Source organism: Elusimicrobiota bacterium (genome assembly GCA_026388075.1).
GTDB lineage: Bacteria > Elusimicrobiota > Endomicrobiia > Endomicrobiales > JAPLKN01 > JAPLKN01.
The window spans coordinates 1-49883 of the sequence record JAPLKN010000029.1 but is presented as its reverse complement, the minus strand read 5'-3'; the positions used below and the strand labels follow the sequence as shown (position 1 = coordinate 49883).

Annotated in this window: 58 protein-coding genes; 5 read left to right on the top strand and 53 right to left on the bottom strand. The window is 38.8% G+C overall.

What is annotated here, in order from left to right:
- Window positions 1-110: 110 nt before the first annotated feature.
- From NT145_01335 to NT145_01290, 10 genes are all read right to left on the bottom strand, one after another.
- Window positions 111-776: a transposase gene (locus NT145_01335; protein MCX5781339.1), complete on the bottom strand. Its 666-nt coding sequence runs from the start codon at window positions 774-776 to the stop codon at window positions 111-113.
- Window positions 777-928: 152 nt separating this feature from the next.
- Window positions 929-1702, bottom strand: coding sequence for an acetolactate decarboxylase (budA, locus tag NT145_01330; protein MCX5781338.1), 774 nt, complete (start codon window positions 1700-1702; stop codon window positions 929-931).
- 126 nt (window positions 1703-1828) lie between these two features.
- Window positions 1829-2080, bottom strand: coding sequence for a translation elongation factor-like protein (locus NT145_01325; protein MCX5781337.1), 252 nt, complete (start codon window positions 2078-2080; stop codon window positions 1829-1831).
- Between the two features lie 212 nt (window positions 2081-2292).
- Window positions 2293-3909, bottom strand: coding sequence for an FAD-dependent thymidylate synthase (locus NT145_01320; GenBank protein ID MCX5781336.1), 1617 nt, complete (start codon window positions 3907-3909; stop codon window positions 2293-2295).
- Window positions 3910-3921: 12 nt separating this feature from the next.
- On the bottom strand, window positions 3922-4431 hold the full coding sequence (locus NT145_01315) for a ferredoxin:glutaredoxin reductase (protein ID MCX5781335.1): 510 nt from the start codon (window positions 4429-4431) through the stop codon (window positions 3922-3924).
- Window positions 4428-4706, bottom strand: coding sequence for a glutaredoxin family protein (locus NT145_01310; protein MCX5781334.1), 279 nt, complete (start codon window positions 4704-4706; stop codon window positions 4428-4430). Before NT145_01310 ends, NT145_01315 begins: the two co-directional genes overlap by 4 nt.
- Before the next feature lie 13 nt (window positions 4707-4719).
- Window positions 4720-5508, bottom strand: a complete 789-nt coding sequence (locus NT145_01305) for a polysaccharide deacetylase family protein (protein ID MCX5781333.1) — start codon at window positions 5506-5508, stop codon at window positions 4720-4722.
- A 36-nt stretch (window positions 5509-5544) separates the two neighbouring features.
- The gene (locus tag NT145_01300) at window positions 5545-5940 is read right to left on the bottom strand and encodes a hypothetical protein (protein MCX5781332.1); all 396 of its coding nucleotides are present in this window, start codon (window positions 5938-5940) and stop codon (window positions 5545-5547) included.
- Between the two features lie 173 nt (window positions 5941-6113).
- Window positions 6114-6329: a hypothetical protein gene (locus NT145_01295; GenBank protein ID MCX5781331.1), complete on the bottom strand. Its 216-nt coding sequence runs from the start codon at window positions 6327-6329 to the stop codon at window positions 6114-6116.
- Window positions 6330-6438: 109 nt separating this feature from the next.
- Window positions 6439-6618, bottom strand: coding sequence for a hypothetical protein (locus NT145_01290; protein MCX5781330.1), 180 nt, complete (start codon window positions 6616-6618; stop codon window positions 6439-6441).
- Window positions 6619-6855: 237 nt separating this feature from the next.
- Here NT145_01290 and lexA point away from each other — a divergent pair, with 237 nt between their 5' ends.
- The 4 genes from lexA (at window position 6856) to NT145_01270 (ending at window position 9551) form a co-directional block, all read left to right on the top strand.
- Window positions 6856-7446 carry a transcriptional repressor LexA gene (lexA, locus tag NT145_01285; GenBank protein MCX5781329.1) on the top strand — a complete coding sequence of 197 codons (591 nt, stop codon included), beginning with the start codon at window positions 6856-6858 and terminating at the stop codon, window positions 7444-7446.
- Between the two features lie 126 nt (window positions 7447-7572).
- Window positions 7573-7821, top strand: coding sequence for a hypothetical protein (locus NT145_01280; protein MCX5781328.1), 249 nt, complete (start codon window positions 7573-7575; stop codon window positions 7819-7821).
- Window positions 7822-7914: 93 nt separating this feature from the next.
- Complete coding sequence (gene dinB / locus NT145_01275; protein ID MCX5781327.1) at window positions 7915-9153, top strand: DNA polymerase IV; 1239 nt, start codon at window positions 7915-7917, stop codon at window positions 9151-9153.
- 194 nt (window positions 9154-9347) lie between these two features.
- Window positions 9348-9551, top strand: coding sequence for a cold-shock protein (locus NT145_01270; protein MCX5781326.1), 204 nt, complete (start codon window positions 9348-9350; stop codon window positions 9549-9551).
- A 396-nt stretch (window positions 9552-9947) separates the two neighbouring features.
- Here NT145_01270 and NT145_01265 read toward each other — a convergent pair whose 3' ends face one another.
- The 15 genes from NT145_01265 to NT145_01195 form a co-directional block, all read right to left on the bottom strand.
- Window positions 9948-11051, bottom strand: coding sequence for an ABC transporter permease (locus NT145_01265; protein ID MCX5781325.1), 1104 nt, complete (start codon window positions 11049-11051; stop codon window positions 9948-9950).
- Window positions 11048-11308 carry an ABC transporter permease gene (locus tag NT145_01260; GenBank protein ID MCX5781324.1) on the bottom strand — a complete coding sequence of 87 codons (261 nt, stop codon included), beginning with the start codon at window positions 11306-11308 and terminating at the stop codon, window positions 11048-11050. Before NT145_01260 ends, NT145_01265 begins: the two co-directional genes overlap by 4 nt.
- Window positions 11290-12000 carry an ABC transporter permease gene (locus tag NT145_01255; protein ID MCX5781323.1) on the bottom strand — a complete coding sequence of 237 codons (711 nt, stop codon included), beginning with the start codon at window positions 11998-12000 and terminating at the stop codon, window positions 11290-11292. Before NT145_01255 ends, NT145_01260 begins: the two co-directional genes overlap by 19 nt.
- 22 nt (window positions 12001-12022) lie before the next feature.
- Window positions 12023-12943, bottom strand: coding sequence for an ABC transporter ATP-binding protein (locus tag NT145_01250; GenBank protein MCX5781322.1), 921 nt, complete (start codon window positions 12941-12943; stop codon window positions 12023-12025).
- A complete protein-coding gene (locus NT145_01245; protein ID MCX5781321.1) occupies window positions 12936-13679 on the bottom strand; it encodes an ABC transporter ATP-binding protein in 744 nt (247 codons plus the stop codon). Before NT145_01245 ends, NT145_01250 begins: the two co-directional genes overlap by 8 nt.
- Window positions 13680-13762: 83 nt before the next feature.
- Window positions 13763-14491, bottom strand: a complete 729-nt coding sequence (locus tag NT145_01240; GenBank protein MCX5781320.1) for an efflux RND transporter periplasmic adaptor subunit — start codon at window positions 14489-14491, stop codon at window positions 13763-13765.
- A gap of 109 nt (window positions 14492-14600) precedes the next feature.
- A complete protein-coding gene (locus NT145_01235) occupies window positions 14601-15968 on the bottom strand; it encodes a TolC family protein (GenBank protein MCX5781319.1) in 1368 nt (455 codons plus the stop codon).
- Between the two features lies 1 nt (window position 15969).
- Window positions 15970-16608 (bottom strand): TetR/AcrR family transcriptional regulator, encoded by a 639-nt coding sequence (locus tag NT145_01230; protein ID MCX5781318.1) that lies wholly within the window; start codon window positions 16606-16608, stop codon window positions 15970-15972.
- 197 nt (window positions 16609-16805) lie between these two features.
- Window positions 16806-18485, bottom strand: coding sequence for a tetratricopeptide repeat protein (locus NT145_01225; protein MCX5781317.1), 1680 nt, complete (start codon window positions 18483-18485; stop codon window positions 16806-16808).
- Between the two features lie 15 nt (window positions 18486-18500).
- Entirely contained in the window at window positions 18501-18899 is a 399-nt protein-coding gene (locus tag NT145_01220; GenBank protein ID MCX5781316.1) for a secondary thiamine-phosphate synthase enzyme YjbQ, read from the bottom strand.
- Window positions 18900-18912: 13 nt separating this feature from the next.
- Window positions 18913-19488, bottom strand: coding sequence for a hypothetical protein (locus tag NT145_01215; protein ID MCX5781315.1), 576 nt, complete (start codon window positions 19486-19488; stop codon window positions 18913-18915).
- Between the two features lie 11 nt (window positions 19489-19499).
- Entirely contained in the window at window positions 19500-19955 is a 456-nt protein-coding gene (locus NT145_01210; protein ID MCX5781314.1) for a hypothetical protein, read from the bottom strand.
- A 24-nt stretch (window positions 19956-19979) separates the two neighbouring features.
- Window positions 19980-20660: a metallophosphoesterase family protein gene (locus tag NT145_01205; GenBank protein ID MCX5781313.1), complete on the bottom strand. Its 681-nt coding sequence runs from the start codon at window positions 20658-20660 to the stop codon at window positions 19980-19982.
- Between the two features lie 314 nt (window positions 20661-20974).
- On the bottom strand, window positions 20975-21538 hold the full coding sequence (locus NT145_01200) for a hypothetical protein (protein MCX5781312.1): 564 nt from the start codon (window positions 21536-21538) through the stop codon (window positions 20975-20977).
- A gap of 116 nt (window positions 21539-21654) precedes the next feature.
- The gene (locus NT145_01195; GenBank protein MCX5781311.1) at window positions 21655-21933 is read right to left on the bottom strand and encodes a GYD domain-containing protein; all 279 of its coding nucleotides are present in this window, start codon (window positions 21931-21933) and stop codon (window positions 21655-21657) included.
- A gap of 337 nt (window positions 21934-22270) precedes the next feature.
- On the opposite strand from NT145_01195, the gene NT145_01190 reads away from it, so the two are divergent.
- Window positions 22271-23554: an NAD(P)/FAD-dependent oxidoreductase gene (locus NT145_01190; GenBank protein ID MCX5781310.1), complete on the top strand. Its 1284-nt coding sequence runs from the start codon at window positions 22271-22273 to the stop codon at window positions 23552-23554.
- A gap of 7 nt (window positions 23555-23561) precedes the next feature.
- Here NT145_01190 and NT145_01185 read toward each other — a convergent pair whose 3' ends face one another.
- The 28 genes from NT145_01185 to NT145_01050 all read right to left on the bottom strand — a co-directional run.
- Entirely contained in the window at window positions 23562-23852 is a 291-nt protein-coding gene (locus NT145_01185) for a hypothetical protein (protein MCX5781309.1), read from the bottom strand.
- Window positions 23849-25591, bottom strand: coding sequence for a YgiQ family radical SAM protein (locus NT145_01180; GenBank protein ID MCX5781308.1), 1743 nt, complete (start codon window positions 25589-25591; stop codon window positions 23849-23851). Before NT145_01180 ends, NT145_01185 begins: the two co-directional genes overlap by 4 nt.
- Before the next feature lie 200 nt (window positions 25592-25791).
- Complete coding sequence (gene arsB, locus NT145_01175) at window positions 25792-26883, bottom strand: ACR3 family arsenite efflux transporter (protein ID MCX5781307.1); 1092 nt, start codon at window positions 26881-26883, stop codon at window positions 25792-25794.
- A gap of 104 nt (window positions 26884-26987) precedes the next feature.
- Window positions 26988-28187, bottom strand: a complete 1200-nt coding sequence (locus NT145_01170; protein ID MCX5781306.1) for an MFS transporter — start codon at window positions 28185-28187, stop codon at window positions 26988-26990.
- A gap of 99 nt (window positions 28188-28286) precedes the next feature.
- Window positions 28287-28877 (bottom strand): ribosome biogenesis GTP-binding protein YihA/YsxC, encoded by a 591-nt coding sequence (gene yihA, locus NT145_01165; protein MCX5781305.1) that lies wholly within the window; start codon window positions 28875-28877, stop codon window positions 28287-28289.
- Window positions 28878-28902: 25 nt separating this feature from the next.
- Window positions 28903-29205, bottom strand: coding sequence for a carboxymuconolactone decarboxylase family protein (locus tag NT145_01160; GenBank protein MCX5781304.1), 303 nt, complete (start codon window positions 29203-29205; stop codon window positions 28903-28905).
- Between the two features lie 9 nt (window positions 29206-29214).
- The gene (locus NT145_01155; protein MCX5781303.1) at window positions 29215-29916 is read right to left on the bottom strand and encodes a cytochrome C biogenesis protein; all 702 of its coding nucleotides are present in this window, start codon (window positions 29914-29916) and stop codon (window positions 29215-29217) included.
- Window positions 29917-29918: 2 nt separating this feature from the next.
- Window positions 29919-30287, bottom strand: coding sequence for a thioredoxin family protein (locus NT145_01150; GenBank protein MCX5781302.1), 369 nt, complete (start codon window positions 30285-30287; stop codon window positions 29919-29921).
- A gap of 25 nt (window positions 30288-30312) precedes the next feature.
- Complete coding sequence (locus NT145_01145) at window positions 30313-31134, bottom strand: arsenite methyltransferase (protein ID MCX5781301.1); 822 nt, start codon at window positions 31132-31134, stop codon at window positions 30313-30315.
- 1 nt (window position 31135) lies between these two features.
- A complete protein-coding gene (locus tag NT145_01140) occupies window positions 31136-31375 on the bottom strand; it encodes a thioredoxin family protein (GenBank protein MCX5781300.1) in 240 nt (79 codons plus the stop codon).
- Between the two features lie 87 nt (window positions 31376-31462).
- A complete protein-coding gene (locus NT145_01135) occupies window positions 31463-31906 on the bottom strand; it encodes a permease (protein ID MCX5781299.1) in 444 nt (147 codons plus the stop codon).
- Between the two features lie 31 nt (window positions 31907-31937).
- Window positions 31938-32315 (bottom strand): permease, encoded by a 378-nt coding sequence (locus tag NT145_01130; protein ID MCX5781298.1) that lies wholly within the window; start codon window positions 32313-32315, stop codon window positions 31938-31940.
- 117 nt (window positions 32316-32432) lie between these two features.
- Entirely contained in the window at window positions 32433-32822 is a 390-nt protein-coding gene (locus NT145_01125) for a metalloregulator ArsR/SmtB family transcription factor (GenBank protein MCX5781297.1), read from the bottom strand.
- An 81-nt stretch (window positions 32823-32903) separates the two neighbouring features.
- Complete coding sequence (locus tag NT145_01120; protein ID MCX5781296.1) at window positions 32904-33797, bottom strand: M23 family metallopeptidase; 894 nt, start codon at window positions 33795-33797, stop codon at window positions 32904-32906.
- A gap of 277 nt (window positions 33798-34074) precedes the next feature.
- Complete coding sequence (locus NT145_01115) at window positions 34075-34389, bottom strand: hypothetical protein (GenBank protein MCX5781295.1); 315 nt, start codon at window positions 34387-34389, stop codon at window positions 34075-34077.
- Window positions 34390-34405: 16 nt separating this feature from the next.
- Window positions 34406-34819 carry a hypothetical protein gene (locus NT145_01110; GenBank protein MCX5781294.1) on the bottom strand — a complete coding sequence of 138 codons (414 nt, stop codon included), beginning with the start codon at window positions 34817-34819 and terminating at the stop codon, window positions 34406-34408.
- A gap of 229 nt (window positions 34820-35048) precedes the next feature.
- Complete coding sequence (locus tag NT145_01105) at window positions 35049-35261, bottom strand: hypothetical protein (protein ID MCX5781293.1); 213 nt, start codon at window positions 35259-35261, stop codon at window positions 35049-35051.
- Window positions 35245-35439, bottom strand: a complete 195-nt coding sequence (locus NT145_01100) for a hypothetical protein (GenBank protein ID MCX5781292.1) — start codon at window positions 35437-35439, stop codon at window positions 35245-35247. Before NT145_01100 ends, NT145_01105 begins: the two co-directional genes overlap by 17 nt.
- A 224-nt stretch (window positions 35440-35663) precedes the next feature.
- Complete coding sequence (locus NT145_01095; protein MCX5781291.1) at window positions 35664-36056, bottom strand: hypothetical protein; 393 nt, start codon at window positions 36054-36056, stop codon at window positions 35664-35666.
- A 296-nt stretch (window positions 36057-36352) separates the two neighbouring features.
- The gene (locus NT145_01090) at window positions 36353-36766 is read right to left on the bottom strand and encodes a hypothetical protein (protein ID MCX5781290.1); all 414 of its coding nucleotides are present in this window, start codon (window positions 36764-36766) and stop codon (window positions 36353-36355) included.
- A gap of 183 nt (window positions 36767-36949) precedes the next feature.
- Window positions 36950-37327 carry a hypothetical protein gene (locus NT145_01085; protein ID MCX5781289.1) on the bottom strand — a complete coding sequence of 126 codons (378 nt, stop codon included), beginning with the start codon at window positions 37325-37327 and terminating at the stop codon, window positions 36950-36952.
- Complete coding sequence (locus NT145_01080) at window positions 37324-44757, bottom strand: hemagglutinin repeat-containing protein (protein MCX5781288.1); 7434 nt, start codon at window positions 44755-44757, stop codon at window positions 37324-37326. Before NT145_01080 ends, NT145_01085 begins: the two co-directional genes overlap by 4 nt.
- 51 nt (window positions 44758-44808) lie before the next feature.
- Window positions 44809-46464, bottom strand: a complete 1656-nt coding sequence (locus NT145_01075; protein MCX5781287.1) for a POTRA domain-containing protein — start codon at window positions 46462-46464, stop codon at window positions 44809-44811.
- Between the two features lie 439 nt (window positions 46465-46903).
- Window positions 46904-47083, bottom strand: coding sequence for a hypothetical protein (locus tag NT145_01070; protein MCX5781286.1), 180 nt, complete (start codon window positions 47081-47083; stop codon window positions 46904-46906).
- Between the two features lie 134 nt (window positions 47084-47217).
- Complete coding sequence (msrB, locus tag NT145_01065) at window positions 47218-48120, bottom strand: peptide-methionine (R)-S-oxide reductase MsrB (GenBank protein ID MCX5781285.1); 903 nt, start codon at window positions 48118-48120, stop codon at window positions 47218-47220.
- 71 nt (window positions 48121-48191) lie between these two features.
- Complete coding sequence (locus NT145_01060; GenBank protein ID MCX5781284.1) at window positions 48192-48587, bottom strand: CoA-binding protein; 396 nt, start codon at window positions 48585-48587, stop codon at window positions 48192-48194.
- Between the two features lie 72 nt (window positions 48588-48659).
- Complete coding sequence (locus tag NT145_01055; protein MCX5781283.1) at window positions 48660-49184, bottom strand: ferritin; 525 nt, start codon at window positions 49182-49184, stop codon at window positions 48660-48662.
- 22 nt (window positions 49185-49206) lie between these two features.
- The coding region (locus NT145_01050; GenBank protein MCX5781282.1) for a radical SAM protein at window positions 49207-49883 on the bottom strand (677 nt) is incomplete at its 5' end.

The window sequence follows — 49883 nt, the reverse complement described above, 5'->3', positions numbered from 1 at the left end:
TCGCGTTCATTAACAGTTAATCTGTGATACTGGGTCATATGCAACTCCTTTCGTCCTGTATAATATACAGGAATCAAGTGTTGCATTGGTAACTTGAGCTTACCCTTCCCCTATTTCCTTTTCTTCGGCCGGCCCGCTTTTTTCAAAATTAGATTTTTGTTTAGTTTTTTCTCAAGCACACTTAAAAAACTATTTCCGCCAAAAGGTCTTCCTGCAGATGTGCATTTCCGTATTCGATTGTTAAGTTCTTCGTTCATTTCAAAAAAGTATTTCTTGTAGGTGTTTATATCAAGAACTTCTATTCTTTCCTTATCAAGTATTTCGTCATTATATCCCTTCAGATGCGCGCCCGCACTTGACCAATTATACTCTTCGGCATACTTCGTCATCCCTCCCCTTATGGGATTTGTTTCAATGTACTTCATTGCCGCAAACAAATATTCGTTTTTATCTACTATACATGAAAAGAAACGGTTTTGCCACAGTCGTCCGCTGCAATTATACTTTTTGTTAAAATATTGAGTATAAATTAAATTTGTTCCGCCAATTCCTCTAGCCAAGGAATAATCATGTGCAGGCACGCAAATTAAATGAACATGATTATCCATAAGACAATACCCCCAGATTTGGATATTATATTTTTGTGAATATTTTTTTAAAGTTGAAAGATAAAATTTTTTATCATGATTATCTAAAAAGACACGTTGTTTGTTATTTCCACGTTGAGTGATGTGGTGGGGATAACCGATGGCAAATACGCGAGCAATTCTAGACATATTATAATCTTATTAAAACTTTTTTCTTATGTCAATAATACGGGAAGTGTCCCTAGTTTTAGCGGGGGAGTAGATAAAGGCGGGATGATAATTAGAAATGCTGTTAAATCAAAAGAAACATGAATAAGAGATTCTATTTTTGCCGAAAACTTTTACTTTTTTTCTTCTTTGCTTTCGCTTGTTTTCGTCAAATCTAGTCTATAAAATTCCTTACTTTGAGGAAATTCAAGCTGAAAATCGTTTATATTCTCAATTTCAATTTTTGCCTCTCTTAAAGCGACATCAAGCAGGTGCCCGCCCACTTTCTTGTCATCTGAAATAAAATGGAAATGATACCCCGGAAAATTTATTCCATCCATAAATTCAGGAAATCTAAACCCTATCAAGAATCCTTTGATTTTACTAAACTCAAATACCGGCTCTTTTTTTGTAATTTCCGATAGCTTCTTGTACGGTTTTTCCTGTTTTGGCACGCTTCTCACTTTAATATATTCAAAAGTTCCTTCAATCTTCAACGCATATATTATATTTTTTGTCGGTATGTTATTGTTAATATATCTTTGCAGTTGTCTTAAACCCATCTCTTTCTTTGCTTTAAATGATTTGTTGCTTTTGAAAAAAGTAAGCGTTGCAAATGGAGATTTTTCGCTTTTTTCTACTTCTGCAATTTTCCCATCAGCGCCAATTTTGTAAAAAACTCCTTCAAGCAGTACCATTTCCCCATCCAATTGATTAAATGTTCCTACCCCAAAATCACCTTTTGAGGCAAGTTCATCACAAGAAATTGTTCCGTCATAATTTCCTGCCATAAGTGCATTTAATGTTGAATTTTGAAATAGAACATTCTTGTTTTCTTCCCCTATTAAATATTGAGCGGATATGCAAAGGAGAAATAGCATTCCAAGGAACAAAAAATATTTTTTCATTCTATCCTCTATTATTATAATTATTAACTAATATATATTAAGACATCCTTATTGATAGGATGTCTTTTGAAACAAAGAAGTCCTATAATATAAAAGTAATTGTTTTATCAATTGAATTACAGCGATTTAAGGAGTAATTTTGTAAACTATATCGCCTTTACGAACTCGGTCGCTGACTTTTATTCCGATTGAATCCCCTTTTTTAGCATTGCTTACCGTAAGATGTTGTATCTGCATGGAAGAAATACCTTCAGTAAGATCGGTAGTATGCCCCTTAATTCGTATTGTATCTCCGGTCTTAAGTTCCCCTTCCAGGATCAATGCTGCAACTCCGACTTTGGCGAAATAGTCATCTACTATTCCGATTTTTACTTCCATATTTTGTTCACCTCCCTTGGGAAACAAAGTTTCCCTTCGGCGCTCGGCTTCACGAGATAAACTCGTATGCCTCGCTGAACCCTTCTTTATTGAAATTTTGCTCGTCCGCCTGCGCAATTCGTGTTATCAAAAAGCAGGGCTATTTCCGCCTGAGGCGGACAGGCTGCCCTATTGGGCCTATTTAATTGTTAATAATTTTAGATGCAAAGAACTTACTTAATTTTCCTTGCTCCGGGCAGTTCTGCTTTTACGACTTTTGGCAGTTTGCCAAAAATATTTTTGTAAACTTCTTTGTATTTGTCTTTGCCGCAGACCATCATAAATGTTAGCGGCATAACTTTTTTTGCCTGCTGGCTCATTGAACGGGCAATATTTTGTATATCCCATTGGGCGTGAGTATCTTCCCTCAGTCGGGAAAGATGGTACAATTCCCTTGCATTAAGCCGGCAAAGCACCCGTTTTCTATGCGAATTAGTAAGTATATAAGGAACTATTATTGGTGAAATCTTTCTTAATTTCTGGTAAACAACTTCTGTTTTGGAAATAATTTCTCTAAAATGTTTCTCAAGCCCGGTTTCTTTTATTGAATCCGGGACGGTTATGCCAAGAGAAGTATCATACTGCTGAGCTGTTATTGTTGCCATTCTGTGGCGCTTAAGCTGGCCGAAACAGGCGGATGAAAGAATTATGTTGTAGGTTAGATTTGCGTATTCAAATTCTCGCAGTACAGAATCGTAAAATTGAAGGTTATAAAAAGCTGATTTGAATATGTTTTCTTTCGCTTTTTTTGGGAGTTTACGTGCGGCGGAAAGACATTTATCAAAAGAAAGATCTGATGAAGTGTGAATTAACGCCGCGGCAATTAAATCATCTCCCGATTTGCTATAGTCCACAAGCTTTACCCCGTTAGAGAATGCCAACGGCTCCTGTCTGCGGATTGAAATCATGCTGTTAGATGGAGGTATAATGCCTCCATCTCTATTCGCGAAACGCCCGTTGTCTCTAACGGGGTTTACTTCAGAGTTTTTTTCGGAATTTTTTGTTTTTATAAGTTTTGAAACCGTTTTTCTTAAATCAGGATATGTTTTCAAATCTTTATCATTTGCCTGATGGAAAATAACAATTGAAGGAGCTACTTCAACTATTTGTTCATAAATTGCCCTTCCCATGGAGCGGACTTCTTCCAAGGGATTTGATGCAAAACGCCTTAGCATCAATTCAAGGTTTCTGGCATTTACTGTAAGCCCTGCCTGGGATTCTGTGGCAAGCGCGGTAATATATCTTGCATCCTCTTTTGCCCATCCCTCCAGGAGATTATGATTCTTGGGATCCTGAGCAAGTTCAAAATGTTTCTTAAAAACATATTCCTTTAACTTTTCAAAATATTCGGAATACGCTTTATTCTGTATTTCAATGATTTCAACAAAATCTTTTTCAAGCGCCGTGCCTATTACCTCTTGAGGTATAACAAAATCTTTATTCAGCGTTATATATCTTTGTGATTTTTCAGTAAAAGAACTTAAGCGGAATTTTTCAAGCTCCTCCATTGCGTATCTTGAAATTCCGACGACATCCAGATTAAAAACCGCGTGTTCCGCAACTGAATGATGCCCCATTTTAAATATTATCGTCTGGTTGGATTTTCTGGAGCGCTCAACTTCTTGACGGGCATCCTTTCTGATCTCTTCTATAGAGCGGGGATCTCGGCTTATCCTTGCGTATGCGGCAGATATTACTTCCGGGGTAAGTTCGCTTCTTTTGCCAGTAATATTTTGAAGCTCGTTTAGAACTTCTGTATCAACATTGTATCCTGCAAGATGAACTTTCAATAAATACCTTCCCTACATAAATTTTTCAAATCTTTCTTTTTTTGCTTTGCAGATCGGGCATATTTCCGGCGGGTTTTCTCGCGCGCAAAGATACCCGCATACTTTGCACCGCCAAACGGGCAAAGACAAACGACAATTCAATATATCTTTTTTATCTTGCAAAGAAGGCTCATCGCTTTTCATTTTTCTTCTTTCAGGCACTGAAGTGACTTTTTTCTTCCCTTTTGAAATTTCTTCGCTTACATATAGCCCGCAATAACAACTCCCAAATTCAGTTACATCGGGATCACGGTAATAACAAGGACAAATAATATCAAGGTCTTTTTCTTTGATTTTTGCAGCAAGCCGGCAAGGGCAGGACTGATATCCGTATCGTTTTTCATTTATTAAAAGGCCTTTAACAAGCGCCTTGGTAAATTCAATGTCCGGATTTAAGAAATATCCGTTTTTTTCCGCGTCTTCTTTAAGCCTTTTGTATTCTTTTTCTATTTCCTGATCAGAAACATGGACTTGCTGAATCATAAACCTATCTTTTCTCTGATTTTTTCAGGCTTGTACCCGATAATGCATTCCTTGTCGTCAATAACCACGATAGGAAAAGAAAGTTCCGGATTCCATTTTGATATTTCCTTATCCTTTTTTTCATCGCTTTCTTCGGCAAGATCAACATAAACGTAATCATAATCGACGCCTAGTTCGTCCAAAAGTTCTCTGGTTTTTTTGCACCAGATGCAGGTACTTAACGCATAAAGCAAAACCTTCTTTACTTTTTTCCCTTTCACATGCGCAGTTTTCATTTTTTCTCCCTGTTTATTTAAGAGGATAATCAGACAGTTTTACGAAACGCACTCCTCTTTTTTTCAACTCCGGTATTGTTTCTTTTATACCTTCGGCGGTTTCTTTTTCCGGGCGGTTCATATGAAAAATTATTATTGAACCGGGCTCTGCTTTTAGCAAAATATTTTTTATTTCCTCTTTATTTTTTGTCGCACCGTAATCGCCGTTAACATTAAAACCAACTATTTCATAACCCAAATCATTTATAATTTTGACTGCAACCTCATCGTAATGCGCTGTTCCCGAACGAAAATATTTTGGTTTTTTATTAGTTATTTCCTGAATTTTAAGGGCATTGAGTTCGGCTTCATCAAAAACTTCGCCCGCGCTCTTTGTTCCTTTTATCCCGTAAGCCGACTTTCCGCTAACTGAACAAGGCCTGTGATTTAGCCCGTGGTTTCCAATTTCAAAAAGTTCGTTTTTAGAAAGCGTTTCAAACTCTTTAGGAAATTTATCTATCCATCTGGCGGTGACAAATAGTGTTGCCGGAATTTTTTCCTGAATTAAAAAATTGATAAGGGCAGAGTCATATCCGTCGGTTTTAGAACCGCAGGCGTCAAAAGTAAGAGCCAATACTAAATCTTTCGTGTCCAGCTTTGTTTTTGTCTCAGGAAAATTCTCTCCCCACTTTTTCGGAATAAGCTTTCCGTATTTTGTGATAATTTTATTTCTTTCAAATGAAGAGTTTTTTGCGTATCCAAAGACATTTTCAATTAAGCAAAAAACAAATAGCATACAAAGAACTAAACTGATATTTTTCATTATTTTTGAAAAAATATTGGCGTTTCTATACTCTGCTTATTTTTTCTTTTCCTGTGGGATAGGTTTTTCAGCAATTGTGCCCGCTTTTACAAGATTCATTCCGCATTTAGGGCATTTTCCGGGTTTGCTGCTTTTCACATCAGGATTCATAGGGCAGTAATAAAGGTCTTTAGGTTTAGATACTTTTGCGGGCGTCTTTGCTGCGCCTTGTATTACCGCATGTCTGAAAGGAGGTTTTTCAAAATTCATTCCGCACTTCGGACATTTACCGGGCTCATCACTTTTCATTTCGGGATGCATGGGGCACGAATAAATATCGGAAGACGAGATACTTTCTGTTTTTGATTTTTTGCTTACAGAACTGCAAGAAGAAATACAAATAAACGCAAATCCGAAGGACACTAAAACAACGAACATCAATACTTTTTTCATATACTTTCCTCCACGTCTCGCCTGCTCATTTTCAATGAGCATGGCGGATCTATTTTACCCGCGAATCCGCAGGAACTTAATTTAAAGTATTTTAGGCAAATCTTGAGATGCCATTCATTAAAGGACGGCGAACCGAACCTCTTTCTAAAAAGATTTTTATGATTAAGGCAGGCTTACTTGCCTGTCATCGTATGGCCGCATTTCGGGCACCGCAGCGCCGAACATCTGAAGCCCTGCTTGTGCGGAGTTTCCTGTCCGCAATTAGGGCACACGCAAACCCCGAGCCCTGCCCCTTTGAACGGATTAGAATGTTCCTTGCCGGAAGCCTGTTGAGATCCGTGCATAAAAGGAAATTTCGCTTTTAAACTATTTTGCGGATTTCTTTGCATTTAAAATCCTCTCCTATTGAAAATTGCTTGTGATATTATATAAATAAAATTATTTTATATCAACCCAAAGACTGTTCACGAGTTCACGGGTTGACTAGTTCACGAGTTTTTAAATTGTTTTTGTTTGTAAAATCCAAGAGTTGTGTTTACAGTTTTCCCCCATTGAGCTGCTTATGAGTCGAGCATTTTTCAGGAAGTCTTCGGTTTTTCGTGTATAAGCCCCATCCTGGCTGGAAGCCGAAGGGGCGAGTCCTTCGGCAAGCTCAGGATGGTGAGCCTGCCGAACCATTGAAAAACCGCCTGAAAAATGTGAGCGAATGGCTCAGGGGCACATTTCTTTTGGTTCATTTTCTTTGGGTGCACAAAGAAAATGAACTGTGGGGTGCAGTCCTTCGGCGTTGCTCAGGATGTTGAGCGAAGTCGAAACAGGGCAGAACAGCCCCGCGACGCTCTTGACAGGAATACATTTGTATGCTATTATAAAACAGGGCTAAGGGATAAGAGTTAAGGAATAAGTAAAAATCAAATGGAAAAACTTACCGTTAAACAAAAAAACATATTAGAATTTATTTCCGGTTTTGTATCCGAATCAGGCGCTCCACCCACAATCCGCGAAATAGCATCTGCTTTTAAAATTACCATCAGCCCCGTTCAAAAATACATAAAAATATTGATAAAAAAGGGGTATCTGAAACAAACACCGCTAATTTCAAGAGGATTAACTCTTACTTCACATAAACCCCTTGTGCCTGTGCCGTTAGTCGGAAGAGTGCGCGCAGGAAACATTTCTGAAGCTATTGAAAATATTGAAGGCTATCTGCATATAGACCAAAACATTGTAAGGCACGGAGAGTATTTCGCCCTTACCGTTAAAGGCGACAGCATGTCCGGCTCAGGCATTAACGAAGGCGACACGGTAATCATTCGTAAACAAGTAACCGCAAACCATAATGAAATTGTAGTTGCTATGATCGGCGGAGATGCCGCCGTAAAAAAGCTGTACCGGACAAACAAAGACGTATACCTTATTTCCACAAATCCGAAATATGCCCCCATTAAATCATCGGAAATACAAATTGCAGGAAAAGTAGTTTATCTTACCCGGTCTTACAAATAAATTAGCGTATAGCGTAGAGCGGATAGCGGATAGAAAAAACCTAAGACTTGTTTCTGCCGTTCCTATACGCTAAACGCTATCCCTGCCTCCGCCTGAGGCGGACGGCGCTATACGCTAGTGATTAGCATGGAACAAACTGAAATTAATGAAATTATTGATGTCGGCGCGGTTTTCTCTAAAAAGCACATTAAACCGAAATGGTTTATATGGCAGAAAAGAAAATATCTTATAACCGAAACCACTTACACATGGGATGAGGATGTCGGATCTGAGCGCATAATACATTTTTCAGTAACTGACGGATCAACTCTTTTTGAAATTTCATTGAACCAAAAAACCTTTGAATGGCGCCTTGAAAAGACCACCCTCGACTAGCGTATAGGAAATAGCGTGTAGCGTATAGAAAAGCCTAAGGTTTATCTTGTCGTTCCTAAACGCTATACGCTCTACGCTATCCGCTAATTTTTTATGGAAAGAACCATTTTTTTAATTGATATGAACGCCTACTTTGCTTCCGTGGAACAATCTATAAACCCCTCTTTGAGAGGAAAACCTATAGTTGTTTGCGGGGAAGGAAGGACTGTTGTAACTACGGCATCCTATGAAGCAAGGAAATTGGGCGTTAAAACCGGGATGAGCCTGCCAGAAGCAAAAAAAGCATGCCCGCAACTTGTCCCTGTATACGGCGACATGAATAAATATGTACACACGACACACCGTATACACAAAATTCTTCTTGAATACACGGATCTTTTGGAAGCATTTTCTATTGATGAAAGTTTTATTGACGTAAGCCACCTATGCAAAAAAAAAGATGACGCAAAAAATATTGCCCGCGAAATAAAAAGAAAAATAAAAGAAAAACTCGGGCTTTTATGTTCAATAGGCATAGGCCCGAATAAGGCAGTTGCAAAAATAGCCAGCAAGATGCAAAAGCCGGACGGTCTTGTAGAAATACGAAAGGAAGATATCCCTGACGTTTTTGAAAACCTTTCTCTTGAAAAACTTCAGGGTATCGGAATCGGAAAAAAAGTATCCGAAAAATTAAAATCCCTCGGCATAAAAACTGCCAAAGACCTGGGCAATGCGCCTTTGTCCTTATTGGTGCATCATTTCGGAATAATCGGCAATTACCTTAAAAACATCGGCCAAGGGAATGACAATACCCCTTTAAAAAAATATTTTGAATACGAGCAGGCAAAATCCATCGGGCATTCAAGGACTCTTTTAAAAAACACCCGGGATATTAACGTTATAAAATCATACCTTATGATGCTTTCTGAAAAAGTCGGAAGCCGGCTTCGTGCTTCAAGCCTTGAAGGAAACACAATAAATTTTTTTCTGCGATACGGCGATTTCACGCATTTTGCAATGCAGCATAACCTTAAAAACGCGATCAGAGACTCTTCAGACATTTATCGCCACGCTAATGCCTTATTCCAAAAAGCTCTCCCGCTTCAGAAACCGGCAAGAATGCTCGGAGTAAGCATAAGCCGGCTTTCCCCGCAAAATGGGCAAACTTATTTTTTTGATGACTACTATAAGAAAATAAAATTTACTGAAACTCTAGATTCAATAAACAAACTTTACGGCCCTTTTACTATCAAGCCGTCGTCGGTACTAATAGCCGAGAAATTCGGGATTAAGGAAGGCTGCGGGATGGTGGCAAAGTCCCGTAAAAAATTCTCATTTTCCGATGACATTTAACTGAATACAGTACGTTAACGAGTTTTTTTAAAAATATCAAAAAATTCTATTTTTTTACGGGACAAAAATCCTTAAAAAATATTTTAAAATATTTGCGTAAAAGCTCCGAAAATATGCTATAATCTTTTCGGGTTTAGCAGCCCAAATAAGCATCCGTTTTTCGGGTGACAGAAGAAGGCAGGTGAAGTAAAGCAATGGCAACAGGAAAAGTGAAGTGGTTTAACGATGCAAAAGGCTTTGGTTTTATTACCAATGATGACGGCAGCGGCGATGTATTCGTTCATTATTCCGCGGTAACCTCCGAAGGATTCAAAACCCTGGCGGAAGGCGACAAAGTGGAATTCAGTGTGGAAACATCCGACAAAGGTCCAAAAGCAACTAACGTAAAGAAAATCTAGTTTTACAACATAGATAGCTTTTGACTTTGCAAAAATAGAAAAACCCTGATTTTTAGTCAGGGTTTTTTTATTTTCTATATTTCTAGAAATTTGTTCAAAGATAAGACGATTTAGTGGGGCTATCCTGCCCCTACGCCCCCGATTACTTTTCTTTACTTGCCTAAAGAAAAGTAATCAAAAGAAATGCACCCACTGAGCCACTCGCTCAATATTTTTTCGGCGGCTCCGGAACTTGCCCTTCGGCTTCGCCATGATGGGCTTCAGACATCCTCGCCGAATACCCCCGAAAAAAATCTCGCTCATTGACGGCTCAAAAGGGGTAAAAAACTCCTTACAAATTTATAATGAAGAGTCGGCCTATGCTGTTACTGGTGCCTGGTTACCGGTTTCTGGTAACTAATTAAGCGTTTGATGGAAACGGCGGTTGGTAACAAACACGATGATAATAGTCATAACAACTAAAACAGCAAGGTTAGACCAAACCATTTCAGGATTGGCGCCTTTTAGCATAATATTTCTTAAAATACTGATAAAATATTTCAAAGGATCTAGGTAACCGATAAACCTTAAAACCGGTGGCATGCTTTCAACCGGGTAAAATATCCCGGACATAAGCGCCGCCGGAAATAAAAACAGGAAAGTTCCCATCATTGCCTGCTGCTGATTTTTAGCAAATGTTGAAATTAGCATCCCAATACTCACAGTCGCGCAGACAAATATCAGAGCCGCAAGACCAACCAGAAACACTGATCCCCTAACCGGCATATCAAAAATTACTATTCCGGCTAAAAGGATTAGCGAAGCGTCGCAAAGGCCGATAATAAGATACGGAAGAGTTTTTCCTATAATTATTTCTATATTTTTAAGCGGGGCTGCTATTATTGTTTCAAAAGTCCCCATCTCTTTTTCGCGCGCTAAAGACATCCCCGTCAACATCATCGTAACAATACAAAGTATTAACGTCATTACTCCCGGAACCATAAAAATATTTGTCTGCAGGGTAGGATTAAATAAAATCCTGACATCAAATGAAACGGGCAAAGTTTTCGCTTGAGCAGGGAATCTTTCAATGATAAACTTTTTTGTTATGGAATTTATATATGCCTCAATAGCCCGCGCTTTTAATGAATTTTGAGAATCAATCAGAAGCTGAATTTTTGCACTGCCTTCTTTTTTTATAGTTTTTGTAAGGCCGTTGCGCGGCATAGATAAAACTACATCTGCTTTGCCGGAACGGATAATTACTTCGGGATCACGGCTGATTAGTTCTGCTCCTACAAACCAGCCTGAAGCATATATATTTTCTGAAAGCTGTCTTGCGATATAGTCGCTCGGTTCATAAATAACCGCCATTTTTAAGTTCCTGAACTCCATTGAAATTGCATAGCCAAAAAGGAGAAGCTGAATAAGCGGTGCGGCAAAAATAAACACCCTCATAACAGGATCCCGCAGTGTTTGGGCAAACTCTTTTTTTAAAAATCCCAAAATAGTCTTATTCATGGCTCAACATCCTTTTTGGATTTTTTTACTGCAACGAAAATCAGAAAGAGCATCATTATAATCAAAACTGTAAACGGCAAAGACAAAGCTATTAGCCCCGAACCTTTAAGAAAAATAGCTCTTATTATTTCTATAAACCATCTCGGAGGAAGAATCATAGTAAAATATCTGAAAAAAATAGGCATATTTTCTACGGGGAAAATAAATCCTGAAAGAAGAAGGGATGGAAGAAGCCCGACTATAAAGGAAAACTGCATTGCTTTCTGCTGCTGGCGTGTAATATCACGATTTCCAAAGGAGTAACCGGCGTTGACAAAAGCAATTCCATTGAACCGTTTTCCCATTCTCTTGCAACGGTTAATGCGGTCATAAGTATTGATAAAAGGCCGATTATGATTACAATAAGCCCGGGAACAATAAACCATTTTGTATTTAGTTCCGGATTATATAAAAACCTAGTTTCATAATCTATCGGACTTTTATAAGCAGCGCCGGTAAGCCTGCGAATCACAGCCTGATTAATGCCTGCGACATATCCATTTACAGCGCCTGCTTTTCTGTTATCCGTTCCGTCCATAAGGAGTTGAACTTTATCTCCTTCACCCGATACGATCTTTTTCCCGAACCCGGGATTAATAATCAAAGCCATAAACGAGCGTTCCGATTCAACATCCGAAATGGGGTTCCCTAAATGGTAACCGCTTGAAGGCACGAAATACCCTGACGACGAAAAAACCGAAACGAGTTCTCTGGATTGTCTTGAATGGTCAAAATCAAATACAGAAAGTTTTATACCTTTAAAATCAAAATCTATCGCAAATCCGAAAAATATCACGAAAACTATCGGTATCCCTATCGCCATTCCGAGCGTAAAAGGATCCCTCAAAATATGCATTATTTCCTTTCTAGCAACTGAAAGGGCCCTGGAAATATTAAATTTTTCTATCATAAGAATCACCCTACTTCTTGGCTTACTTCTCTTCTACAAGCTTCATAAACACATCTTCAAGTGAAGGCTGTATTCTTTTTGCTGAAAATCCCTCCGGCACATTTTCAAGATATTTTTCAATAAGTTGCTTGTTTTTAAAAACTGCGTGATACTTATGGCCGAAAGGCCAAATTTTTTCAATTGATTGATCTTTGTATATTTTATCCAGGCATTCTGCGCCGGTATTTTTGCAATATATTTCAACAAGACCTTCAGGATAAGTTTTAACTTTCAGCATCTCAGGACTATCCAATGCTATCAGTTTACCTGTACGCATTAAAGCGATTCTTTGGCATTCCTCAGCTTCGTTCAGATAATGGGAAGTGACAATTACAGTTTTTCCTTCTTTGGATAATTTATCAATTAACGCCCAGAACTTCTTTCTGACTTCCGGAGATACTCCGGAGGTGGGTTCATCCAAAAATATTATTTCAGGGTCATGCAATAAAGTAGCGCATAAAGAAACCTGCTGTTTGATACCGGAAGGCAAATCGCGTACCATCATATTTTCAGGATAATTGAACCCTATAAATTCAAAAAGTTCTTTAATCCTTATTTTTAAGGCCTTTTCTTCAATCTTTCTCAAAGAAGCCTTGAATTGCAGATTTTCAATTACAGTCAAGTCGTCATAAAGAGTAAACTTCTGCGACATATAGCCGACTTTCTTCTTTATATCGGTCCCCCCGTCACTAAAGCCATGTCCTGCTATTTTTACATCTCCTATGTTCGGAATCAACAAACCACACATTACCCTGATAGTTGTAGTTTTTCCCGCGCCATTTGCTCCCAGAAAGCCGAATATCTCGCCTTTGTTCACGCTAAAAGAAACATCATCCACTGCCGTAAAATCACCGAATTTTACGGTAAGATTAGATATTTCAATGGTTTTTTCAATTTCATTCATTTTGATTTTTCCTTAAGAATAAGTCATCAAAACTTTTAATTTTTTTCTTTTCTAATATAATTTCCGGAATGCCGCTTTCCAAAAGTTTTCCCGATTCAATAAAATGAACGCGCGTGCACCTTTCAGCTTCATCCATATAAGCCGTCGAAATAAGAATAAGAATTTTTTCATCAGAAAGCCGATACAATAAGTCCCACAGTTCTCTTCTTGAAATGGGGTCTACTCCGTTGGTAGGCTCATCCAAAAGCAGAACTGAGGGCGAGCGAAGAAGAGCGCACATAAGGCCTAACTTTTTATACATCCCGCCCGAAAGATTTATAGCTTTTCTGTCCTTGAAAACTTTAAGCCTGCTGATTTCAAGAAGTTCATTACTCTTTTTCTCGTACTCTTCCGGCAAAAGCTGATAAAGATCTCTAAAAAACATTAAATGTTCTTCAACCGAAAGATCGGGATAAAGGCTCGGCCGCGAAGGCATGTATCCTATGAAAGGCCTTATAGTTTCAAAAGCGATGGGTTTTCCGTTATCTATAAATTGAATGGTTCCTTTGGTAGGATTAAGTAGCCCTGAAAGAATTCTTAAAAAAGTAGTTTTTCCTGCTCCGTCGGGTCCGATTATTCCGTGAAGAAGCCCCGGTTCAAAGTTAATGCTCAAGTTGTCAATTGCCTGATTATTTTTGAAATTCTTTGAAAGATTTTTTATTTCTACGCCGACATTGGTGGGTTTATGGTTAGACATGTCATTCACCACCCTTTTTGGTAATCAGGGACACTTCCCATATATTTTTTTGCTTTTCATTGAACTTAGGCTCAACCTGCCATTTACGCCGGGAGTTTAACTTCGATCGTCATTCCCGGTTTAAGGAAACCGTCGCTATTTTCAAATTCTACTTTAACGCCATAAACGAGCCTTGTTCTTTCTTTTCTGGTCTGAACATTTCGCGGAGTAAATTCTGCCTCATCTTTGATATGCACTATTTTTCCCGGGATTTTTTTCATTTTGGACTCAGGAATAAATCCGTCTACAGGCATTCCAAGAGAAATCTTAGATAATAGCGGTTGAGGAACATAAACATAAGCCCATACCTTAGAAAGATCCGCCAAGGCGAGAAGTTTTGTACCGGGATTTACCATTTCGCCGGGCTCATGAAATTTCAAGAGAATAGTGCCGTCATTAGGCGCTTTTATTGTAGCCCAGCCGACTTTTACTAAGATATCGTCCCGTTTAAATCGGATGCGGTCAAAAGTTTCCTGATTCATGGAACCGGCTTTACGAAGCTCAACAGCGCGTTTATAATCCTTCTCTGCGGAATCATAGGCGATATTTATATCTTCAATCAAAAGTCTTACTAAAATGTCCCCTTTTTTTACTTTACTTCCTTCATCAACATTTATCTCGTCTATCGTGGCCGTCAGCCGGCTTGACAATTCTACTTCCGTTGCTTCAATGGTGCCCGCATACATAAATTCACTCTGTTTTGCCAGTTGGTAGATGATGATGCCAGCAACAATCACAATTACTAAAATCAATGGAATTAGTTTTGGTTTCATATTTTCCTCCCTTTCAAGACAGGTTGAGGTTGAGATTCAGCTTAAGTAAAAAATTCTGTTCCTCTCTTAATCTGCCCCACTCTCAACCTGTCTCCGTATTAACCTGCTGTTATTCTGCTAAGCTTGCCATTGTCACAAGATTAACCAGTATTTGAAATTTAGTTTTGACAGATTGTGTTTTTGCTTCCAACAAACGGTAATTTGCGTTTTGCACATCAATAAAGTTTGCCGATCCTGCTTTGTAAGAACTATAAACGATTTTTGAAAGCTCCTTTGCTTCAGAAACATATTGCTCATTCAAAACTTTCTGCTCCTCAAGATCAGCTAGCTGGTCAATAAGTTTCTGCCATTCTTTTTGCAGATCTCTCAATACCTGATTTCTTTTTTCGGTTTGCGCTTCGCCCAATAAAATATTTTCTTGGGACTTTTTTCTTGAAGCACTCCCTTCAAACAGTATCCAAGTCAGATTTACTCCCAAAGCATTTTGGTTAATAGCTTCAAGTTTAGGGCCATTCGGATAATCTAAAGATGTCCTTGCGCTAAACTGTAATTTCGGCCAGAGTCCTGAAGATATGCTTTTGGATAAAAGCTTTGCTGACTCAGCAAGTTCTTCCATGCTAATAACATTTGGATGGTTTTCGGAAAGTTTTGATTTTTTGTATTTTTCAAACTTTTTAATTAACGCATCCACTGGTTCTATTTCAAGGAAAAGTGTCGGAGAAGTAATATTTTTGGGTAAATTTTCTATAATACCGGCGCTGAAAGGAACCATCGGATTATCGCCGTATTTTTCATTTGTCAAAGCACTGAGATCGTCTAAACATTGGGCTAAATATGAGCGCGCGGTTCTTAGCTGTTTCATTTTAATAATAACTTCCTGATGAGCAGAAAGTTCGTCCATTCGGCTTTTGGCGCCGGCTTTTACGTTAATAACGATATCTTCGTATTGTGCCTGTAAAACTTTTAAGGCATCAGACAAAAGTAAAACCTGTTCATTTGCCAGGCCGGCTTGGAAATAAGCAACTCTTGCAGCAAGCATAATCTGTCTTTCGATTGTTTCCGTTTCATATTTTTTGGAAGTTGCCTGTGATTTAAAGCTGAGCCAGTTATTTCTTATTGCGTTTTTGTCCCATACTGTCCAATAAAGTGCCGGCCCAATGCTGTAGTTTGTATTGTCCCCTAGTTTTAGTGACCCGAATCCTTTGATAGGGATGTCTATTTCAGGAATAACGGATATATATCTATATGAACCCTCAAAATTTAATTTAGGAAATAGTTGCGCTTTAGCACTTTCTGACCTTTTAATGAAGGCTTCGGTTTCTTTTTGTGAAGCTTTTAAACGAGGTGAATTTTCAGCAGTTTTTTGCTCAATATCAGAAAGTTTTAGCGAGACTAATGGAATATCCTTAGCCACTAAAATAACTGAAAATCCAATCAATATTAGAGCCGTTAGTAAGGTGTGGATAACTTTTTTCATACTAATCACCCGGCGATACGCCTTTTAGGACAATTTCTACCCTTTGTTTGATAGACATATCAGACAAAAACATAGACTGAAACGGTTTAGTTAATATATTTATAAGCGTTTTTGAATAATATTTTTCAAATGCTTTCATAGCTAGATTCGGAATCGCGACGGGCACAATTAAACATAGTAACGCAGCCGGAATAGGAATATTTTTTGAAATTGAACCTTCTTTTTGGCATTTTTTGATAAGATCAAAAAGAATAAAAAAATGTTTTGACATGTTGATTTTTGCAAATTCCATTATCTCGCGGTTCCCCGAAACAATCTCTTCAAATAAGGGGAAAACCAGATGGCGGTGATCCCTTATAAATACCCCGATTTTTTCTAAAGCGTTTTTTAGATGCTCTCTTGCTGCCCCCCCTTCTTGGGTTTCGATTTCAAGAGTATTCAGGAATTCCCCATAAAGTTCGGTAAGAAGTATTTCAATGAATTTCTCTTTTGTTTTAAAATAATAGTTGAACATACCGAGATTTACACCTGCTTTTCTTGCAACATCCCGGATTCTGAGCCCCTTAAAACCCGTCTGAGGAATAAGCGCTTTGGCAGCTTCAATCATTCTCTTATCAGTATTAGTTGATGGCCTACTCATAATAGTACCTCTTAAATATATCAAAAATCAATTTTCAAATTTAAAAGTTTGAAAACAGAAACTGATCTTTTATATAGACTTGTATTTAATTTTTGACATTTGATATTTAATCTAAACTGTTACTATACCCCTGTATAATTATACAGCAGTATAATTACTTTGTCAAGTATTTTTTATTCTTTCCAATTAGGAGGACATTATTTGTTTCTGTTCTTAGTTATTAGCTTTAAAGCATGTTCCAGGTTGGTACGAGCGGCGGTTAGCTGTGGATTGAGTTTTAATGCTCCCTCAAAATCATTTATTGCCAATTGATATTTATTAAGCCTGGCAAAGACAACACCTCTATTATTATAAAACTCAGCATTTCCCGGGCTAAGCGCTATAGCATTAGAATAATCAGAAACAGCTTTATATAACCTGTTTGTTTTTTCATATATAAGGCCTCGATTATAGTAAATTCCCGGATTTTTTTGGCTAATTTTAATGCCGAAATTAAAATCCTTTTCTGCATTTGCATAATCACTAAGCAAAGAATATAAATTCCCCCGATTATTCAACGCATCAATATAACCCGGTTTAGATTCCAAAGCCTTAGAATATTCCTGCAGAGCTTTTTTGTAATCACCTTGTTCTTTATACGCGTCTCCCAACCCCTTAAGAGCTCTTGCCGTATTCGGATAAACTTTTAAAACGCTATTCCAAAGCGAAAAACTGCTTTTCCATGTTTTAGTTCTTTGAAAAGTCAAAAAAGCCAATATTAATATCATTAAAATAAGAACAATATCTGAAATAATCCTCTTGAACCTTTGTTTCCGGAAATAATTAAATCCTTCCGCGACAATGTAAAAAAGCCCGATAAAAGGAATATATGTATACCTGTCCCAGGGGATGTTTTGGCCGCTGGGAACAAGCTGAATAACGGGGAATATTGTAATAATAAAAAAAAGTGCTCCAAAAAATATTTTTCTTGTAAATTTCATTGAATATAAAACTATTGAAGTTATAACACCCATCGCAAATGCAGGAAATATTGAAATAAAAGTTATCCCTATAAAATCTTCGGGTTTAAAAGGATATCCAAAACAAATACTAACGGGATAAATCATTTTATAGATATAAAACACTATCCCAAATAAAGCATACTTCAAATTTAAGATAAAAGATTTTGCTAAGTTAGGTTCGCCGGATCCGTAGTGTATTGAAAACGCAATAACAGCAAACAGAATTGATAAAACAAAATAGGGTATTTTTTCATAAATTATTTTTTTAAAATCTTTTCTTTCTGAAATATAATCAAAAATGATAAGCGCAAAAGGCAAAGACACGGCCATTACTTTAGATAATAATGATAAAACAAATAATGAAATTGAAATTATATAATAAAATGCTTTGTTTTTTGTTCTATAGTACAGATAAGCTACTATCGATCCGAGAAAGAATATTGAATACAAAACATCCTTTCTTTCTGAAATCCATGCAACCGATTCCACGTGCATCGGATGTATACCGAAAAGTACTGCGGTAATAAAAGAAATTACTATGTTCCCGCTAATAAGTAAAAATATCCAAAATACAAGCAGGCAGTTTAGTAAATGGAAAACTAGATTGGTTAGATGATATCCCGAAGGATTTAACTTGAATACCTTATATTCCAAAGCGTAAGAAACCTGTACTAAAGGATGGTATAAACCGCAATAAGGTTTAGTAAAAATATCTTTAAGATTATTTAAAGAAAAAGACTTTATGGAAACATTTTCGGTTACTAAAACATTGTCATCGCAATTTACGAAGCTGTTTTTTAATGAAGGATAAAAAGAAAATAATACTGTAAAAATTAGAACAAATGAATAAATTAAAATTTTATAGTTGATTTTCATAAAATATTTTTCTTATTAAAAGGACAAATAAGCAGATATGCTAGTTTTGCGTGGATTTACCTGGTCCCAAGGGCCGAAATCTAGCTTCCCTTCAGAAACAGCAACAGTTACTTCTCTTCCCATAATCTGCCTTTTTAAATGAGCATCGCCGTTGTCTTCACCGGTGCGGTTATGGCGATATAAAGATATCGGTTCATGCGGAGCATTTTTTTCCAGCCAATCGTCAAAATCTTTTATAAGCCCCGATTCATCATCATTAATGAAAACGCTGGCGGTTATGTGCATCGCATTAACTAAACATAATCCTTCCCTGATTCCGCTTTCTTTTAACGCAGATTCAACATCAGGTGTTATGTTGATGTAATCTCTTCGCTGGATGGTATTGAAATAAAGATATTTTTTATAGGATTTCATTTTTCAATGGATTTTACAAAAACTTAGAAAACAATTCCTGAAGTTTTTCTCCTATTCTTTCGCCGAAACTTTCCGCAACCCTTCTTGTAAAAGACTCGGATTTAAATCTGCCCTGCAGCGCCTTGTACATTACTTGCGTGGAAGCTGTTTTAAAATCTATTTTTAATTTAAAAATATCACCGTTTATAGGCAAATCAAAAGCTACGTTATTGGCTTCAAAAAACTGAGTTGCGACATCTTTAGGAATACCAAATATTTTTTTTGAAGTAGACTCCATGCTTAACCTGTTTAAAGTTATCATATTGCTCGCGGTAATCCAGTTTTCAGTACAGTTTACATTACTGCGGATTTCAAGCGTGCCGTTTTTTAATATAATTTCATCATTGCCTTTCAAGAAGGGAGAAAAATAGGGAACATAAATATCCGTTGCTTTAAATTCACCCGCAAAGTTATACTTAGGCGCAAGCGAATTAAAATTTAAATTCAAATCTAATACGCCCGGTTTTACTGACGGTATCTTTGCTGACGCTTTAACTCTAACCTGTTGGCCAATGACTGCGACATCTATAGGCAGGTTTTCAACACTCATATTAAAATCTGTTAAGATGCAATATATAAATTCTTGGGCCCGACCCCGAGGCCTCTCAGTCCGGAAATATATGAAAGGATGGAATCCTTTTTTGAAAAGTCATTTGAATCAGTATTTAGTGTGGGCTGCATTAACACCACTTTATCAATTATCAATTTGTTTTTCGGCAGATCGGACAAAGATATTTTTAAAGAAATAGCAGGAATAGAAAGAGCCGGCCTTTCCAATCCTTTTATAGAACTTTCAACCCTTACGCCTTTAAGAACTACTTCGCCGTTAAGCAGAGAAACCCCGATACTCTGTGCGCTGATATTTCTGTGAAATAATTCAGGCACTTTCTTGTTAAAAATATTCAAAAGGTATCCCCCGGCAAAATGTTCCAATCCGAAATTTACTGAAAAAACAGCAAAAGCGATGCCCAGAACAAACGAAACTAAAATAATAAGCGGGATTTTTATGGATTTCATTTTCACTCCTTGATTATTTTATTTTTAAGCAAATACTTTAAAAAAAGCCTGTCCGTCATCCTGCACTATAAGCAGATAAGAAGGTTTTGCATTCCAGCATCCGAGATTAAAATATTCTACTCCGGCCTTTTTGATATTGTAAACAAAATGCGTGTGCCCGCAAATTACCACATCCTGCTTTTTCTTTTTGGCATATAAAAGGGCTTTTTCCGCTACCTGCTCAGTAAGCCTAAGCCATTTGTCAGCAAAGCGATTTGTAATAAAATCAATAAATCGTGAAGAAACAATCCTTTGTAAACCTGTATAGATACCTGCAAGAATTCTTCCTAAAACTTGGTTTTTTGTCATAAAGCTGTCAAACTGGTGGCCATGCGTCATGAGAAATTTTATTCCGTTAACCTGCCAGCGGTATTCCTTATGAACAGGTATACCTATAAGATGTGACATAAAATAATAAAATTTGCTGTCATGGTTGCCTTCTACCCAGATTACTTCAACACCTCTTCGGGAAATCCTTCCGAGATGAGATAAAAGCTCCCAATGTGTAGTAGTGAGCTTTGTGAAATTTAAATCCTCAAACATATCCCCGCCGATAATAAGTTTTTTAAATTTTAATTCTTTTAGAGCGTTTAAAAGATCAAATGCTCTGCTTACGGGAGAGCCTAAATGAACATCAGAAAATAAAACTGTATTTATTTCACTCATTTTAGGAAAGAATGTAAATTTAGATTTGGATATATTTTATTCTCCTTCGCCAAATACCCCCCTCGTTTTGCTTCGCTAAACGAAGCAGGGGGGGATGAAGGCGGGGAGAACCCCCATGTCTAGTTTTGCCCTGTGAAATGCAAAGCATTTCCAGGACAAAAGTCCCTGAAATCGCATTTTCGATTTCTAGGGGTCTTAGACAAAACTGTGCGGGGTGGCTTCGGAAGAATTCCGCATTGATACCCCGCATCTTGATGCGGGGTGCTTCATTGGACTTTTAAAAATATTTTGCCTAGAATACTTTTTTTCCAATCCTAATTAAATTTTGCGTTTAAAATTATCATTACAGGAAGATGTGACTGTCTAATAACGTTAAAAACCCCTAACTGAACTCCTTCCATATTTTCAGCAAGATTAACTAAGCCTATCTGAACGCCCGTCACTTTCTCTGACACATTAACAATACCTATCTGAAGCCCTTTTATTGAACTATTTGAAGTTACTAATCCTGTTTGAAAGCCAGTAAAATCATTAGTAAAAGAAATTGCGCCTAAATTATATCCTCGTACATTTTCGGACAAAGAAATAAGCCCGGCTTTGGCTCCGTCAAAATCCTGTGTCTTAGAATAAACCGCCATCTGCGCGCCTTTTGACTTTTCTGCTATTTCTGCATATAAGAAAGAAAACTGAAACCCTGTAACCTTCTTGGATTTAGTAGAAATTATTGCAAAATCAAGCCCTTCAACAATATCCTTCTTTGGCGTTGAAATAGACGGCACTAAAGAAAGCTTTACAGACGCTGTATTTTCTTTAGCAAATATAAAAGAACCGCAGATAAAAAATACTGATACCGTTAAAATGACTTTTTTAGCTAACATCTCATTCTCCTTTCTTAAGCTGTACATAAATTTGATCCTAAAAGAGCCTTTATGACATTCCAAAGGGAAAAGAATGCCTTTAAAAAATATTAATTTTGATTTTTGCTGTTTTTGGATTAACCTAATAATTTATCAAACTCATCAACAGATATGGCCGGCGAGCTTGAAAATCCTATCCCGGTTAATTTTGTAATCGCTATGGATGCCTTTACTACGCTTGATGTGTTAGGAAGATCAACAGCAATGGCAAGATCTTTGTCGCCTAAAAGCACATCCATTGAAATAACCTTTCCGTTTAGTTTTTCAATAATCTCAACTACCTTTTTGGTGCGGTCAGCTGAGGCGCTTTTCAAGGCGTCTTGCGAATACTTGCCAAACAGAAAATACTTAGCCATTTTGCCCTCCTTTTACTATTTCCCCCTTTTTCATATTTTACTAATTTAAGCGTAAATTTGCCAAGTTAATTCAGCCATTAGGAATTACAATGGTTCTATTAATGAACCTCCGCCCAGTCCGCCGCGGCGGAGGCGGTATCAAATGTTTAGTTTTTTTTCATCCTCTCCCTTAACGGGAGAGGATTGAGGTGAGGGTGAACGCTATTCAGCCCCCTCATCCTGACCTTCTCCCGCCAAGGGGAGAAGGAACAATTTCCGATTTTTTTGATATTCTATCCAAATTCAGCTACATATGATATAATTTTTACGCTTGTAACTTGTTAAAGGACTTAATGAAATGAAAGATCAGCAAAACAATAAATTTGATGTAATAATAATCGGAGCCGGGCCTGCCGGACTTGGAAGCGCTATAAATCTTTCCAAAAAAGGTATTTCTGTACTTTTAATTGAAAAAGAAAAAATCGGCGCTACGCAAAAAACGTGGCTTACATTTGATTATATTTTACAAAAATATAAACTGAAAGAATGTATAAAAAACACATTCTCCGAAGTCACTCTTTCCTGCTATCTTGGGAACACCTTCTCATTAAAAAACAAATCTTTTATTTATCCAATTGATGAAGAAAAGGCACTGAAACTTCTTGCCCAACAGGCAATAAAAAACGGGGCAGTTATCAGAGAAAAGGAAGTTTTCATCAACTATTCTTTCATAAAAAACGATTATCTAGAGATAAAAACAACAAAAAATACTTATTATTCAAAATTTGCCGTAGATGCGATGGGGAGAGATTCTCAGATATTAAAAAGCAAAGGCTTATTCAATAATACTATTGATATGGGATGTCTCACGTATTTTCTTGAAAAATGCAATTATAAAAATGAAGATAAAATGCTCCTTTACGATTCATTTTTCCCGGGTTCGGATTATTTTTGGCTGGTTCCTCACGGGAACAAAAGAATAATGGCAGGAATATTTTGTTTTTCCCAGATTAATGATGAAAATATCGGAGAAAAGCACAACAAATTAAAATCGTATTTAGCAGAAAAAAATATAACAGGAAAGATTTATGCCGTCAAAAAAGGCAATATACCTCTTGGCGACCAGAACCATGTAAACGTAAATAACTTCTTGTGTATCGGCGACAGTTGTAATACACCCCTGCCTTCTTCGGGATTTTCGTTTAACCGGTGTCTTGACGAATCGGAAATATTAGCAGATTTTATAATGGAATACTTCAATAAGAAGGCTTCCATTAAAGATTACCGAAAAAGAATTCTTGGCTCTAAAATACCGGCAATCGGAATACATTTAATGATATCAGATATGCTCTCCAAATTTACTAACCCTATGTTAAACAAGGCAATAGGCGAAATGAATAATCTATCGGAGGATTTTATAATGTCTTTTCTTACAGGAAAAGATATGAGTGTCACCTTTTCGGCAACAGTTTTACAGTCAATTCTAAAAATATTTTCGCTTTCTGAAATCAGATCGCTTTCTCTGCAGCATAATTACATGAACACTTTAACAACAATCTATCATCTCCTGCCGGGATTACCAGCCTCAGGAATCCGGAAACAATTGACGGATTTTATCAAAAAAATAATTAAAAACATTTGATTGACAACTACTGTTTTTTGAATAAATTGTTGAAGGCATTTTTAGAACCGGCTGGATTTGGTTTGGAAGATTCGGGAATTGAAGTGTTTTTGAATTGAAAATGTTCGCAGAAGTTATAACGCTCTTTATTTTTTACCGGGTCAATATCTGTTTCCATACATTGATAAGGTTTATGATTGTCATATAGCCTGCAGTTTAAACAAATATGAAGGTCTTCCCCGCACTTAACACAGGTTTCTTTAGTCCCCGGCTGAGTAATTCCTTTCCATTCAGCTTTGCATTTATGACATAGTTTCATTTTCTTTTTCCGTACAACCTACGAGGTTGAATAGGCTTGCTTTTAAGTACGGCTTTTTGAATATCTTTTTTGTGGTCATTTTTTTCAACGAACAAAGGTTTTCCTGTGAAAGGATTTATTCCCGTCCAATACATAACAGTAGACCAGCATGACGGCGTCGGGGTAAATATCTGCACCTGCTCAGGCTTTAGTTTAAGCTCCCGGCTGACAAAATCTTTTAAATGCCTCATATTTTGCATCGTACATCCGGGGTGCGCCGCGATAAAATAATATGTCATAAACTGATTTTTCTTAAGGCGCTTATTTATGTCATTAAATTGAGCAATAAATTTCTTAAGCGATTTAGTATCCGGTTTACCCATTAAATTCAAAATCTGTTCATCACAATGTTCCGGCGCTATTTTTATCTGGCCTGAAACGTGGTGTTCAACAATTTCGTTAAGATAGTCATTCCCCGATTTTTTGTCCGCGACCACCATATCGTAGCGTATACCTGAACCTACAAAAATCTTTTTTACGCCGGGTATCGATCTTAACTTTTTTAATAGTTCTATCTGCCTTCCGTGGTTCAACTGAAGAGTTTCACAAATCTCAGGAAAAAGACATCTTTTTCCGGTACAAGCGCCGGTGCTTGCCTGCCTCGGGCATTCTATACCGTACATATTCGCGGTCGGCCCGCCGACATCGGCAATAAAACCAGTGAATCCCGGAAGCTTGGTTATATTTTCTACTTCCTTGATAATTGATTCTTCGCTCCGAGATATAACCGTACGCCCCTGGTGCATTCCGATAGAACAAAAATTACATTCGCCGTAACAACCCCGATGAGTTGTAACAGAAAAAGTTATTGTATCCATGGCCCTAACCCTGCCCATGTTTCTGTAATATGGATGTAAATTTCGTTCATACGAAAGTTCATAAATCTCGTCAAGCTCAGCAGTTGTAAGGTTCGGTTGCGGCGGGTTTTGTATAAGGCAGCGGTTCCCGTGTCTTTGATAAAGCCCTCTTGCAGTTACTGGATCATTATTTCTGTAAAATATGTCAAACATTTCAATAAAAGCGTTTTTGTCAATTGAAACTTCTTCAAAAGAAGGGATGTCCATATACCCTTCCCTCGGGGCCGATGAACTATAACAGATCCCTTTTATGTCCTTGAAAACACCTTCGCCCTCGCCTGTCCAGCTCGTAGCAGATAGTTTTTGTGCGATTTCAAGCGCAGCTTTCTCGCCCATTCCGTATACAATAGCATCGGCTTTTGCGTCAAACAGAATAGAACGCCTTATCTTATCGTTCCAATAATCATAGTGGGCTATACGCCTGAGGCTTGCTTCAATTCCTCCAAGGATTATAGGTTTTGTATTTTTGAAATTTGAACGGATGAGATTGGTGTATATAATGCTGGCCCTATCGGGCCGTCTCAAGTTTATTCCGCCGGGAGTTAAATCATCCTGCTTGCGGAATTTTTTTGTTGCGGTAAAGTTTGCTACCATAGAATCAACAGAACCGGCCGTTACCCCCCAATAAAGAGAAGGCTCTCCTAAGCGTTTTATATCATTAGGAGTATCAATGCTTGGCTGGGCAATAACACCTACTTTAAATCCGTAATGCGCCAGGTAGTTTCCAATAACTGCCGCGCCGATAAACGGGCTGTCAATATAGGCGTCACCGGTTATTATGACAATATCAAGCTTATCCCAGCCCAAACGTAATGCTTCTTCTTTAGTTGTAGGTAAGTACATAAGTTATAAGTTATTAGTGATTAGTTATGAGTGATTAGTAAAATCTTTTTTAATTATTGATTTCTAATTACTAATTTCTGAATTTAGATTATTTTATCTTTTTCGGCGGGTTTTTGCTACTTGAAACAGTGACGGGACGGTTAATTTTCGTTTTATTTTTCTTAATCTAAATCTTAGTCTTAACCTGTTTTTCTTAAAGTTTAAGCTTCCGGTTCCGGAACTAATTGCTCTTCAGTAATAACCGCGGGAACCTCTTCGTGGCGGCCAAAGAATCTATTCTTAAAATCCAGCGAAACATTAACTAGCAATATCAAAACAGGAACTTCTATTAAAGGGCCTATCACCGTTGCAAAGGCCTGCGAGGACCCGATACCGAATATCGCGACCGCAACGGCAATTGCTAGCTCAAAATCGTTGCTTGCCGCAGTAAAAGATACCGCTGCGGTTTGCCCGTAGCTTGCGCCAAGTTTTTTCACAATAAAAAAAGTGCCAAACCACATAATGACAAAATAAATTGTCAGGGGCAGTCCGATTCTAAGGACATCCAATGGTAGTTTAATTATGTACTCGCCTTTCATTGAAAACATTACAAATATCGTAAATAATAGCGCAGCAAGCGTTATAGGGCTGATTTTCGGAATGAATTTATTTTCGTACCAATCCCGGCCTTTAAGCTTCAAAAAGATAAGCCGCGTCAGCAATCCGCCCATAAAAGGTATGCCAAGGTAAATCATAACTGTTTTTGCCGAATCCATCATTGAAATGCTTACATTTAATCCTTTGGCTATACCCAGCCAGTTAAGCCCGATTGTGATGAAAAGATAAATATAAACCGCATAGAATAAAACCTGAAAAACCGCATTGAAAGCCACAAGGCCGGCCGCAAGTTCCCTGTCGCCGCAGCAAAGCTCATTCCATACAATTACCATGGCGATACACCGCGCAAGTCCGACCAGAATTACACCAACCATATATTCAGGATAATTGCGAAGTAACACAACCGCAAGAATAAACATCACCAGGGGACCGATTATCCAATTAATAATAAGCGATAAGCTCAGAAGTTTTTTGTTATGGAATATTTTTCCTATTTCTTCATAACGGACTTTCGCCAAAGGAGGATACATCATAAGAATAAGCCCGATAGCGATCGGTATGTTAGTGGTTCCGGACTGAAAACTGTTCCAAAAATTAACTATGCCCGGATAAAAATATCCTATCCCAACGCCAATAGCCATCGTCGCGAAAATCCAAACGGTAAGGTAGCGGTCAATAAAAGAAAGTTTTTTCATTTCTATACTCCTTAATGTTATTTGTCTGTGAGAGTCTTTTCAAAAACTCTTTATACTAAAAAATTTATATGTGCTGTCCTATTATTTTCACTTTTACCGGTAGCTTACGTTATAGCACCTTCATGCATGCGTTTAGGATTTTCTCTTACAAGCCCTGTTAAAAGCAAGGCAGAAATAAGAGCTGTGCCCGCTCCAAAAAGAAATGCGGGAACAACACCGAGTTTATACCATAAAAACCCCATTATAATGCTTGCCGGCAATGCTCCGATACCGATAGCAAAATTGAACATACCGTATCCTGTGCCCCGAATTTCAGGTTTTACAAGTTCCGCAACAAATGCCTTTTCTGACGATTCGGTAAGCCCAAAGAAAAATCCGTATGCCGCGAACAATATCCAAATCTGAATTGGGTTATTAGCCAGTGCAAACCCCGCATATACAATACCGTATATTATCCACCCCGAAACTATAACTTTTTTGCGGCCGATCTTATCCGAGATGATCCCGCCGGGTATTGAACTAAACATTTTAACCGCGTGAAGTACCGCCCATAATACAGGTAATAAAACAATAGAAACCCCGGCATCTTTAGCGCGCAGTATAAGGAATGCGTCCGAAGAATTGCCTAAAGTAAAAACAAATACGACAAGAATATACTTCCTGAAGTTAGAGTCAAAGATATTGAAATTAAGTTTTATCGGTTCGTTTTGGCAGGCAAATTGCGGCTTTTTTTCTTTTACCAAAAAAATAACTATAGCTAACGCGCATATGGCAGGGATAAATGCCAGCGCAAAAACTACCCGCATATCTTTTACCACGAACGCCAAAAGCGCTGTTGCGATCAAAGGGCCGATAAGCGCTCCTGCATGGTCCATGGCACGGTTAAAACCAAACGCTTTGCCTTTTTCAGCCGGCTCGCAGGTGTCTGCTATCAAAGCATCTCGCGCAGAAGTCCTTACCCCTTTTCCAAACCGGTCGGCAAATCTTACAAATAAAACATGCCAGGGTTGTATTGCAAAGGCAACCATAGGCCGAATAATTGATGAAAGGGCGTATCCCGATGTAACAAATATTTTTCTTTTGTTGGTTTTATCCGAAAGCCATCCAAACACAAGTTTCAAAAGACTGGCCGTACTTTCGGCAATACCCTCAACCACGCCGACAAACGAGACCGGAGCGCCTAGAACCGCCGTCAGAAATATGGGAAGGAGCGGATAAATCATCTCGCTTGAAATATCCGTAAACAAACTAACCAGGCTCAAGAAAAATATGTTTTTTGAAAAACCTAAAATCTTTTTTTCCATAATTATTTATCTATATTATTTACCTTTAAGAGTCCCCTCAAAAAAACTGCAAAGGAAGAAATCATTGGGGAACAAACCATACAGGGGGCGGTACGGTTTTTATAATGCCAGCAGATCGGACACAATTGCGTGCAGTTCGGCAATACCCGTATTTTTTTTCGCGCTCGCCCAAACAATATGCTCCGTCACGGTCTCCAGGTCCTGAGCCAGTGCCTGGCGCTGCGCGACAAGTTTGGGCTGCGCAATACGGTCAATTTTATTTGCTACCACACGATAGGGCATTCCACTGCTCTGTAACCACAGCAACATTTCCCGGTCAAGCTTAGTAATGCCGACTGACGCGTCCACAAGAACAAAAACACATTTCAGCGTGGGCCGGCCGGTAAGATAATATTCTATCATATGCTGCCAGTCTTCCTTTTCTTTTACCGCCACCGCCGCGAAACCATACCCAGGAAGATCAACGATCCATTTACCGTATCGCACCGCAAAAATATTGATAGTGCGTGTTTTTCCGGGTGTCTTTGAAACCTTGGCAAGCTTGCGTTGGCCGCACAACGCATTCAGCAAAGAGCTCTTTCCCACATTTGACCGGCCGACGAACGCGACCTCTGCCTGTGAAGCGCCAAGCTTCTGCGGCGAATCAACGCTCATAACATATTGTGCTTCATTAAAGGAATATTTGCTCATAATTTATTTTCCTATTTTCTTAAATTTATTTCTCAGTCAGAGTTTCCTCAAAAAACTCTTTGTGCCAATTTAGCTGAGTTCCGGCAGCCTGTAATGATGATAAGAGAATAGCTTCAGAGACTTCCTGTTTAGTAGCGCCGGCAGCAAGAGCGTCTTTAATATGATGTTCCGTGCAATGAGGGCATCTAAACGCTGAAGCTACTGCCAACCGTATCAGTTCTTTGGTCTTAGTGTCCAAAACAGTTTTCTGCCCTGCAACGTTTGAAAAATGCGCATATGCCGCTCCAAGCGGTGACTGGCCTAAATACCAAGGTTTCTTTTCAGGCATAAATCCTCCTTATAATGCAAAAATTATATAAACTCCTCCCAAAAACACCAGAACTCCGCAAATCTTTTTTATTATTTCAGTTCCTTTTGATTTTTCATCCCAATTCAGATAGTGCTGAATAACTTCTGTAAAAGTGCCTGCGAAAATTATTACTGATACATGCCCCACAGCATACGCCAGGATTAGTGCCATAGCATACAAAAGGTTTGTTGCCGCAACACTGAAAGCAATACCAAGCATTGGCGCCATGTATGCAAATGCGCAAGGGCCTAAAGCTATGCCAAAAATAAGACCGAGCATAAACGCGGCAAAAGGCCCTTTATTTTTTAGTGATTGCTTCCCTTGGCTTCCGCTGAACGGCAATGGCAGAAGGCCGAAAAGATGTATGCCCACAAGAATTAGTATTATCCCAACCAGATAGTTGCCCCACCGTCCTATATCGCCGAGTATCCTGCCGAGCAAACCCGTAATAACTCCGATAATTGTTATAGTCAAAAGAATGCCGAATCCGAAAAGGAAAGAAATATAGAATGCCCGTTTTGTTGAAATCCTTCCCTGCTCATCAATAAATCCGACAATAAGCGGAATACTTGCAAGGTGGCATGGGCTTAAAATAATACTTAATATCCCCCATATAAAAGCTGCCGCTAATGCAAATAAAATATTTCCATTTAGCATTCCCGACAACCAAGTGAATATGTTTTCAGCCACGATTATTTTACTCCCTGCGTTTTTAATACTTTAATTATTTCTTTTTTGGGATAAAAACCGATATGCCGATGAAACTCTTTCCCGTCTTTATCCAAAAATACCTGCGTAGGTATTGCCATAATTTTGTATTGTTTTGCATACGGCTGGCCTTCTTGTGTCCATACATCATGGAAAACGACTTTGACTTGGCTGCCGTACTCTTCTTTTATTTCTTTCATTATCGGCTGCATCATTCTGCAAGGAATACAATTAACCGAACCTAGTTCAATAAAAGTAACTTTTGTATTTTTTGTTTTAGTTTTTAGCTGTTCGGCGGTTATCAAATTGTTGCTGATTGCAAAAGATATCAGTATGATGAATAAGATTCTCATTTTCATAATTCCGGCCCTTATTTGGTTATTTATGCGCAGTTAATTCTATGTTTACTATTGAATCAGCAATTTTAATAAAATCATTCATTGTAATATTTGCATTTTCTGCAGTGGCATTGGCCGTAGCGTCATTTGTCATGTTCTCAATAGGAAAATTTGTTTCGCTGATAATTTTAACTTCTCTAAACCCTGCGGATCTTATTGCGTTAATATATTGTTCCTTCAAAATTGCGCCTGAAAGGCATCCGATATAAGCTTCAGCAGAATCCTTTATTTTTTTGGGAAGCTCTTTAATTGTTACTAAATCCGAAATAAATATTTTGCCACCCGGCTTCAATACCCTGAACGCTTCTTTGAAAGCTTTATTCTTATCCGGCGAAAGGTTTATTACGCAGTTTGAAATAATTACATCAACCGAATCATTTTCAACCGGCAGGTTCTCTATCTCGCCTAAACGGAATTCCACATTTGTGTAATTTCCTTTAAGGACGTTCTCTCTGGCTTTTGCTATCATCTCCGGTGTCATATCAATACCGATAACTTTCCCTTTCTTTCCGACTTTTTGGGCCGCAAGAAAGCAGTCTATTCCGGCGCCGGAACCAAGATCAAGCACCGTATCCCCTTTTCTTATTGATGCAACTACTGTCGGATTCCCGCATCCAAGCCCCAGATCAGAACCTTGTGGGATTCCGGAGAGTTCGGAATCGCTATAGCCGATTCTTTTGCTTAAATCGCTCGAAGTTCCTCCGCAGCACGAATTACTGGGAGAGCACCCGCATGAACCGTTTGTCTTTGCGATTTTTCCGTAGCCTTTACGGACAACATCCTTTATTTTTTCTTTTTTCATTTTATCTTCCTTGAGATAAAATATTTTTTATTTCTTCAACTGAAGGTATCTTTCCTGATACTTTTACTACACCGTCAATAATAACCGCGGGCGTCATCATAACGCCTTTTTTGGCCATTTCCCGTATATCACTCACTTTGGTAACCTCAGCAGCAATACCAAGCTCCTTAATGGCTTCTAAAACATTTTTTTCCGTTGTTTTGCATCTTATACATCCCGGCCCTGCAATCTCAATTTTCATTCCATTCCTCCTGTGAAAATATTTATTATCACTGTAATCAAAATTTTAATCTGTGTAATCAAGACATCATGCTTTTGTCTGATGTCTTTAAAAAATAAAGTTTCCGAAGAACCATCCCACCAGAGTTCCAAGGATCATAATTAAAAAGATATACACGAGCGCTTTCTTTATCCCGAATACCTTTGCAATCGCAAGCATATTTGGCAGGCTCATTCCAGGTCCTGTCAATAAAAGCGCAAGCGCAGGCCCTTTTCCCATGCCAAGCTTCATCATAGTATCAACAAACGGCGCTTCGGTCATAGTAGCAAAATACATTATTTGCCCCAAGACTGTCGCCAAAAACGATGCTCGCAGACCCGAACCTCCTAACCATTGCTGAATTATTGTTTGTGGTAATATTTTCCCTATAATCCCCACGATAAACACACCTAAAAGCAATAAAGGAAATATAATTTTTACAAACCACAATGTTTCATTGAGCCAGCTTTTAATTTCTTCAATTGTTTTCGTTTTAAACGCGTACACAAACATAATAAAAGTCGCAACCGCCCATACTATGACTTTAAATAAATACGGCCCTTTTTGAATAATATAATTGGGGCTCAAAAGCGAAACTAAAATTAGCAATAATAGAATTAAATCTTTCCTTCCAATAAAATATAAATGCGGTTCCTATCCCCGAACCCTGATAATATATTCCGCTTGCAATTGGTATCACGGTGCATGAACATGCGGCAATAAAAAAACTGGTCGCCGATGCAATGGAGAAAGATTTTATTTTATTTACTCTTGAACCCAGATACTTTATAATTGCTTCCTTAGAAATGAAACTTACCATCGCTCCTGCCAGTAAAAATGCCGGTATAAGACAGGTTAACACATGCAGCGCAATATATTCTTTTAATGCTATTAATCCCGCTATTACTAACTCTAGAATCATATTGTTACCTCTTTTGTTTTATTTTTGCCGGGAATACAATGAACCCAGCTCCACGGGCTCACACCCGTGGCATCAGGATTACCGCCCTGCAGGATTATTTTGCATTCATCCCCGTTTTTACGAACGGGGCTCCTTTGGAGCTGGGTGAATACGGCATTTTTCCAGGCATTTGATATCTGCTATAGAATATTTTTCAGAAATTCCTTTGACGGCCTTGTAAATGAAATGCTGAAACTCCTCAACAGCAGGTCGTAGTGAATAAAAAACAAAACGCCCCTGCTTATTCTCACTCACAAGACCGGCGTTTTTGAGTTCCTTCATATGGCGTGATAAGTTATACTGGGCAAGCTTAAGGATTTCCACCAGATCGCAGACACATATCGGCTTACCGGTTTCCATAAGAATTTTTACTATACGAAGGCGGGTTTTATCAGCTAAGGACTTGAATATTTTAATATTAGATTCCAAGTGATACCTCTTTATATGCTTATATGCGCTTTTGTGCATATAATACCATTAACACTCAATGTTGTCAACAGGTTCATTAAGAAAACATGATAATTTTTTTCAATACTGATATTATTGGATTTAATTTTTGGCGAGAGTTTCTTTTGCGGAAAAAAGCTTAGAAGTAATATTCCTTTTGGTTATATTTCCGGAAAACGCTATCCACCATAATGGGTCTACTGGTATCCCCTGCAGATAGATCCCGAAATGAAGATGCGGCCCCGTAGCCCATCCCGTGCCTCCTACCTGCCCGATATATTCCCCTTTATGCACAATTTCGCCTTCGTTTTTATAAAGTTTGTTCATATGAAAATAACAGCTTATAATTCCTTGCCCGTGGTCTATTATCAAAGTATTGCCGTACACATTCAAATTCTTTGCGCTGAGTATTACCCTGCCTCGATTTACGGCTTTTACCGGCGTTCCCTTTTGCGCGGAATAATCTATGCCGCGGTGAAAATAATTAAACTTTTTTCCCTCTCTTTTCAATGCAAACGGCGAACTTACGCGGTTTTTAAGCGGAGCTATAAATTCCCCAACCCATAATTTTTCGCGGCTTACATAATGAAGTTTTCTGGAAACGAGCCAGTTTTGCGCATCTATCATCGGCTGAGCGCTTCTCATTTTTTCGTCCCTGGCTCTCAAACGGATCGTTTCTATTGGGCGCTCTTCAATTTCAATTGTAATTTCGGATTCTGCCTGTATCCCTTCAGGCACACGTTTAAACAAAGATATTTTCTCGGTATTTTTTTCTTCTATCCAAACCGGCAAAAATGTCCCTGAAATCCCATCTTCTATATCATAAAAAAAGAACTGTCTTTCGTTTCTTACTACCGAATATTCCATCGGGCTCCCTTTAGCAAATATAAAATATCCCTCCCCGCCCTTGGGCTTTTCAGGATACATAGCAATTTCGCTTCCCCAGCAGGCTCCGGCGAATAATACGGTTAGAAAAAGAAAATTAAGTATTTTCATAACACTCACATTTTACAACTTTTGGAGATCTTTTACCAGAATAGTATGCATTCAAAATAAAAACACCCCTGAAAATATCCCGATAAGAATCGAAGAATTTTTCCAGAGGTGTTTAAGTTATTCTTTAAAAGCAGTTATTTGCTTTTACTTCCCAACGGTGAAACGGTGTCGGGCTTCTCTTACTAATTCTATCGTATTTCAATAAGTCACGTGAGTTACTTGCCCCGATGTTTAGTTTTTCCTGAAAACTACAGGGTAGCCTGACACGGATTTTCTCTTAAAAACTAACTATCAGGGATAATTGCAAGGTCGTTCCGCTGAAATCAAATTTTAATTCTTCACCATTATGTGTTGCAACTGTACCTTTCTTGATATCTATGTCACCGTCGCCATCAGTATCAACATCTTGTGAGACTTTCATTTTAGCTGACATTATTCTATATCCAACATCAAACCCCACGGATACTGACTGGGCAATTTTACGCACACATCCTAATCCTGCTTCCAATGCAATAGCGGTATCATATAGAGGAACTATATATGAATCATAGCCCGAAGTAGCAGATTGCGTAACCCCATTAATTTTATTCACAATTTTGGTTGAGTCTTCATAATTGATTTGACCGAATAGGGAGTAAAGTAGCATAAAATTTACGATTTTTTCGCTCATTTCGGGAATAAGTATAAGTATCGGCTCCCACAGTACTTTGTGTATAAGTGTCACCTTCGTAAATTACTTCTCCCGGCCCTGCTACTATTAGTCCAATGCGCCCACCTACAGCATATTTATTGTTAATATCGTACGTGCCTTCAATACCTAATGATGTTGCAGATGTAATTTTCTTTATTGACCTAAAATACTCCACTGCATTATATCCTTTCCATGAGTCAGCAAAAACATCAATCATTGTATTCATACCTTTCATGTCAATTGAATTTAGGCTGCTCCAAAATACCAGATTATTTCTTTCGGCCTTAGCCCACGATGAGAGAAACACCATGCAACTAAAAATTAGCAACAAACTCCTTAATTTTACAGGCATTTTATTATTCTCCTTTTCCCAAAAAAGCTCTCAATCTCCTTGAAATTTAAAAAAGTTTACTAATTCAATTTTGTCCCGTCAAGTTAGTGGAGTTAGATAAGCCAGACATCGAACTTGTATCGAACTGTTTTAAAAGTAAAAACCTGACTCAATTTGATAGGACTTGTATCAATTAGTTTCTAAGGTTTAGGCCTGACCCCGTTGTCTTTCATTCAATTAAATTAATCACTTGTATTTGTTTTAATTTTAGATTAATTTTTATGTGTCCTTTTTTTTCCCATTCTTTAAGAATAGGCAAAATATCATCAAAATTTAAATCCAATTTTTCTATATATTCGGCCTTCCATATGCCTTTTCCTTCGGTAAGTGATCTATTAAGACCAGTTTTCAAAACTTCAATATTTTCATTTACTTTTTTCATACAACACCTCATTTTTATTAATGTTTTTAATTTCATCTATTACTATTCTTTGATTTGTAACAGCTTGAGTACCTTCTCCTTTACCTCCCCAATTTGTCATATCCTTAACTAATGGTTCTAAATGATCAGCGGTACCCCACTTTCCGTTTGGAATTCGTAAATCATCAACAACTTGCAACGTATCAAATTTTATACGTGAAAGAGGGACGTGAAAGAGGGACGTAGTTAGAAGATTAGATATTGGGAAATTAACAACGGAATAAAAGTTGACAAAAGAAGAAGTGTAATAATGAATATCGTATTATCTAACTACGTCCCATATCTGCTTTATTCTATTTTGTCAATTAACCTTATTACCTTACTCCGTCCCCTATTCCCTCGGATTCAACGGGGGAAAGTCATTCATCCAAAATTATTTAAAACTTCTTTATCATTCAACAACGGGATTATTAAGTCCATATTGGCCTGAAGAATGTAATTAATATTTTTAAATTGTTCTTCTTGGGATGTTCCTATCTCAGGATATTTATATAATACCCCCTTTTTTTTGTCATTTCTATGTATAAATGTAACTAGCTGACATATGTCAAAGTATTTATTTTTTTGGAAGGGGCTACAAAAATCAACAAATATTTGACCTCTATCTTTTATAACTCTCATCCGAATATTGCCTAATTTAAGAACGATGACTGCATTTCCAAATTCACGAGGACTTTCTGATTTTTCAATTTCATCCAATTTGTATTTCTCGTACAACCACTTAAATTCCTCTCGTGTTTCTTCGAAGAAGTTCATTCTATTATCTCCTTATCATTTTCGTTCCATCAGCATTTGTCACATAACCTTTACTCGACAAATACTGTATTTCCTTTTCAAAATAACTGTTTGGCCTAGCACTTTTTGCAGGAGTTGCTAATATTATTTCGTCACCTCGATTGATCGCCCTATCAAGGAATTTTTTGTTTGCTTCCCATCTTTGTTCCTGACTCATCCTTTCCCACACTTTTTCTGGGATATTAAATTTTTTAGCACCTGATTTATCAGCAAGATTAACATACTCTGGATGATGTCCAAGAACAACTTTCTCCGGTTTATTCGTTGTCTCCTTTGATTTGTTTTGAACACTTTCTGTTCCGCGATATCGTCATTTCGTTCAACAAACCCAGCTTATTCCCGGCATTCACGTAATTTATTATCGCATCAATATTCCCTGTTCTCAGTATACTGCTATTTCCATTCAGCGAATTCCACTCCGCTTTTGTCAGCTTGTTCGTATTCTCATTCCCGAAATTCTTTAAACCCCATATAGCTTCAGCGGTGTCACCTCTGTTTAACGCCGTTTGCTCGTTTTTCGTGTGCCTGTCGAAGTTTGTTGTCTCGTGGAATACAGTATTGATTATTTCCCCGCTATTTGTCAAATCTGTAGTCTTTGTGTTTACCCCAACGGTGTTTTCGCCGTTGTTACTATAGGAATACCCTTTAGTTTTATCGCTGTTGTTATACAATTCAACATTGCCCTCAAAGCCGACGTCTTTGCCCGAAATATTGGCTGTTTCTTGCAGGCTGTCTTGTACGCCTTTGGCGGATTAGGTTGATATGTTATCAAAAAATAAAATAACCTTCGCCGCAAGCATTTGCAGTGAAGGTTATTAATTTGCTCTCTGGCAATTCAACAATGTACTTTTTATCTATTTTGCCAATTCGCCCTTGCTAAGTTTTCCTGTTTTAGCATCTACCTCAAATTGAATGCCATGGCTATCAACCATCAATTTTCCATCTTCGGTGAGCCACAAATTCTGAAAAGCGTAACGCTGTATATGCCCATCAGGAGGAATTTTCTGTTCAAATGGTGACGGTTCAATTTGCCATAATACTTCGCCCTGCATGTTTACGGCGAATACGTTGCGATATTTTGCATCAAATTTCTCCTTAACATCGGCTACGCTGTAACGCACTACAACCATATCATCTGTCGGTAAAAGTATTTTGCTAACAACAGCAGGAAGTTGCATCAATTCTAATCTTTTGCCATTTATTTTTAATACATTTGATCCGTAATCAATCATTTTAGTCCCCTTTCGTTGGTAAACCAACTTGCTTTTATTTCGTCCACATCAAGTATCTCATGCTGCTCCCCTCCACCTTTAGTATTCCATTCAGGAACTCCTGCTGCGGTCCCTTTACGAACCATAGTGCCATCGGGCACTGCTACATCAGATATTTTCGTGGGTATGCTGGGAAGAGATAATATATTTTTTATTTCCTCCGGGCTCATAAGTGTCCCATCCGATCTTGTAATTTCGCTTTCCTTCACAAGCCATTCATTGGCCTGATTATCCTCACCATGCAACCTTACATATTTTTCTTCCCCTATTACTTTGTTATCTGTTACGCTTGTTCCTTCTTTATATGGCGCTACCCAACCTTTATCCGTATATGGTTTATTCGCTTCTTCCGGCGTTGTCTGCCTTACCTCGCCCAACTCCATATAAGGCTTGCTTGTTCCAAGTTCATCTCCCGTTGGGACAGGCGTGATAAGCGGTTTTGTATCCGGCTCGGATATCGGGGTTATCTCTTTGCCCCCATTCGGGTCCGGTTGGGCTACCGGCGTTATAAGCGGTTTGGATATAATATCACTTACAGGCGTTACTAACGGTCCGAAATCAATTTGTGGTGGCTCTGTTATAAATTTAGTAGACCCTGGCAATGATATCGTCACTTCGTTCAATAAACCAAACGTCATTTCGTTCAACAAACCCAGCTTATTTCCGGCATTAAAATAATTTATTATCCTATTATTATTCCCTGTTCTCAGTACGCTGCTGTTACCGTTCAGGGAATTCCATTCCTCGTTCGTCAACGTGTTCGTGTTCTCATTACCGAAATTCTTTAAACCCCATATCGCTTCGGCTGTATCGCCTCTGTTTAGAGCTGTTCTGTCGTTATTTTGCGAGTGTTTATCTGCATTCGTTGTCTCGTGGAATACAGTATTGATTATTTCCCCGCTATTTGTCAAATCTGTCTTTCTTGTATTTACCCCTACAGTATTTTCACCGTTTTTGCTGTAAGAGTACCCTTTGGTTTCATCGCTGTTGTTATACAATTCAACATTACCCTCAAAGCCCCCGTCTTTGCCCGAAATATCGGCTGTTTTTTGCAGGCTGTCTTGCACGCCTTCGGCATTTTCATTCGTCAATCCATTAAGTTTATCTGTCAGCTCTTTACTTTCCTGGATTTCTTGTATTTTCTTATCGTCCCTGACATAATCCTTAACCGCTTCTATTATGTTAGTCTTTTTATCAGTTACAGCGTTCTTTACAGACTGAACGACAACATTGTTTGTTAACCCTTTGCCTATTTGATTTACATTTTTCCCGAGATCCTTGAAGTCCTTCACTATCGCTTCACGGCCCGCTTCAGTAAAGACGCGGTTATCAACAGTTACATTGCCGTCTAGCGCTCTTGTTATCTGGTCTTTTGTCGTTTCCTGCGTATTTGACAGATCGCGGTTTACGCCGGAAAGGTCATTCGCTTCGTTCAGGATGACAGTTCCTTCGCCTATCGTTGCTTTTGTAATTTGCTCCTTTTCATTCGCGGAATTCTTCAACCCTACTGTAGTGCTCCCGTTTGGAAACCTGCTGTCTTTTTGCCTGTCGCCGGTCTTGCCGATATTCGTATTTATATTCAATCCGCGCGCTTCACTTACATTTCTATCATCTATATCTTCTGTCGTCAATTTCCCTGTCGCAAGGGCCATATCGCCTGTCTGACTTCCTATAACCGCTCCTTTTACCGTTGTTTCATCGGTTGCTTTTATGTCAAGCTTTCCTTTTGACACTATCCCGCTTTGATTATTCACCCATTGCATATCAACCTTACTGCTGGAATCACCATAACTTGCATTAACACTGTTCTTGCCCAGGCCTATTCCGGTATTTCCGCCTTTTGAATTTGAATAATAACTGTCCTGCACGCTTTCAACAATTAATTTATCCGCGTCTACTTCTATGTTTTCGCCTTCTATGTTTCCGCCGCGAATCTTTGTTTCATTCCCTGATTTAATATTTATGTTTCCACCTGCCGATACAATGCTGTTATTGTTTGTTACGCTGTTTGCCCTGCTTTCGCTTTCCGCGCTGTTTACATTAGCATTTACACCATTAGAGCCATAACTTACCCTTTCATTTACTTCTTTTGTGTTTGTCTTCTCATTGTATTTGTCTTCGCTTGATACTATCGCGATATTTCCGTCAGCTTCATAGCTTATATCACCATTGATTGATGATACCGCGCTCCCTTTCTGGTTAATATCATTACCGGATTTCAAATTAAGGTTATTATTCGTGACAATCGCGCTTCCGCGATTGGTCAGCGCCGTTTTGTCCGTTCTTGTTTCCGTTCCGTTTCTTTCAACTGTCATGTCCGCGTAAAGACCTGTTCCCAGGCTAGTGCTTGCCGCTGTCGCCGCACTTGCCGCGCTGCTTGTAAGTGATGTTGTTGCCTGCGCCAAATTCGCTGTTGCCATCGCAAGATTTAGCTCGGCATCCTCTACTGCGCTTTTGCTCGCTTTGCCTTCTTTTTCCAAACGTTTCATTTCGTTTAATGCTTCGTTTGCTTTTTTTACTTCTTCCCCGGCTTTGATTAAGGCATCGCCGGCATTGTATGCATCTACGTACGCATTCCCTATCCCCGCTGAAACCGTTATCTTTGTTTCTTTGTTGCCTTCATATGAGGTATGTTTTTCTTCGGCTGATGCAACCTTAATGTCTCCCTTTGCATTGACGTCCGCGCTGTCTGCCGCCGCATCGGAACCGATTATGTTCACGTCTTTTGACGTGGTTACCTTTAAATTACCGCCAATGTTTATTGCCGAACCTTTTGCGGTTTCGTCATAATGGCCGCTGTAATTTTCCCGTTCATTAAACTTTGCAAGCTCAACGGTTGCTTTCCCGTCACCAATCTCCCAGCCGTAGCCATATAATGCGCCAATGTTTATGTCGGCAAGGTCCTTTTCGCGGTGGTAGTAGCTGTATTCGTCTTTTTCATTGCCAGCTAATATGTTTACGTTTTCGGCTTCTATTTCGGCGTCGCCTGCGGCTCCGACATTAGAAGCAACAGTCGTAAAATCCTTATTGGCGTTTAAATTTATGTTTCTGCCAGAAATCGTGTTTGACGCTTCAAGGGTTGTTTTAGAACTACGTTCACGGGTCTCGCTTTCGCTTAAACCAAAATTGCCCGATTCGTCCTGATTGCGGCTTTTGACGGTAACGTTTTCACCCGCAAGCATATTTATATTTCCTGCTGAATCCAGCGTAACGTCGCCTCTTTCGGTTAAAACATTGGAAGCAATTATGGTGGTATTATTGCCCGATTTTGTTGATATGTTTCCGCCCGCTTTAATGTTTGAGGCTATTTGTTTTATGCTGAGGTTTCCCGTTTCCTCTTTATTTTTGTCTATGATATTACTGCTTTCTTTTTTGGAATAACTGCTTGAAGTGTCCTGCCCTGACACTATGGCAAGATTGCCCTTAGTTTCAATGCCGATATTACCTAAAGCTTCAACATCGCTTCCTTTTATTTTGGTATTGCCGCCGGAAGTTATAGTTAAATTTCTGTTTGAATTCAGCTTGCTCGCAATGTTTCTCGTTGTTTCACTTTCTTTTACTTCGCTAGAGCTGTTGCCCCAGAAGTCCTTATCTTCAGTTCGACTGTAGCTGTAATCCCTTTCCTGCACCGACTCTATGTTCACGTTACCGCCTGCGTTCAACACCAGGTCACAAGTTGACGTTACGTTCCCGCCAATGACGTTTGTGTCCCCGCCTGAGCGCATAAGCAAATTACCGCCCGCGCCGACTGCCGCCAAAAGATACCGCGTTTTTTCCGATAAACCCTCGTAAGTATCATGCTTTTCATCAAGCCTTTCTGCGGTTATATTTATGTTTCCACCGGTATTAATTACCATGTCCGAGCCCGTCATAAGGCTTGAGCCCCCCAATATGCCGAAATCTTTTGCCGCTTCAAAAATCCCTTTTCTGCCTGCTTCTATACTGCCTTGTGACACAATTTCGTCTTTCCAGCCATCGTAACTGACTAAGCGCCGTTTGATGTTCTCGCTCGTTATGCTCCCGCCTGCTTTAAGAAACATATCATTGGATGATTTTATTGCTCCGCCGATATTTTTTATGTCATTGCCTGCCAATAACGCTACGTTTGTCTGCGCCTCTATTCTTCCTTCTATGTTTTCTATGTTATTTTTAGCGGTGATTACAACATTATTTCCTTTGATCGTGCCGGTGTTTCTTAGCGTGTCGCCCGAAGCAAGTTTCACTTCGTCCTTTGCCTGTATTGTGCTTCCTTCCATTCCGAGTTTATCTCTAGTTTCTTTGCATAAATACATCACCGGTTCAAGGACAATAAACCCGTTTATCTCGCGTTCTATGTACCATATTATGTCCTTATCAAGCTGTGCGATTTGCTGTTCAGTGAGAGGCTTGCCGAATTCAAGCCCTAATTTTCCCGACATGGAAACGGCATTATCATATAAGACTTCCATCTGCTGATTCATGTTTACAATGCCGTCGTATAAATAGTGGTTTCCGGTTGCCGCGATTATCGAGTCCTGAATGATTTTTTGCTCATATACGGCATCGCCTAAAAATTTCGTGCCCGTATTCGGGTTAAAGCCCATGCGCTTAATAAAATAATCAGAGCCGGTGAATTCGTATTCATTCAGAAAACGATTATTATTCTGGAACAGATAACCTGCGTCCGGCTTCGCAAGTTTGAAACCCGGGCCCGGGTTTATGGATATTCCGTTCACAATCAAAGGCTGTAATATTCCCGTGTTTATAATTTGTTCAATTTGCTTGTCGGTTCCGCCTCGTATCTGAGGGATGGTGCCAGTGTTCGTATTTGGCGCGTCTATGCAGATTAATGAAGCCTGGATGTTTACCGTTCTGCCTGACATTGCTGCGGGAGTATTGGAGTACAAAAGGGCGGTTGTAGGCGACATACCTTCTTCATAAGTATATGTGACATAAAACGCCGGCCTTTCATTATATACTGTTCCCGCGTAGATATTTAGCCCGTTCTGAGCGGCTACGATACTGCTTCTATTTCTGACAGTACCCGCATTCATCGTGATATTGTTGCCCGCCAGTATTTTACCCTGTTTAATCGCATATACGTTTGAATATACAGAATAAGTTCTGGGAGCAGGTTCTCCAGTGCCGGCAATATTAGGGTCTGGCGGATACTGTGGCCCTCCTGTTTGATATACCGTAAATGAGCCCGGAGGAACGGCACAATTGTCTATACTCAAATTATTTATTGTATTCGCATTTATCGTTAAATCGCCGGTTTTTGCCGATATCTCGCCCGCGTTGTTTGTCAACACTGCCATTTTTGACGTTTCATCGCCCTGTCCCCGCATTATCATATTTCTTTCGGCATAAATCAGACCTTGATTATTGTATAAAGTGCCACTTATCCGGAAAAGCGAATCATTACCGGAGTATATGTATCCGTTCGGCGAATTTGTTAAGTTGTTCGCGGATATGTTTAAATTGTTATTTGCAAGCAAGAGCCCGGTCCCGTTGTTGGTTACGTTTCCCGCTGCGTTGATATTTATATTGTTATAAGCCGCTATCTCGGAATTATTTACCGCGTCCCTTACATTCATATTGATATCATCTCCGGAGAGCAATAAATTGTTTGAAACCAGGGTATCTGCGGTCAGGTTCAAATCGCCTTCTGAAGTGATCTTGCCATTATTGATTAACGTATTTGCCGCTGTTAAGTTCATTGTGCCGTTAGAATTCATTTCAGCGCCGGTATTGTTGGCTATGGTGTTGCCGGAAACGCTCAGTGTACCGGTAAGCGCGTTAATTTTTCCGTTATTTGTTATTACCGTGGCTGAAACATCTGTGCTATCGCCTTCTGCTATGCCATTATTCGTTATAGAGCCTGTTGCAGTAAGAGATAATGTTTCTCCCGCATACAAATGACCCGAAGTCTTGTTTTCAATATCAGTCCCGTCTATAAGCACGTTTCCGTAGGCCTGTATGCTGCCGCGGTTTGTCATTTCTGTAGCATTCATTGTAATGTTTTGCCCGGCTAGGAACGTGCTTTCATTATCAAAAGTTTCCGTAGTCAGATTTAAATTTTTGTGAGCGGTAAACTTGTAAGACGGGTCAAGGATTAATGATTTTGCGGTTATACTGGCATCGCCATAAGATAGGGTGTTTCCATGGTTTGTAAACGAATTTTCTGCAATTAACGACAAATCCAGTCCTGAAGTTAATTCTTTTGCTTCAATATCTTTTCCTTTTAATGTAATACTTTCCAGCGCCGTTGTAGCGCTTGTGTTTGTAATCGCGTTCCCGGCATTTACCGTTACATTTTTAGCTTCCGCTGTTCCATACGTTGTATTGTTTTCTGACCGTACGGAAATGTTGTTTGACGCGTTCATATACTTACTTGCAACGTTTTTACCTGAAATTGAGATATCGTTTCCTGCAAAACTGTAATCGGCGTTAGCCACATCGCCATTAACGGATTGGACGGTCAAGTTTCTCCGGGCATAAGCTTTGGAATATTCAATACCGCCTTTTGAGGTTATAGAAATGTCATCTACATCAGAAACTAAATCACCTGCAGTTCTTACGCCAAACCCCGCTTCGTTAGCTACAATCGTTATCCGGCCTGCGTACATTCCGCCAAGCGCCGATGAGTCAACCCCGAACTGCGTGTTAAGAGGAACAAGCGGCTGCCCGGTTGATGATACCGTGTTTGTCTGATAGCTGTATTTATCGTTACCCGAAAGCAGATGCACGTTTTTGCCGTATATGCCACCTGAAACGGTTATTACGCGCGATACAAGAGTTGCCAAATCCACCGATTGAGTGTCCAAACCAAGGTTTGTAAGGCCGGGGACGTCCCTGCCGGTTATGGATATTGCGCCCGTGGGGGAAAGGGCGAAATCGCTAACCATGCCGTTGACTATGTTCGGCGTGCCCGTAACGAGAGTTGCGCGAGGGGTGTTTATAAAACCGGCTCCCGCAACGGCAATGCCGTTGGGATTAGCAAGGATAAAATCAGCCGCTTTGCCGTACATTTCTATGTAGCCGTTTAAGTTACTTATCCGGTTACTTGTAACTTCGTTAAGAACTACATTTGCTTCGGTTTTTCCGATTAAATTGGGGTTTCCGACAACATATCCGCCTGTCTGGGAAACGCCGGTTAGGTGGTTTGAGTTGTTTATTACGAGGTTATTCGGGTCAACGTTAAAATCGGAGTAGGTGTTATGCGACAATCCCTGCGCGTTGGGCTGCGCAATGTTGACCATTGGAGTCCCGTTTGACGTAACGTCAATGGTCGTGTTTGTCTGGCCGTCAGCCGTTATCCCTGCTGCCTGTAATGGCATTTGAGCAACAACAAAAAACACTGCAGTTGCCACAGCCGTAACTTTGCGTAGAAGAACTTCTTTCCTGTTCATACTGCCCCCCTGCGAACGGGGTTCTCCCGCTCACATCTGCAGTTAGGAAACCTACACCAAATGTAATACTATGTTCAAGCTCATATTGAATGCGTTTCTTTCTTTTGTTACGTTTGACGGCGCTTCTAACGGATTAGAAACGTAAATGTTCATATTAATTATATCATATAATTTGCCGGAAATCCCGTATCCCCAGCCTGAAATATGTTCTTTCCCACCGTAGGTTTTATGCTGAACGAACCCTTTGTCATAAAAGCAGTTTAACGAAAATTTTGTTATTATTGACCGAGCGGTTTTGTTTTTAAACGGCAGAACGCCTATAAGGGGAGTTTGAATATCATTGCTCGCGCTTGCGCCACTTTCGCCACATATGCCGCCTTCCCTGTACCCTCGCACGTTCGGCGTGAATTGTTCCGAACTGAACAAATCATCCCAAGAATACTGGCCGGTTAAATTTATGCTGTACGTTAACGGAATGTTTGTATAGGGCAAAGCGAAACGATACGAGAAGTATTCGTTCAATGAAACTGCCTGAAATTGAGCTTTCGGCTGGCCTTCTGCCAAATTGGCCCTATCTTCTTGAGCATCCAGTATATCAAGCCCATGAATGTAACTTACCCTGGACGAAAGCAGACCGCCCGGCAAAAATATCAGGTGAGAGGCATAAACAGACATCGGGATAAGATTCCTACTGCTAACATCTAACTTAACACCGTTAAGATAACCTTTCGATTCCTTGCTGGTAAGCCCAAGGCCCGCGTTTATTTTGTGCCTTCTGGCTCTTGACAAAACCCTGTCAACAGAAAAACTTAAATTATTGTAATCATTTTTAGAGAAAATATTACCGCTGATTCCCTGAATTGTGGCGAGGTATTCGGATGCATTGTAATTAAAATCAAACGTCCAGTACCCCAGCGGAACGCTTAATGACGAGCCGTAATTTCTTGCATATTTCCTGTCGTTATCTTCAAAACCTCTTCCATAATTCAGGGACAGCATCTCGTTTAGCCTAAACAGGTTTTCACCGAGAAGATCCAGGAAATGTTTGTTCTGTCCCGTCAATTCGGTTCCCGAATTGTTCGCTCCATAAGATACCCTGGTCCTGCGCCCGGGGGTATTCATGATTTCAATTTCGGCCCCGCCGTCAGTTTTTCCGGGTTTAATCTGCATAGTCGCGTTATTTGACTGCAAACGGTTCATTTGTTCAAACCCCTGTTCAATATCGCGAATATTAAGAGTTTTGTTTCTTAACCGGGGAAACGCCGTGCGGATGGGCATTTTTCCTTGATTGGGGTCTGCGAAATAGATATTTTCAATGGTGCCTTCCAGAATTGTGAACTTCAGCGTGTTCGGTAGCGGGTCTTTTATGTCAAGATATACTCTGGCCGAGATATATCCGTGATTAAGGTATAAATTTTGCAGTTTTCTTTGCAGTTCCCTGATATCCGATTTTCTCAATCGTTCAGGCTTTGGAGCTTCAAGCTCTTTGGTTTTCCGCTTTAGCTCAATTTCATCCTGTATTTTACGGAGTTCCTGGCTTTGTTTTTCCATGGATTCTTTTTGCTCAATTACCTTTTGTTGTTCCAAAGCGCGCTGTTCATCCGGGGTTAACCCATAAGTTGTGTTTAATATTGAAATTAATAATAAAGCTGATAAAATGCAGGCTCTCATGATATGTATCAATAGTATGTTTATTTTAAGTTTCATATAATAAAAAAATTCCAGCAGTCATTTTTTATGCTGGAATTAACAAAACTATTATAAATTCGGCATCTATACACCTTTCCCCCCTTTAGGTATAAGTGTAGTAATTATTCTTTTAAATTATGAAAAACAGATAGAAAATTCATAAAATAATTGTGAACGTTAATATTAAGGACAGAGCCAGTGGAATTCCTTCTTTTTTTAATATTATATAAAATATTAATGTAAAATCCTATTACAAAATAAAAACACCCCTGAAAAAATCCTGAGTGAAATCGAAGGATCTCTTCAGAGGTATTTAGATACTGTTATTTTTTTATTTTTAACAGCTCAGATTTCAGAAAGGTGAATTTTTTTTACTTATTACTTCCAAAAGGTTAAGCCTTTTGGTCCAACAACGCAAAACTCACCGCTCATCACTCATTACTCATTACTGCCTTAACTACATGTCCTCAGCGCCAAGTGTTTTCTTATTACCGACTGTTTTTGCTTTCTCAATTGATGCTTTTACCATTTCTTCCACTTTCGCCGAAATTGAAGCTATATAATCCGCTCCTGTGCGAAATCCCGCTTCTTTTACCATCTTTTTTACTTTGCTTACTACTACGAGTGTTTCTGCCATTTGCTTCCTCCGTTTGACGTACCTCGCCTAGTTTTTTCGGCGGGCTTATTTATTTTGACAACTAACATACCAATTTTTTAAGAAAATTTCAAATTTTTTTCTATTCCCTATTCGTAGGCTGAAATGCACATTACTTATTTCTCTTCTTCAAATATCTTTAAATATTTCCCGTATCCCTGCTTTTCCATATCTTCTTTTGGGATAAACCTTAATGCCGCGGAATTAATACAATAGCGTAATCCTGCCGGTTTTGGCCCATCGTTAAAAACATGGCCAAGGTGTGAATCCGCCTGTTTGCTTCGCACTTCCGTTCTTGCCATACCGTGGCTCGAATCCTTTTGCTCAACCGTACTTTCTGAATTTATGGGTTTTGTGAATGAAGGCCAGCCGCAGTCCGAATCAAACTTGTCTAGAGAGCTGAATAAAACTTCTCCGGATACGATATCCACGTAAATTCCTTCCCTGGAATTTTTCCAATATTCGTTATTAAACGGTGGTTCGGTAGCATTCTCCTGAGTGATTTTGAATTGAATATCCGTGAGTTTACTTTTAAGTTCCTGCTTTGTCGGCTTAATAAATTTATTTTGCGGCTTTTTTCCCCATTTTTTTATGATAAAATCCTCTCTTCCTGAAAGTTTCTTGTATGTATTGTAATGCAATGGATTTTTCAAATAATAATCCTGGTGATAATCCTCAGCTTTATAAAATATTTCGGCCTTCAATATTTTAGTTTTTATCGGCTTATTAAAATATTTTGACCTTTCAAGCTCATTTAAAGAATTTTCAGCTGCTTTTTTTTGTTCTTCATTATTATAGAAAATGGCAGTCTTGTATTGAGTCCCCTTGTCAGCGAATTGCCCGTATTCATCCGTCGGATCAATCTGATGCCAGAATATATCAAGCAGTTTTTCATAACTTACTTTTGACGGATCAAACGTTATCTGCACTGCTTCATAATGACCTGTTTTTCCTGATGAAACTTCTTCATATGTGGGATTAAGAGTTTTTCCTCCCGTATATCCAGCCATTATATTGATAACTCCTTCAGCATCCTATAAGAAAATATTTCAGTATTAATAAAACATTTTTACCTTTATTCATATACCAATTAAAATCCTTTTAATTCCTCTTTCCACAGGCCGTTTGCAACCATGAAGCATTTTTTTGAGGTTACCAAAATGCCGTATTCTTTAGCCTTGGAAATTGCCGTATCCGATTCCGACCCGGGCTGCATCCAGAGCCGTTTGATACCTAGCAAATTCATCTCTTCAATCACTTTTTCGGTGATTACCGGAGGAACCACAGTTAATATCATATCAGGTAAAGGATTTATTTCTTTAATTGAACTAAATAATTTCTTTCCTTCAACCTCGCCGCCTTTTGGATTTATCCCAAAAACATTGAAACCTGCTTTTAAAAGATCGCTGAATATTTTATAGCCGTATTTTTTGCTGTTTTGGGAAACCCCTATTACGGCAATTTTTTTCAATTTATAATCTTCCATCTTTTTTTTCTCGTTTTATTGAACTTTGCCTTTAATTTAAATACTTTTCAATTATTTGATCTTCGTTGTCAACTAACTATTTTTTAACCTTTCTTCCGAAAGATGCAGATGGTCGGTTTCAACTTCAACAAGAGCTTCAAATATCTGTTTTATTCTTGCATCTTTTGATTCTTTTGCGGCCTGTGAGTAAAAATTAATTGCCTTTGTTTCACGGGAGTGGGATTCATTAAGATTTTCTTTATTTCCTACATAACATTTATCATTACCATTTGGAATTTTATCCAACTTTAAGATTTTTTTCCAAATTGAAGCATGTTCAGATTCTACTTTTCCGAGAGCCTTGAAAAGAAGTTTACCTTCAGCATCATCAGTTCTTGCAGCAGCACAGAAATAAAATGCGGAATTGCTCACTTCCACTTCAAGCGCGCGCTCAGCATTGGCACGATCTTTTTCATTAAGGCTGACATCAAAGTTTGCCTTTGAATCCTTTGCTTCTATTAGGTATTGCCTTTTAGCTCCGCAAAACGGACAATTAGACGGAGCTTCATCCCCGATATACGGATCTCCGCAAATCTCACATCTCCAAAGTTTAACCATACATCCTCCTATTACTTGATAATTATAAACCTCTCAAAAATTCGGGTTTAAGTACTTTTTTGGAACCGTTTTGAATAACTTCATCCAGTTCATTTAGTATTGTTTCTTTATCCCGCGGGAATCTGGCATTTATTGGATAATAATTTGATGCGTGATTAGAGAAAAAAAGACATTTAAAATCTTCCAAGTTTTTTATCAGCAGATGAAGCTCTTTAAGAAAATCGAAATCTTCAAGCTGTTCAAATTCTCCTCTTTTAAGCATTGAGTACAACGGAGTGCGCGGTGCAATCATCAAAGTTAAAGCAGCTATCTGATGCGGTTGAGCCTGGTTTAGTATTTTAGCAGTATTTATTGCATGGTTTTGAGAATGCTTTTTCCCGCCCAAACCAAGTATCACGGTTACATTAGTTTTTAGTCCCGCCTCTTTCACCTTAAGACAGGTTTCCACGTTTCCTTCAGGGGAACCGAATTTTTCTATAAAATCATAAATTTGCTTATCGCCTGTTTCAAAACCAAGATATACAGTTGATAGTTTTCTGTCTTTTAGTTCCTTAAGATCATTAACGGTTTTATTTTGAAGGCTTTTTATGGAACCGTAGATAGCTATTTTCGTAAGGTTCGGAAACTTATTAATCGCTTTTTCTAAAATATACTTCAGACTGCTTTGAGGGAGCGCAATGGCATCCCCATCAGCAAGAA

What these genes read in the sequence shown, in the direction of transcription:
- NT145_01315 (MCX5781335.1), bottom strand. Translation starts at nt 4,431, where the DNA reads ATGATTCAGCAAGTCCATGTTTCTGATCAGGAAATAGAAAAAGAATAC.
- NT145_01095 (MCX5781291.1), bottom strand. Translation starts at nt 36,056, where the DNA reads ATGAACTTCTTCGAAGAAACACGAGAGGAATTTAAGTGGTTGTACGAG.
- NT145_01205 (MCX5781313.1), bottom strand. Translation starts at nt 20,660, where the DNA reads ATGAGTGAAATAAATACAGTTTTATTTTCTGATGTTCATTTAGGCTCT.
- NT145_01150 (MCX5781302.1), bottom strand. Translation starts at nt 30,287, where the DNA reads ATGAGAATCTTATTCATCATACTGATATCTTTTGCAATCAGCAACAAT.
- NT145_01270 (MCX5781326.1), top strand. Translation starts at nt 9,348, where the DNA reads ATGGCAACAGGAAAAGTGAAGTGGTTTAACGATGCAAAAGGCTTTGGT.
- budA (MCX5781338.1), bottom strand. Translation starts at nt 1,702, where the DNA reads ATGAAAAAATATTTTTTGTTCCTTGGAATGCTATTTCTCCTTTGCATA.
- NT145_01240 (MCX5781320.1), bottom strand. Translation starts at nt 14,491, where the DNA reads ATGAAACCAAAACTAATTCCATTGATTTTAGTAATTGTGATTGTTGCT.
- NT145_01310 (MCX5781334.1), bottom strand. Translation starts at nt 4,706, where the DNA reads ATGAAAACTGCGCATGTGAAAGGGAAAAAAGTAAAGAAGGTTTTGCTT.
- yihA (MCX5781305.1), bottom strand. Translation starts at nt 28,877, where the DNA reads ATGAGCAAATATTCCTTTAATGAAGCACAATATGTTATGAGCGTTGAT.
- NT145_01120 (MCX5781296.1), bottom strand. Translation starts at nt 33,797, where the DNA reads ATGAAAATACTTAATTTTCTTTTTCTAACCGTATTATTCGCCGGAGCC.
- NT145_01145 (MCX5781301.1), bottom strand. Translation starts at nt 31,134, where the DNA reads ATGAAAAAAGAAAAAATAAAGGATGTTGTCCGTAAAGGCTACGGAAAA.
- NT145_01245 (MCX5781321.1), bottom strand. Translation starts at nt 13,679, where the DNA reads ATGTCTAACCATAAACCCACCAATGTCGGCGTAGAAATAAAAAATCTT.
- NT145_01125 (MCX5781297.1), bottom strand. Translation starts at nt 32,822, where the DNA reads ATGCACAAAAGCGCATATAAGCATATAAAGAGGTATCACTTGGAATCT.
- NT145_01210 (MCX5781314.1), bottom strand. Translation starts at nt 19,955, where the DNA reads ATGAAATCCATAAAAATCCCGCTTATTATTTTAGTTTCGTTTGTTCTG.
- NT145_01280 (MCX5781328.1), top strand. Translation starts at nt 7,573, where the DNA reads ATGGAACAAACTGAAATTAATGAAATTATTGATGTCGGCGCGGTTTTC.
- NT145_01195 (MCX5781311.1), bottom strand. Translation starts at nt 21,933, where the DNA reads ATGGCTAAGTATTTTCTGTTTGGCAAGTATTCGCAAGACGCCTTGAAA.
- NT145_01140 (MCX5781300.1), bottom strand. Translation starts at nt 31,375, where the DNA reads ATGAAAATTGAGATTGCAGGGCCGGGATGTATAAGATGCAAAACAACG.
- NT145_01170 (MCX5781306.1), bottom strand. Translation starts at nt 28,187, where the DNA reads ATGGAAAAAAAGATTTTAGGTTTTTCAAAAAACATATTTTTCTTGAGC.
- NT145_01055 (MCX5781283.1), bottom strand. Translation starts at nt 49,184, where the DNA reads ATGGTTAAACTTTGGAGATGTGAGATTTGCGGAGATCCGTATATCGGG.
- NT145_01080 (MCX5781288.1), bottom strand. Translation starts at nt 44,757, where the DNA reads ATGAACAGGAAAGAAGTTCTTCTACGCAAAGTTACGGCTGTGGCAACT.
- NT145_01305 (MCX5781333.1), bottom strand. Translation starts at nt 5,508, where the DNA reads ATGAAAAATATCAGTTTAGTTCTTTGTATGCTATTTGTTTTTTGCTTA.
- dinB (MCX5781327.1), top strand. Translation starts at nt 7,915, where the DNA reads ATGGAAAGAACCATTTTTTTAATTGATATGAACGCCTACTTTGCTTCC.
- NT145_01060 (MCX5781284.1), bottom strand. Translation starts at nt 48,587, where the DNA reads ATGGAAGATTATAAATTGAAAAAAATTGCCGTAATAGGGGTTTCCCAA.
- NT145_01190 (MCX5781310.1), top strand. Translation starts at nt 22,271, where the DNA reads ATGAAAGATCAGCAAAACAATAAATTTGATGTAATAATAATCGGAGCC.
- NT145_01070 (MCX5781286.1), bottom strand. Translation starts at nt 47,083, where the DNA reads ATGGCAGAAACACTCGTAGTAGTAAGCAAAGTAAAAAAGATGGTAAAA.
- NT145_01290 (MCX5781330.1), bottom strand. Translation starts at nt 6,618, where the DNA reads ATGGTTCGGCAGGCTCACCATCCTGAGCTTGCCGAAGGACTCGCCCCT.
- NT145_01085 (MCX5781289.1), bottom strand. Translation starts at nt 37,327, where the DNA reads ATGATTGATTACGGATCAAATGTATTAAAAATAAATGGCAAAAGATTA.
- NT145_01265 (MCX5781325.1), bottom strand. Translation starts at nt 11,051, where the DNA reads ATGAATAAGACTATTTTGGGATTTTTAAAAAAAGAGTTTGCCCAAACA.
- NT145_01295 (MCX5781331.1), bottom strand. Translation starts at nt 6,329, where the DNA reads ATGCAAAGAAATCCGCAAAATAGTTTAAAAGCGAAATTTCCTTTTATG.
- arsB (MCX5781307.1), bottom strand. Translation starts at nt 26,883, where the DNA reads ATGAAAAAACTTTCTTTTATTGACCGCTACCTTACCGTTTGGATTTTC.
- NT145_01250 (MCX5781322.1), bottom strand. Translation starts at nt 12,943, where the DNA reads ATGAATGAAATTGAAAAAACCATTGAAATATCTAATCTTACCGTAAAA.
- NT145_01215 (MCX5781315.1), bottom strand. Translation starts at nt 19,488, where the DNA reads ATGAGTGTTGAAAACCTGCCTATAGATGTCGCAGTCATTGGCCAACAG.
- NT145_01075 (MCX5781287.1), bottom strand. Translation starts at nt 46,464, where the DNA reads ATGAAACTTAAAATAAACATACTATTGATACATATCATGAGAGCCTGC.
- NT145_01335 (MCX5781339.1), bottom strand. Translation starts at nt 776, where the DNA reads ATGTCTAGAATTGCTCGCGTATTTGCCATCGGTTATCCCCACCACATC.
- NT145_01260 (MCX5781324.1), bottom strand. Translation starts at nt 11,308, where the DNA reads ATGCAGTTTTCCTTTATAGTCGGGCTTCTTCCATCCCTTCTTCTTTCA.
- NT145_01105 (MCX5781293.1), bottom strand. Translation starts at nt 35,261, where the DNA reads ATGAAAAAAGTAAATGAAAATATTGAAGTTTTGAAAACTGGTCTTAAT.
- NT145_01325 (MCX5781337.1), bottom strand. Translation starts at nt 2,080, where the DNA reads ATGGAAGTAAAAATCGGAATAGTAGATGACTATTTCGCCAAAGTCGGA.
- NT145_01230 (MCX5781318.1), bottom strand. Translation starts at nt 16,608, where the DNA reads ATGAGTAGGCCATCAACTAATACTGATAAGAGAATGATTGAAGCTGCC.
- NT145_01220 (MCX5781316.1), bottom strand. Translation starts at nt 18,899, where the DNA reads ATGAAATCCTATAAAAAATATCTTTATTTCAATACCATCCAGCGAAGA.
- NT145_01200 (MCX5781312.1), bottom strand. Translation starts at nt 21,538, where the DNA reads ATGTTAGCTAAAAAAGTCATTTTAACGGTATCAGTATTTTTTATCTGC.
- NT145_01180 (MCX5781308.1), bottom strand. Translation starts at nt 25,591, where the DNA reads ATGTACTTACCTACAACTAAAGAAGAAGCATTACGTTTGGGCTGGGAT.
- NT145_01225 (MCX5781317.1), bottom strand. Translation starts at nt 18,485, where the DNA reads ATGAAAATCAACTATAAAATTTTAATTTATTCATTTGTTCTAATTTTT.
- NT145_01185 (MCX5781309.1), bottom strand. Translation starts at nt 23,852, where the DNA reads ATGAAACTATGTCATAAATGCAAAGCTGAATGGAAAGGAATTACTCAG.
- NT145_01300 (MCX5781332.1), bottom strand. Translation starts at nt 5,940, where the DNA reads ATGAAAAAAGTATTGATGTTCGTTGTTTTAGTGTCCTTCGGATTTGCG.
- lexA (MCX5781329.1), top strand. Translation starts at nt 6,856, where the DNA reads ATGGAAAAACTTACCGTTAAACAAAAAAACATATTAGAATTTATTTCC.
- NT145_01135 (MCX5781299.1), bottom strand. Translation starts at nt 31,906, where the DNA reads ATGTTTGTGTACGCGTTTAAAACGAAAACAATTGAAGAAATTAAAAGC.
- NT145_01160 (MCX5781304.1), bottom strand. Translation starts at nt 29,205, where the DNA reads ATGCCTGAAAAGAAACCTTGGTATTTAGGCCAGTCACCGCTTGGAGCG.
- NT145_01130 (MCX5781298.1), bottom strand. Translation starts at nt 32,315, where the DNA reads ATGATTCTAGAGTTAGTAATAGCGGGATTAATAGCATTAAAAGAATAT.
- NT145_01255 (MCX5781323.1), bottom strand. Translation starts at nt 12,000, where the DNA reads ATGATAGAAAAATTTAATATTTCCAGGGCCCTTTCAGTTGCTAGAAAG.
- NT145_01235 (MCX5781319.1), bottom strand. Translation starts at nt 15,968, where the DNA reads ATGAAAAAAGTTATCCACACCTTACTAACGGCTCTAATATTGATTGGA.